Origin of the sequence: Faecalibacillus sp. TM498 (assembly GCF_020589955.1) — a bacterium.
Classification (GTDB): domain Bacteria; phylum Bacillota_I; class Bacilli_A; order Erysipelotrichales; family Coprobacillaceae; genus Faecalibacillus; species Faecalibacillus intestinalis.
Map to the genome: position 1 here is coordinate 1 of NZ_JAJDKB010000015.1, position 53,056 is coordinate 53,056.

Consider the following 53,056-nt stretch of genomic DNA (forward strand, 5'->3'; position numbering starts at 1 on the left):
ATAAAAAAATTAAAAGTATAAAAAAAGCCGATAAAATCGACATATTGAAAGAAATAGTTTAAATGTAGTTCTAAAAAATATAGTGATAACTTCTAAAGACGGGAATACTCAATTTATTTATTTTAAATTCTTATGATTTTATGAGAAAAAATAATGTTTGACATTGGCATAAATATATAGTATGATGACAAAGCAGTAAATGAATAGCAGCACATAGAGGATTAAAAAATGCGTTAATATCAAATGATTGCAAAGTACCTGGCTGCAATGGGAAATGCTTAATATTAACACTTATTAATTGATCTATGCAATGTTATTGCTTTATGCAAATAAAACAATACGGAGGAAAATTTATGGCACGTTATACAGGACCACAATGGAAAATCTCTCGTCGTTTAGGATTCTCAATCTTAGAAAACGGGAAAGAATTAAACAGAAGAGCTTATGCTCCAGGTCAACATGGACAAAAAAGAAAAAAACAAACTGAATATGGATTACAATTAGCAGAAAAACAAAAAGTAAGACATATGTATGGAGTTAATGAAAAACAATTCCACAACACATTTAATCAAGCAGGTAAAATGGAAGGTATCCATGGTTACAACTTCTTATGCTTATTAGAAAGAAGATTAGACAATGTTGTTTATAGATTAGGTTTTGCTTCTACAAGAAGACAAGCTAGACAATTAGTAAACCATGGTCATTTCTTAGTAAATGGTGTTAAAACTGATATCCCATCATACAGAGTAAACGTTGGAGATGTTATCGAAGTAAGAGAAAGATCATTAAATTTAGCAGTTATTAAAGAAGCTTTAGAAAACAAAGTTGCAACTCCAGCTTTCGTTGAAGTTGATACTAATAAATTAACTGGTAAATTAACTCGTTTACCTGAAAGATCTGAATTAAACTCAGAAATCAATGAATCATTAATCGTTGAATACTACAACAGACTTGGTTAATAAGAAAAACAGCTTTTATAGCTGTTTTTTTGTATATAAAGGAGAATTTATGAACGCAAAGCTCATTATTTATTGTAAGGAAAAGATTCAAAATTATGAATCATTAAAACAATTATGTTTGTTGATGAACATTGAAATAATTTTATTGAATGAACAGATGACACAAAATAAAGTTAAAGATATTTTAAATAAAAAGATTAAAAAAACAAAAAAGAATAATTTAGAACCAGCAGTTGTTGTTTTTTCAAACATTGCAGCTTTACAAATGGATCAAATATTATCAAAATTAAAAAATAATTCAACACTTTGTTTAAAAGCTGTTGTGACAGCAACAAATTATAATTGGACATTTGAAAAATTAGTTTTACATTTACTAGAAGAATATCAAAAAAATAAATAAATCGTGTAGAATAGAGGTAGTAATTTTGGTATAATGGTAAAAGAATAATAAGGAGGTTTTTATGAACGAAAGTAGAATTTGTATTGCTCTTGATTTTAAGACAAAAAGTGACGTTGAAAACTTCTTAAAACAATTTGAGGGAGAAAGTCTTTATGTAAAAGTAGGGATGGAATTGTTTTATGGAGAAGGAATTGAAATCATTAAAATGATTAAAGAAATGGGACATAAAATCTTTTTAGATTTAAAATTACATGATATTCCAAATACTGTAAAAAGTGCCATGAGACAACTTGCTAAGTTAGATGTTGATATGGTCAATGTTCATGCTTCAGGTGGTATTGAAATGATGAAAGCTGCTATTGAAGGATTAGAAGAAGGCAAAACAAGTGGTAAAAGACCATTATGTATTGCTGTAACATGCTTAACATCTTTAGATCAAGATGTTTTAGATAATCAGTTACTTATTCATGAACCATTAGAAAATGTTGTATTAAAATGGGCTGAAAATGCAAAAGCTGCAGGATTAGATGGGGTTGTATGTTCACCATTAGAATCAAAAATCATTCATGATCATTTAGGAAAAGAATTTTTGACAGTTACACCAGGAATTCGTCTTGCAAGTGATAATGTCAATGATCAAAAACGTGTAACAACACCAGCTATGGCAAAAGAACTTACTTCAAGCTATATTGTTGTTGGTAGAACAATTACAGGAAGTCAAGATCCTTTGGCGACATATAAAAAAGTTTATCAAGATTTTCAAGGAGAATAGAAATGAAAAAAATTATTGCTAAAGATTTATTAGATATTAAAGCTGTCTTTTTAAGACCGAATGAACCATTTACTTGGGCAAGTGGTATTAAATCACCAATTTATTGTGATAACCGTTTAACTTTATCTTATCCAAAAGTAAGAAAAGATGTTGAACAAGGACTTGCTCAACTTGTAAAAGATAATTTCCCAGATGCAGAATGTTTAATGGGAACAGCTACTGCTGGGATTGCACATGCTGCTTTAGCTGCTGATATTTTAGATTTACCAATGGGGTATGTTCGTGGAGGAGCTAAATCTCATGGACGTAATAACCGTATTGAAGGTGTTGTTAAAGAAGGAATGAAAGTTGTTGTTGTTGAAGATTTAATTTCAACTGGTGGTTCTTCTTTAGAATGTGTTGAAGCTTTAAGAGAGGCTGGATGTGAAGTTTTAGGATTAATTGCTATCTTTACTTATGGTTTAGATAAAGCAACAGTTAATTTTGAAAATGCACATTGTCCATTTGTGACTTTATCAAATTATGATACTTTAATTGAAGTAGCAAAAGAACATGATTATATTAAACATGAAGATATGGAAAAATTAAAAGCTTGGAAAGTTGATCCAAGTGATGAATCATGGATGAATAAATAAGTATTTTTAGGGAATGATGGTTATTTAAAGCCATTGTTCCTTTTTTTTGTTTTTATTTGCAAAAAATAGTGGTATGATGTAAAAGTAATAGTAGGTTTACTTTTTGGAGGTAAGTATGTTTAAAAGTATTCGGTATGTATTAAAAGAAAACTTTACAAATTTGTATCGTATATATTGTATTTCAAAATATGAATTGCTTTCTGATATGCGAGATTCAAGATTAGGTGTTTTTTGGAATTTTGCTAATCCAGCAATTCAAATTATAACGTATTATTTTGTGTTTGGTTTAATTATGAATAGAAAGGCTGTAGGAAAGATTCCTTTTATTCAATGGATGTTATGTGGGATGGTGGTATGGTTTTTTATTAGTCCATGTATTACTAATGGAGCCAATGCTATCTATGCTAAACGTAATGTCATTACAAAAATGAAATTTCCGGTATCCGTTTTACCAGCTACAGTTGTTGGAAAAGAATTGTTTAATCATTTTTGTTTGATGGCTATCTTAGTTGTCTTTTTGCTTACACAAGGGATCATGCCTTCACTTTATTGGCTTGAACTTATTTATTATCTTTTTGCAGCAATTTGTTTGACAATTTCACTTGCGATGATTACATCTGTTTTAAATATGTTAGCTCGTGATACAAGAAAGCTTATTTTAGCGTGCATGCGTTTATTACTTTATTTAACACCAATTTTATGGCCAATTTCACGTTTACACAAATATGGGTGGCAAATGACAGTAAGATATATTATGAAAGCTAATCCAATTTATTATATTGTATGTGGTTATAGAGATTGTTTCTTATATCATCATGGAATCTTATTTTATTGGAAACAAATGCTTTTCTTTTGGGTGTTTGTCATTGTGATTTTTACAATTGGTAGTATGATGATGTATAAATTTAAACATAAATTTATTGATATGATTTAGGTGGTAATAATGGAAGATTATGCAATTAAATTTGAACATGTTTCAAAAATATATAAATTAAAAAAGAAAAATGATGGTAAATCAAAAAGCTCAGTTACACAAAGATTCTATGCTTTAAATGATATTACTTTTACAATTCCTAAAGGAGAAGTTGTAGGAATTTTAGGAACAAATGGTTCGGGTAAATCAACATTATCATTGATTTTAGCAGGTATTTCACAAATTGATGAAGGTACAATGGATATCAATGGAGAACAGGCTTTAATTGCAATCAATACAGGATTGGATATGCAACTTACAGGGCTTGAAAATATTAATGTTAAAGGAGCATTGCTTGGACTTTCTAGAAAAAGAATTCAAGAAATTACGGAAGGTGTTATTGAATTTGCTGAAATTGGTGATTTCTTATATCAACCCGTTAAGAAATATTCAAGTGGGATGAAATCAAGATTAGGTTTTTCAATTTCACTTTATTTAAATCCTGATATTATCATTGTCGATGAAGCTTTATCGGTTGGGGATAAAGGATTTGCTCAAAAGTGCTTAGATAAAATGAATGAACTTAAAGATCAAGGAAAAACAATTGTCTTTATTTCTCACTCTTTGCCACAAGTAAGAGGATTCTGTCAAAAGGCTATGTGGATTGAAGGTGGATGTTTAAAAGAATATGGTGACGTTGAAGAAGTATGTGATGAGTATGCCGAATATGTTGATTTTTATAATAGTTTAAAGAAAAAAGAAAAGAAAAAATTAAATGATGAAAAATTTGCAAGTCGAATTGTTCAAAATCCTAAAATTGGTTTTTGGGAAAAATTATTAGATAAAATGAAAAGATAGGAGAGATAGGATGAAGAAAGTTATCACATATGGAACATTTGATTTGTTTCATGTAGGTCATTTAAATATTTTAAAAAGAGCAAAAGCTTTAGGTGATTATTTAATTGTTGCGGTAAGTAGTGATGCTTTTAATGCCCAAAAAGGTAAGAAAGCTTATCATAGTGATCAAGATCGTATGGCTATTTTAAAAGCTATTAAATATGTAGATGAAGTTATTTTAGAAGAATCATGGGATCAAAAAATAAAAGATGTTCAAGAACATGATGTTGATGTTTTTGTTATGGGTGATGATTGGAAAGGCCAATTTGACTTCTTAAAAGATTATTGTGAAGTAGTTTATTTACCTCGTACAGAAGGTATTTCTACAACTAAAATCAAAGATGATTTAAAAGATAAATTATAATAAAGGAGAGTTGTATGAAAATTAGTGTGATTGTCCCTTATGAAGGATATTATCAATATTTAAAAGATTGTTTAGAAAGTTTAAGTGAACAAGAAAATGTTGAAATTGAAACATTATTAGTGGGAAGTCAAGATGACCAAAAATTTCAACAATTAGTAGACACATATAAAGATAAAATATCTTTGAATGTTATTCCTTGTTCAATAGAAGAAGGCGTTGCTAAAAAAAGAAATCTTGGTTTAAAAAATGCAACAGGAGATTATATTTATTTCATTGATAGTGATGATTATATTATGCCTCAAACATTATCTTGTTTGCTTCAAGATGCTATGCAAAAAGATTTAGATTTAGTTGTTGGTAGAAGATGGATCACATGGTTTAAAAAACAAGTTTTTGAAACCATGGGTGATGAAAAAAATGAAGAATTAAATTTGAAAGATAAAGATGATGATCGTAATCATAAATTCTTAGAAAAAGATTATTCTGACATAGATGATAGTGATGAACAAAGAAGAATTGATTTATTAATTAGAGCGAAAAAAGGGATTCGAAATATTTCAGTTTTAAATATTTTAATTAAGCGTACTTTAATTGAAGAAAATCATTTACGTTTTAATGAAGATTTCATTTATTATAGTGATTTACCTTTTGTAGAAGGACTTGTTATGTATGGGCATAAGATAGATTTCAATGACAAAACACTCTATGCAAAAAGAAAACATAATGATCCAATCAATACACCAGCTTTGTCGCAAATTAAAGATGAAACTAAATTTGATGAATTTATTAATGTCTATAAGTATGCTATTTCTTTAGTAGATAAAGAAAGTAGAATTCGTTATTATTTAGATTCTAAAATGATTAAATATTATAGTAATTTCTTTGCTAAGAAAATTAGACGATCTAAAGATGATTTTTGGAGAGATGAAAGATTTGATCAAATGTCTATTTTAATGCAGGATGTAAGAGATGATTTATTGAAGAATATGTCTCGTTATCAAAGAAAGATGGTGAAACTTGCTAGAAATCATGATCTACAACAAACACAAAAAGTGATTGCTAAACATCTTGCTAAAAATAAGATGAAAAAGATATTAAAAAATAAAAATGAAATTAATAAGTATTTATATCGTCATAAATATATCAATGAACCAATTGAAGAAAATTGGGTCATGTTTGAAACTTTTATGGGTAAAAGTTATGCGGATTCACCAAAGTATATTTATGAATATTTAGCTAAAAATTATCCAGGAAAATATAAATTTATTTGGGTTTTAAATGATCCTAAAGAAAAACTGCCTTATGAAGGAATCATTGTTAAAAGATTTACGAAGAAATATGCTTATTATTTAGCTAAATCTAAATATTTTGTTTTTAATATCAGACAACCTTTATGGTTTAGAAAAAGAGAAGGTCAAGTTTTCTTAGAAACATGGCATGGAACACCACTTAAACGTTTAGCTTTTGATCAAGAAGAGGTGACTGCAGCTTCTCCAACTTATAAATCTCAATTTTATCGTCAAAAACAAGAATGGGATTATTTAATTGCAGCAAATAAATTTTCAAGTGATATTTTTAAAAGTTGTTTTATGTATACCAATGGAACAATGTTAGAAATTGGATATCCTCGTAATGATTTATTGTATGCACCAAATAAAGATCAAATTGCATTAGATTTGAAAAAGAAACTTCATATTCCATTAGATAAGAAAACAATTTTATATGCACCAACATGGAGAGATGATGAATACTATGGGAAAGGGCAATATAAATTTAAGTTAAAATTAGATTTAGAAATGATGAAAGAAGAGTTAGGAGATGAATATGTCATCCTACTTAGAACACATCATTATATTGCAGATGCGTTAGATGTTACAGGAGTTGAAGATTTTGCTTATAATTTATCTAAATATGATGATATTACTGAAATTTATTTAATTTCTGATATTTGTATTACAGATTATTCAAGTGTTTTCTTTGATTATGCTAACTTAAAAAGACCAATGTTATTCTATACTTATGATATAGATAAATATCGTGATGTTTTAAGAGGTTTCTATATTGATATGGAAAAAGAACTTCCTGGTCCACTAGTTTATTCGACTAAAGAAGTAATTGATCAAATTAAACATCTTGATGAAATGAATCAAAAATATGCTCAACGTTATGAAGTATTCTATGATAAATTCTGTTCTATCGATGATGGAAATGCTTCACAAAGAGCAGTTGAAGCAGTTTTTAAATAAGGGGGTTACCCCTTATTTTTATAAGGAGGTTTAAAATGATTAGATTAATAAAAAATATCTTGGGTAAAACAATTAAGTTTATTTATCGAATAACTTATAAGTTAATACCAACTCATAAAAAAACAGTCTTGTTTATTGCTTTTCATGGTAGGGGATATAGTGATAATCCTAGAGCTATTTATGAATATATGAGACAACAAGATCAATTTAAAGATTATCGTTTTATATGGGCTATTAAGCACCATAAAAAGAAAAACATTTCTATTGAAAATGCTAAAGTGATTGAATATTTTTCAATTCCTTATTTCTTTTATCTTGCAAGAAGTCAATATTGGATTGCTAATTGTAAATTACCAATGTATGTTTTAAAAAAGAAAAATCAAATATATTTACAAACATGGCATGGAACACCGCTTAAAAAATTGGCTTTTGATATAGAAGTTCCTGAAGGAACTACTTTTTATCGAAGTGGCATGAATGAAGAAATGATGCATGAAACATACGCACAAGATGTTAAAAAGTATAACTATATGATTTCTCCAAGTGCTTTTACAACTGAGATTTTCCAAAGTGCTTTTAGAATTAATAGAGAAAGATTAATTGAAACTGGCTATCCACGAAATGATTTTTTAACAAACTATACAGAAGAAGATGTTTTAAATATTAAGAAAAAATTAGGAATTCCTCTTGATAAAAAGGTACTTCTTTATGCACCAACGTGGAGAGATAATTCTTATATAACCAAAGGGTATACTTTTAAATTAGAAGTTCACTTTGATAAATGGCAAAAAATATTAGGGGATGAATATGTTATTGTATTTAAACCTCATTATTTAATCGTTAATGATTTTGATATTGATCAATATCAAGGATTTGTTTATTTTGTAGAAGCTAATGAAGATATTTCTAATTTATATATTATTGCAGATGCTTTAGTTACTGATTATTCAAGTGTTTTCTTTGATTATGCTATTTTAAAAAGACCTATTTATTTTTATATGTATGATTTGATTCATTATCGAGATGAATTAAGAGGTTTTTATTTAGATGTTTATCATGATTTACCTGGAGATATTATTGAAGATGAAAATCAACTATTAGAAGAAATTAAAAAAGGTTACGATTATCAACGTTTAGATAAGTTTAATCAACGTTTTAATAATCATGAAGATGGTAAAGCTTCTAAACGAGTAGTTGATATTGTTTTTAAGTAGGTGCTAAGATGGGATTACAAAAATTAATATTAAATATTATTTTGGGATTTTTAAATATTTTTGTTAAGAGATTTAAAATAAAAGAAAATCAAGTTGCCTTTGTTTCTTTGGAATCTAAATATTTAGATTCTGATATGAAATTGATTTATGATGTTTTAAAACAAGATAAACAATTAAATCTCAAAAAAGTTGTTATTGAGTATGATCAACAAGGAATAAAACAAAACTTTTTATATATGCTTAATTGTATTCAACAGCTTTTTGTAATTAATACATCAAAAGTGGTTATTATAAGAGATAATAATTATGTTGTTTCGACGTTTAAAAGAGAAGGAGTTAATGTGATACAAGTATGGCATGCTTGTGGTGCGATAAAAAAATTTGGGAATGCACTTGCTAGAAAATATCCAATTAAAAATTATGATTATGTGATAGCAAATAGCTCTTATTGGAAAAAACCGTATAGTGAAGCTTTTTCTGTTAAAGAAGAAAATGTGGTTGTTACTGGTATGCCAAGGGTAGATTGTTTATTTGATGATAATTATTTAAAAGCATCTAAAAATAAATTGTTAGCTAAGTATCCAATTTTGAAGGATAAAAAAATTATTTTATATGCTCCTACTTTTAGGGGGAATATTTACCAAGGTTTTTCAATGCTTCCATTTGATGGTGAAAAGTTAATAAATTCTTTTGATGAAAATACGTATCTCATTTATAAATTACATCCATTGTTAAAAAATGTTTGTCTTCCGCAACACCCTCGTATTATTGATATGTTTAATGAAGATACACATGAATTGTTTGCTTTAAGTGATCTCTTGATTTCAGATTTTTCATCGATTGTTTTTGATTATTCTATTTTAAATAAAACAATGTATTTTTATGTTCCAGATTTAAATGATTATTTAAAAGATGTTGGATGTTATGTAAATATAGATTTATTTCCAGGAAAGATTTGTAAAAATATTGATGAGTTGATTCAAGGAATACAAAAGAATGAAGTGGGAAATTTAGAAGCTTTTAAAAATATATTTTTTGAATATCAAGATGGTAAAAATACAAAACGTGTTGTTGAATTGATTTATGATATATTAAAAAAGTCTCTTTAATTAGAGACTTTTTAAATACGCTGTAACTTCAGTTAAATCTTTTAAAATTTTAAATGTTTTTTCTTCATATTGTTTTTCTGGATATTTCATATCAGGAATGCAAATTACTTTGATGTTTGCATCATAGCTTGCTTGAATTCCTGCTTCACTATCTTCTAAAACAATAGCTTCATCAACATTAACGCCAAGTTTTTGACAAGATTTTAAGAAAACTTCAGGATTTGGTTTTCCTTTAGTAACTTCGTCACCACAAATAGAATCATCGAAGAATTCTGTGATTTTAGCTTGTGCTAAAATTTTATCTACACGATCACGATTACTTGAAGTAGCAACGATTGTTTTATAATTATTATCTTTTAAATAATGTAATAATTCAACAAGTCCTTTTTTTACAGGAACTCCTTCTGTTTCAAAACGTTCAGCCATTAATTGATGTACATCTTGAATCACGTTTTCAATAGGAAAATCATTTCCATAAACATCATAAAATCTTTGATAGATTCCTTTAATAGGTTTCCCTAATAATGTTTTATAAAATTCTTCATCCATTGTTAAATTCATATCTTTTAATCTTTCTTGATAACATTCAAAAGTCACTCTTTCGCTATCAATCATTAAACCATCCATATCAAATATTATTGCTTTAATCATTTTAGTATCTCCTTTTTTTATTATTCGTGATATATCATAGCATAAATCAAGGTGTTAAAGAAGCAATTATCATAATTTGAAAAACGACTCATAAAATTCAATAGGAGGTTATTTTATGATTAGTAGGGGAGATATTTATTATGCTGATCTTTCACCGGTTATAGGAAGTGAACAGGGTGGAATAAGACCTGTTTTAGTATTACAAAATAATAAAGGAAATAAATTTTCAACAACTGTTATTGTTGCCCCAATTTCGTCAAAACTCACCAAAAATCCTATTCCCACGCATGTCATTATTCGTTGTGATTCTTTAGAAAAGAAATCTGTTATTTTACTTGAACAAATAAGGACGATTGACAAAGTTCGATTTCAAGAAAAATTAGGTACTTTAGATGATTATTTTATGAAGAAAGTAAATGAGGCTATTAAAACAAGTTTGGATTTAAAATAGTTTTCATCAAATATAATATTTGTTATAATGCCTTTATAGGATGGTGAAAGAAATGAATATATATGATATCAAAAATAAAGCAAATGAAGTATTAAGACAACCTAATCAGTTATTTAAGGTTATTTTATATGTTGGTATTATTCAAGCTTTATTTTCGGCTTTATCAGGATTATTTGATGGCATTTTAGGAAGTATTATAAGTTTAATTTTAAGTATTTTAACAGTTACTTTGGGACATGGAATTATTGTAGCGTCTTTAAAGGTTGTTAATAATAATGGAAATTTAGTTGATGAAAAAGAAGATTCACTTGTAGGAATTAAACGATTTGGTCAACTTTTTCCAACATATTTTTTGTATAGAGTTGTTGTTGCCTTAGCGGGTATTGTTGTAGGGGTTATTGGAATGCTTTTGATGTATACAATGATTACAGATGCACAATTTTCAAATTTATCTCAACTTGTTTTAATGTATGCTAATAAATCAACGATTTCTCAAGATGAAATTGTTAATATTGTTGCTTCATTATCAAATGTGTTTTCATTTGTTTTTATACTCGTAATTATTATTTCGATTTTATCTGTTTATTTATCATTAAAATTTGGATTATTTAACTACATTTTACAAAAATATAATTATACTGGATTAACAGCCTTAAAAGAATCCAGTCGCTTAATGAAAGGAAATAAATGGACTTTGTTTAAATTAGAATTTTCTTTCTTTGGATGGATGATTTTAGCTGGTTTGGTTTCAGGCGTTGTGGCAATGTTTGTAGAAACGATTATGCCTATTCCTTTTTTAGCAACATTTATAACAGGGGTTGTTTCTACTTTCTTTAGTGCTTATTTTTATGATGTAAAGCTTAATACATGTTTTGCTGTTTTCTATGAAGAATTAGATTATGCAGATAAAAATAGTGTTGAGCTATAGTTGAAGGGATGTTTATGATGACTGAAAGCTTTGCAGGAAAGATTAATGGAAAACAAAAAGCAATTGGATTTATTCTTTTATTTCCGTTATATTTATATGTCATACCAAGGTTTGCTAATTTTGGTATTTATCTTTTATTAAAGTATACAAATATTACAAGAGATACGACAATTTTAGGAATCTACTTAAATTTGATTTGTTCATTATTGAGTTTTGTTTTGGTTGTATGGCTTTTAAAAGATTTTTTGATAGATAATATAAAAAGATTTAAGGAACATTTTACAGATAATTTTGTTTATTCTATTACAATTGGTATTGTAATGATTTATGGAATTTCAATTGTTGCTAATATGATTATTAATTTTGTATTGGGTGGAGGATCAAATGATTCTGCCAATCAATTATTATTTGAAGATTATCTAAATAATGGTGCCTTATTGATGGCTTTTCAATCGGTTGTTTTAGCACCTATATTAGAAGAACTTTTATTTAGAGGACTTGTTTTTAGAAGTCTTAGAGATAAAAGTAAATGGTTAGCTATTTTTGCAAGTTCATTCTTATTTGGCTTTTTACACATTTATTCTGCTTTATTTGCTGGTGATCTATCGCAACTAATTTATTTGCTTTCCTATGGTGGAATGGGGTTTGCTTTTTCCTATGCTTATGAAAAAAGAAAAACAATTTGTGTACCTATTTTAATGCATATGATCAATAATTTGGTTGCCATTGTATTATTAGTTTTTATGTAAAACTCCGTATAGGAGTTTTTTATACTTTTATACCTTTTATTAGATAAGACCATGTTTTTTTACCAACGATGCCATCTACTTTTAAATTTCTATTATTTTGAAATTTCTTAACAGCTTTTTCGGTATTGATACCAAAGATACCATCAATTTTTAAGTTGAATCCTAAAAAGTTAAGGCGTTCTTGAATGAGTCTTGTAATTTTTCCTTGGGCATCTCTTTTAACAGTAGGATACATGCGAAAACCTTGTTTTTTAATTTCTTGATTTAAACGTTGCAACCAAGTATCTTCTAAAACAATATGATTTGAAGAAATAATTGTAGAAAATGGAAAATGGGTTCCTGGGCAATCTGTAGAAGCAACATCTTTATGTCTTTTAATGCTAGAAATGTGATATTTATTTTTTATATAAGAAACTAAATCAATTAAGGCATTGAGTTGTAAAGGATTCATTTCTTCTTTCATGAAATCTCCTTCAGCACAAATACCGATTGAATCATGATTTGCACCTTTAGCATGCGCTCCGATTGTATCTTCAGGTCTACCTTGATAAATCGTACCATCATTTCTTACTAAGAAATGATATCCAATTCCACTCCAACCTTTTTTTAAATGCCACTGATGGATATCTTCTACACTACATGTTTTTGCTTGTGCATGATGCAAAATAATTTTATTTGTTTTATTTCTTTTGAACAATGGAGAAGCCCAGTTGTATTTTTTACGAATGATTTGCATAGTTCACCTCCCTATAGTACTTATATGCTTAAGATATAAGATGATATAGGTAAAATAAAAAATAGTTTATTAAAACTATTTTTGTACAAAGGTAATTACATCATTAGGTTGACAATCAAGAATCAAACATAATTTTTCAAGAGTGAGAGCTGTAATATTACTATTCTTTTTTAATCTGTCTAAAGTTTTATGATCAATACCACTTTTTAGAAGAACATATTGAGAAATCTGCTTTTCTTCCATTGTATGCCATAACGGTGAATAATCAATCATTGTTATGTCCTCCTTATATGTATAATTATATAGAATTATTCTTGCAAAAATATTGTGAACATATACACAATAACGTATAATATGATTTAGGTGATCAAAAATGGCAATGTATACTTTAAAAGGGATTGGTGAAATATCAACAGATGCTTTTGATGAAAAAATTACTTTAAGAAATCTATTACAACATTTTAGTTTTTATGATTTTATTATTGTAGATACAAAACAAAATATTCTTTTTCAATATAATTCAAATGATGATTGGTTTCATAATCTAATTAGTTTAAAGAAGTTTTATAATCAAGAAGTTATTACAGTATATAAAAAAGAAAATAATTTTTATATTTCAATAGATTTTTAAGAAATTTAATGATTTTCCTTGATTTTAAAAATAGATTGTATTAGAATATCATTGTTATCTCTCCGTAGCTCAGTTGGTAGAGCATCTGACTCTTAATCAGAGGGTCCACGGTTCGAGACCGTGCGGGGAGACCAATTGATAAAATGGCTTAAACACTAGGTTTTACTAGAGGTTTGAGCTTTTTTTATATCTTGTTTTAGATACTTTGCTTGGTTAAGCATATTAGGTTGAACTAAAAGTGTGCAAAAAAATGAAATATAATCTTATAACAAAATATTTAATGAAAAAAATGTAATTCTAAGTGAAAGTTCTACATTTTTTTATCATATATTTAATAAAATGTATGCTATAATTACAAAAGGGAGGGTGATTTTATGTTTTATAGTCAAACATGTGAAAATATAAAATTGATTATTTTTACGTTAGATGGTGGCTTATTAGATCTCAATAGACTAAGATATAATTATTATCGAAGTACATGTGAAACCTATCATAAAGTTGCTACTCGTGAAGATTTTTCTAAAATGCTTGGAAATATGAATACGATGTATGATCATTCTTTACTGTCTGATTATATTTCTGCTAAAGATTTTAATAGAATGGTTGAAAAGGATTTATTTGAATATATTAAATTAAAACCTAATATTAAAAGAGAAGGCGTTGATGAGTTGATTCAATATTGTAAACAAAAAGATATCAAGATTGCAGTATATACGACTCATAAAACAAAAAGAGCTATTCAATATTTACAACTTGCAAAGATCTATGAAAAAATTGATTTTTTAATTGGTGGAGATTCACGACTTAAACCTTTACCTGAAGTGGATGTTTTAGAGGTGACATGCCAACAAATGAACATTGATCCTTCTCATACAATGGTGGTTGCTAATTTTGAATCAATGGTTGAAGCGGCTAATCATTTACTTGCAAATGTTATTTACATGCCAGATTTAGTGCCAGCCAGTGATAAGATCAAGGCCAGTGTTTATAAAACGACTAAAAATCATTTAGAAATTATGAATATGTTTTTATTTTCTAAGTATGATTCTGTGGAATTGTTTTCACCGCTTCTTGGAATGAATGCACAAATGGATTTAGAAACTTTGACACATACTCGAAATCAATTATTGGATAAATATAAAGATGATGAGCAATTAATTGCATTGGTTAATAGAACATATGATTATTTTAATGAAATCTTATCAAAACAATTTTTAATTAATGAGTTAGAAAAACAAGAAACAAAGAGATTTTCATTTGATGATGAACAAAATGATAATGTTCAAGAGGTTCATGATAAATTTAATGATGTTGTTTTAGAACAAGAGCAAGAAGATGAAATTTTACCTGATGAACAGGATGATACGTTTCTATTTTCTAAGGCCTCTTCTTTGGATCCCCAAAGAATGAGTGAATTAATGGATATTATAAATGGAGATGCCGTAGATGAAAAAAGTCATGAAGAGAATAAAACAAATGAAGAAAATAAAAATAATACGATAGAACAAGAACATTGGTTAAATAAAGTAATTGATGTTGTTTATAATTTATTGATTTCGGTTATTATTGTATTTTTTGCTTTAATTGTACAAATTTTATTTCAAGGAAATTCTTCTAAACTTTCACAAATTATCAATATGATAATCGATGGTTATGTAGGAATTATAAATTTTATTTTTGGTGTGTTGTTTGATATTTTACATAGTTTTATAAGTGTAATACCATCATATAAAATGTTTGTTTATCATAATTCATCGCTATCATCAATGGCAGTAATTGCGTTATTGGCTATTATTTCAAATTTTATTTTAATAACTTTAATTAAGAAAATTGTTCAAATGTTGAAAAAAGACTAAAAATTAGTCTTTTTTTTAAAAAACTATTTACAAATGTAAAATTAGATGATATTATGAATGGGCACTGATGTGATGGAGACATACTCAAGAGGCTGAAGAGGCGCCCCTGCTAAGGGTGTAGGTCGGGAAACTGGCGCGAGGGTTCAAATCCCTCTGTCTCCGCCATTTTATTTGGTCTGGTAGTTCAGTTGGTTAGAATGCCGCCCTGTCACGGCGGAGGTCGCGGGTTCGAGTCCCGTCCAGACCGCCAAATAAAAAATAAACTGCTTATACAGCAGTTTTTATTTTATATATTTATCATTGTATGCTTTCATAATAGCGATGATTGTTTTAGAATCATGGATTTCATTATTCATGATTTTTTTATAGGCTTCATCTATTGGCATAGAGATAACGTCTATAAATTCATCTTCATCTCCTTCAAGGGGATTTTCAACTTTAAATAGACCTTTTGCTTCATATAAATGAATAACTTCATCACAATATCCTGTTGTTGGATATATTTCATTAATAAGTTCCATGGATTTACAACTATAACCAGTTTCTTCTTCCAATTCTCTTTTACCGGCAGGCCCTGCTTCTTCACCTAATTCTAATTTACCAGCAGGAATTTCTAAAGTATCTTTATTGTAGGCATATCTAAATTGTTTGACGAGCAAGATACAATCATCGACGACTGCTAAAATACCTACACCGCCATGATGTCTTACGATTTCTCTTGTTGCGAGCCTTTTGTTAGGACATTCTACCTGATCTTTATAGACTTTGATGATTTTTCCATCGTAGATTATTTCACTTTTAACTTTTTTTTCCATCTTTTTTACCTCGTTTATATTTTATAATTCTATTATACGTTATTTTGAAATGAATAAAATAAAAAAAGTATGCGGGGGTGCATACTTTTTTTTCATCTATTATTTACGTAAGGATGATAATAGGGGGATGTTAGAGTGAATGCGTTTCACTTAACAAATATATTATAACACGTTTATTTTTAATGTAAAGGGTTTCATAAAAATAAAAGATAACTTTAGCTTAGTCTATGTTATAATGACGTTGGTGATAGAAATGAAAAAAATAGTAATTAAAGAAAATGATGCAAATCAAAGAATCGATAAATATTTAAAAAAATTATTATGTAATGCACCTAGTAATTTTATATATAAGATGTTTAGAAAAAAAGATATTAAAATTAATGGTAAAAAAGTAAATGAAAAATATATTCTACAAAAAGATGATATTTTAGAAATGTTCCTTTATGATGATAAATTTAATGAATTTACAAAAGAAAAAGATATTTATGATTTAAAAAGAGAATTTAAAGTATTATATGAAGATCAAAATATTTTAATTGTTGATAAACCAGTAGGTTTATTAGTTCATGGGGATGCTAAAGAAAATGTAAATACGCTTTCTCATCAAGTTTTAAGTTATTTAAAAGAAAAAGGTGAATTGGATGTAGGCAGAGAGAGTACGTTTACTCCAGGACCAGTCCATCGTTTAGATCGTAATACAAGTGGGATCGTTATTTTTGGAAAGACTTTAGCTGCTTTGCAGGATTTAAATGAAATGATGAAAAAACGACATCATATTGAAAAATCATATATGACGATTTGTAAAGGAAAGCTTACTAAACAACAAGAACTCGTAGGATATGTTAAAAAGATAGATGATGAAGATCGTGTACGTTTTGTTAAAAAAGATGATAAAGATGCTCTAATGATGAAAACAATTGTAAAGCCAATAAGAACTACAAATGATTTTTCTTTAGTTGAAGTTAAAATTATTACAGGAAGAATGCATCAAATAAGAATACATTTATCAAGTATTGATCATCCGGTTATAGGTGATCGTAAATATGGTGATTTTGTTTTAAATAAACAAATGAAACAACAATTTGGATTAAATAATCAACTTTTACATGCCTATAAAATTAATTTTGTTGATCCGTTTGGTTCACTTAGTTATCTAAAAGGAAAAAAAATTATTTGTCCTAAGCCAACACAATTTAAAAAAATTGAAAAAAGTTTATTTGAAAGCGTTCTCTAAATACATATTTTATTGTATAATTTAGCTATAGTTTTAGGAGGAAATAGAATGAAATATTATATCGGTATCGATTTAGGTGGAACAAATGTAAGAACACTATTAGTAGATGAAAATGGTGAATCTTATAGTGAAGTTAAAGGACCTACTGAATGTGAAAATGGTCCGGATTATGTATGTGATAAGATAATAAAACAAATCGAATCATTAGATACATCTGTATGTGGTGGTTTGCAAGGTGTTGAAGGTATTGGAATTGGTGCTCCAGGGCCAGTAGATACAGAACTTGGTATCATGATTATGGCAAGTAACTTACCAGGATTTGAAAACTATCCAATTTGTCATAAATTAAAAGCAAAATTTGGATTACCAACTTTTATTGATAATGATGCCAATGTTGCAGGTTTAGCGGAAGCTATATTAGGTGCAGGAAAAGATTATAAAACAAATTATTTTATTACTTGTTCAACTGGTGTTGGTGGAGCATTTGTTGTTGATAAAAAATTAGTATCTGGTGGTAGAGGTCACGCTGGTGAAATTGGAAACATGATTCTTGTACCAGGTGGTTATAAACAAGGTGCTTTAAATCCAGGAGCTGTTGAAGGAGAAATTTCTGGTACTGCTCTTACAAGAAAAGGAAAAGAAGCTAAAGGCGATTTAGTAAAACATGCAGGTGATGTTTTCAAATTAGCTGCTGAAGGAGATGAAGCTTGTCAAAAAATTGCTGAAGAATTTATTGATGGTTTCTCTACATTACTTGCTAATGTTGCTCATACTGTAGATCCACATTGTTTTGTATTAGGTGGAGGAGTTTTCAAATCTAAAGCTTATTTCTGGGATGAACTTGAAAAAAGATTTAATAGTAAAATTCATGTAGGTATGAGAAATCATATTCCTCTATTATTTAAAGAAATTGATGATTGTGGTGCAATCGGTGCTGCCATGTTACCAATGTCTCAATTAGATTAATAAGAAATAGCCCCTTTAAGGGGCTATTATTGTGTCTTATTGTTTTACTTTAATTTTGTTTTTGATATAATACACGAGAAGGAGGACGATTATGAAAAAAAGAGTCGTTTTAGGATTAAGTGGAGGTGTTGACTCTGCTGTAGCAGCTTATTTACTTAAACAACAAGGATATGAAGTTATTGGCGTATTTATGCGAAACTGGGATAGCCAATTAAATAATGATATTTTAGGTAATCCCACAAATGATAACGATATTTGTCCTCAAGAACAAGATTATAATGATGCTAAAGCAGTAGCTAAACATCTTGGAATAGAAATTAGAAGAGTCGATTTTATTAAAGAATATTGGGATAAAGTTTTTACGTATTTTATTGATGAATATGCTAAAGGAAGAACACCAAATCCTGATATTTTATGTAACAAACATATTAAATTCAAAGCGTTTTTAGAATACGCTGAAGAACTTAATGCAGATTTTATCGCAACAGGACATTATGCGCGTGTTGAACATCATGAAGGTAAAGATTCAGTGATGTTAAAAGGAATTGATCAAAATAAAGATCAAACATACTTTTTATGTCAACTTAATCAAAAACAATTACAAGCTTCTTTATTTCCTTTAGGAAATATTACAAAACAAAAAGTTAGAAAAATTGCTGAAGAATTAGATTTACCGGTAGCTCATAAAAAAGATAGTACAGGAATTTGTTTTATTGGAGAAAGAGACTTTAAACAATTCTTACAAAATTATATTCCAGCAAAACCTGGAAAGATGGTTGATATTCAAACTGGTAAAGTGATTGGTGATCATATTGGAATTATGTACTATACGATTGGTCAAAGAAAAGGTTTAGGTATTGGTGGTTCAGGTGACGCTTGGTTTGTTGTTGGGAAAAACTATGATCAAAATATTTTATATATTTGTCAAGGTGACCAAAATGATTGGTTAATGTCTACAGGTGCTTTAATTACAGATGTTAACTGGATACCAAGTATTAAACCTCAAGAAGCTATTAAATGTAATACAAAGTTTAGATATCGTCAAAAAGATAATCCAGTAACTCTCACTTTTATTGATGAAAATACTGTAAAATTAGAATTTGATCAACCTGTTAAATCTGTAACTCCAGGACAAGCAGCTGTTTTCTACGATGGAGATGTTTGTTTAGGTGGAGGAACGATTGAAAAAGTCTATAAAGACGGAAAAGAGATTGAATATCTATAATGTTAAAATATACAGGATATATTAGAAAGATTCGCTATTATAGCGAATCTTCTCATTATATAGTTGCATTATTAGAAGTAGAGGAAGATCAGGAACTTTTAACAATGAATGGCTATATGTCAAATTTTAATGATTATGATAAATATGCTTTTTATGGTGATTTTGAAATTCATCCTAAATATGGTCAACAATTTAAATTAGATCATTATGAAATTGTATTGAGTACAGATGAAGAAGAAATCATTAAATATTTATCAAGTCCATTATTTAAAGGAATTGGTCCTACACAAGCAAAATACATTGTTGATGCATTAGGAGAAAATGCACTTTCTTTAATCAAAGAAGATAAACATCATTTAGATTTAGTTAAAGGAATGACAGTGGCTAAAAGAGAACTTATTTATGAAGTATTGACTTCTAATGATTATGATCAAGAAGTCACACAATTCTTTATGGGCCATGGTATTTCTTTAAGACATATTGGTATTATTCAAGAAACTTATAAAGAAAAAACATTAGAAATTTTACAAAATCATCCATATCAATTAGTAGAAGACATTGATGGTATTGGTTTTAAAACAGCAGATGAACTTGCTTTAAAAACAGGAGGAACTTTAGATAACCCAGATCGTTTAAAAGCAGGGGTTATTTATAGTATTAAACAAAGTTGTTTTTCATCAGGAAGTATGTATGTATTTTATGAGGAAATAAAAAAAGCTTTTCATAAAATTATTTATCATATTGATGATGAGGTTTTTGATGAATATCTCAATACTTTAGTAGAAGAAGGAAGAGTTATCAAAGAAGGAGAATATTATTATGATGAAGAGCTTTATGAAAGTGAAGAAATCATTGCAAATTTTTTACACAAAATAAATGATTATCCAGAAGAATTTTATGATGAAAATGAATTAGAAAGACTGCTTGATAACTATCAGGATAAATTTGGTATTGTCTATTCAACAAAACAAAAAGAAGCAATCGAATACTTTTTAAAATATCCAATGATGATTTTAACCGGAGGACCAGGAACGGGGAAAACAACGGTTGTTAAAGCGCTGATTCAAATCTATCGAACACTTTATCCAGAAGATGCAATTTCTCTGGTAGCACCTACAGGAAGAGCAGCGAAAAGATTAAGTGAATTAACAGGTTTGGATGCTTGTACGATTCATCGAGAACTTAAATGGGATTTACATAAAAATTCATTTGCGATGAATCGAAATAATCCTTTAAGTAGTCAAGTTTTAATTATTGATGAATTTTCGATGGTTGATAGCTTACTTTTATCTAAATTGTTTGATGCAAGCAGACGTGTTCATAAAGTGTTGTTTATTGGTGATTATCATCAACTTCCTTCAGTAGCACCAGGAAATGTTTTAAAAGATTTTATTGAAAGTCAATTAAAAGTTATTGAATTGGATGAGATTTATCGTCAATCAAAAGATTCAGGAATTGTGCAATTGGCACATCAATTAATTCATCAAGAAGTGAATGATTTATCATTGTTTGAACAATATAAAGATATTCATTTTTATAATAGTACCAATTTTGAAATTATTAAAAATGTGACAACAATTGTAAAAAAAGCAATAGAAAATGGCTATGATCAAAATGATATACAAGTTTTAGCACCAATTTATCAAGGTGTCGCAGGAATCAATGCTTTAAATTTGGCTTTACAGGAAATTTTTAATCCTAAGAATCATCAAGAAGAATATCGTATTGGACAGAAAGTTTATCGAGAAGGAGATAAGATCTTACAGTTAAAGAATAGACCAGATGATGATATTTATAATGGTGATATAGGTGTTTTAGTTGAAATTAACCGTAAAGATGGTTTTGAATATTTAGAAGATACGCTTATTGTTGATTATGATGGTAATTTAGTCGAATATACATCAAAAGATTTTATGACTTTTACATTGGCTTATTGTATGTCAATTCATAAAGCTCAAGGAAATGAGTTTAAAATTGTTATTATGCCTGTTTTAAATGATTATTATATTATGCTTAAAAGAAATTTGATTTATACAGGTCTAACAAGAGCTAAACAAGCTTTATTTATTTTAGGTAATCCACAAGCTTTTCTTTATGGTATAAAAAATATTTCTGATAGTAAAAGAAAAACAACATTAGTAAGTAAAATCAATCAAAATAAAAATGTTGAAACATATGAAGAATCTTCATATAATCAAGAACTTAAACAAAATATTACAGATTTTTTAAATGATGATGAAACTGTATAATTTTATAAAATAAAGACATACTCAAATAGAGGTGATAAAATGAAACGCAATAATATTATTATGGCATTAACTCTTACATCATTAGCACTTCTATTTAGTGAAACTGAATGTGGTTGCCATGTTATGGAAACAATTAAAGAAAAAATGTAAGATATTGAAATACTTTTGTATTTCGTGTATAATGCAAATAAATCGTTGAAAAAGATCAGTACTATATAGAATATTTTAGAGAGAACATGGTGGGTGAAAATGTTTATAGGATATATAGGAAAGCTACTTTGGAGAGTAATTAATGATTACCGTAGAACTGCGTTAAAGTTTAATTAAGGGCATGTATTTTTACATGAACTAGGATGGTACCGCGATAAAGTCGTTCCTAGATAAGGACGGCTTTTTATATTGTCAAAAAAGGAGAAAAGAAATGAAACAATTAACAGGAAATCAAGTTAGACAAATGTTCTTGGATTATTTCAAATCTAAAGGACATATGATCGAACCAGGTGCATCACTTATTCCTCATAACGATCCAACTTTATTATGGATCAATGCAGGGGTTGCTGCACTAAAAAAATATTTTGATGGTAGTGAAAAACCAGCATGTAATCGTATTGCGAATGCACAAAAATCAATTCGTACAAACGATATTGAAAATGTTGGTAAAACAGCAAGACATCATACTTTCTTTGAAATGTTAGGAAACTTCTCAATTGGAGATTATTTCAAAGAAGAAGCGATTCCATTTGCTTGGGAATTTTTAACAAGTCCAGAATGGATTGGTTTTGATAAAGAAAAATTATATGTTACTGTTTATACAGATGATGAAGATGCTTATCGTATTTGGACAGAAGTATGTCATGTAGATCCAAGTCATATTTTAAAAACATATGAAAACTTCTGGGAAATTGGAGAAGGTCCAGGTGGTCCTGACTCAGAAATTTTCTATGACCGTGGAGAAAAATATGATCCTGAAGGTTTAGGAGAAAAATTATTCTTCGAAGAAATGGAAAATGATCGTTATATTGAAGTATGGAACGTTGTTTTCTCTCAATATGATTGTAATCCAGCGATTGATCGTAAAGAATATAAAGAACTTCCACAAAAAAATATTGATACTGGTATGGGACTTGAAAGATTAGTAAGTATTATTCAAGGTGGAGAAACAAACTTTGATACTGATTTATTCTTACCAATCATTCATGCTACTGAAAAATTAGCCAATGTTTCTTATGAAGAAAATAAAATGGCTTACCGTGTTATTGCTGACCATATTCGTACTGTAACTTTTGCTTTAGCTGATGGAGCAATGTTTGATAACGCTGGTAGAGGGTATGTTTTAAGACGTATTTTAAGACGTGCTGTTCGTTATGGTAAACAAATTGGTATTGAAAAAGCATTTATGTATGATCTAGTACCATTAGTTTGTGATATGATGAAAGATTTCTATGATTATTTACCAGAAAAACAAGATTTTATTTCAACAATGGTAAAAAAAGAAGAAGAAGCTTTCCATAAAACATTATTAAATGGTGAAAAATTATTAAAATCATTAATTGATAAAAATGAAAATGGAGAAATCAGTGGAAAAGATGCTTTCAAACTTTATGATACATATGGTTTCCCATTTGAATTAACATTAGAAATCGCTGAAGAATCAAATTTAACAGTTAATGAAGAAGAATTTAAAGAAGAATTAAAAATTCAACAAGAAAGATCTCGTGCATCACGTGATAACAATGAATCAATGGCAAGTCAAAAACCTGATTTAATGGCTTTTGTTGAACCTTCTACATTTGTTTATGATCCTACACCAATCCAAGGAAAAGTTATTGGATTATTCAAAGATGGTGTTAAAACAGATGAAATCACTGATAAAGGAGAAGTTATCTTTGATACAACTCCATTCTACGCAGAAATGGGTGGACAATGTGGTGATACTGGATCATTAGATAATGAGACAACACATGCAAATGTTGTTAATACTTTAAATGCACCAAATAAACAACATATGCATTTTGTTGAAGTAAAAGAAGGAGCTATTCATTTAGGTGATACTTTTACATTATCAATTGATCAACAAAAACGTCGTCAAATTACAGCAAACCATAGTGCAACACATATTTTACAAAAAGCTTTACAAGAAACTTTAGGTGATCATATCAGCCAAGCAGGTTCTTATGTTGATGATAAAGTTTTAAGATTTGACTTTACTCATTTTGAAAAAATTTCTGCTGAATTATTAAAAGAAATTGAAGAAAAAGTTAATCAAATTGTTTTTGAAGGACGTCCTGTTGTTATTAAAAATATGACAAAAGAAGAAGCTTTAGCATCAGGGGCAATGGCTTTATTTGATGAAAAATACGGAGATGTTGTTCGTGTTGTCAACATTGGAGATTACTCTATTGAATTATGTGGTGGTTGCCATGTTTTAAACAGTTCTGAAATTGGTTTATTTAAAATCGTTAGTGAAGAATCTGTAGGTAGTGGAATTAGACGTATTGTGGCACAAAGCGGTTTAGCTGCTTATAATGCAATGGTTCATGAAAAAGAAACAGTAGATACAATTGCTTCAACATTAAATCTTAAAAATAGAAAAGATGTTGTAAACAAAGTAGAAGCATTAAAAGAGGAATTAAAAGAAGCTAAAGTAGAAGTTGAACAATTATCAGCTAAATTAAATGCAATTCAAGCCGCTTCAAAAGCAAATGATATTGAAGAAATCAATGGAGTTAAAGTTCTTTATGTTGAAGAACAATTAGAAAATGCCAAAGCAAAACAATTAACATTTGATTTTAGAGATCAATTAGAAAGTGGAATCGTTGTTTTAGTTTCAAAATATGAAGAAAAATGTTCGTACTTTGTTTCTGTGTCAAAAGATTTAGTTGGTCAATATAAAGCAGGAAATATCATTAAAGCAATCAATGAAGTTGTTGACGGTCGTGGTGGTGGAAAACCTGACTTTGCTCAAGGTGGATGTGCTATCAATGATAATATTTCTAAAATCAAAGGTGCTTTAAAAAATATTTTGTAATTTAATACAGTATAAGGTATAATATATATTATAGAAAAGAGGGTGAGTTAGATGGAAGATTTAACAAAAACAAGAGTATTTAGTTCAGAAGATATGCGTAGAGAAATGATACGCAGTAATCTTAAAACAGTTATCAATGCTTTAAATGAAAGAGGATACAATGCTGTACATCAAATCGCGGGTTATCTCATATCTAATGATCCTGCATACATCTCTTCTCATAAAAATGCAAGAAATATTATTCAACAAGTTGAAAGAGATGAAATTATTGAAGAATTAGTAAAATCTTATTTGGAGAAAGAATAATGAAAAAAGTATTAGGTCTTGATTTAGGGTCTAGAACTTGTGGTATTGCCATGTCAGACATTCTAGGAATGATTGCTCATGGTGTTGAAACGTTTCGTTTTAAACCTGATGATTATTTGACATGTGCAAAACATGTTAAAGAAATTGTTGAAGAAAATGATATTGAAACGATTGTTTTAGGTTTACCAAAACATATGAATGGTGATATTGGTGAAAGAGGACAAATTTCAATTGAATTTAAAAAACAATTAGAAGAAATGATTGAAGGAATCAATGTGATCTTAGTTGACGAGAGATTAACAACGGTAGTTGCTGAAAATCAACTTCTTTTTGCGGATGTATCAAGAAAGAAAAGAAAACAGGTAATTGATAAAATGGCGGCAGTTGCTATTTTACAAGGTTACTTAGATAGAGGATAAGTTATGGATGAAAATACAATTGTTGTAACTGATGAATTAGGAAACGAAGTAGAGTATGAAATTTTATTTACATTTGAAAATGAAGAAAATGGACATCAATATGTTGTTTACTTCGATCCTGAAAAAGATGAACCAGAAGCACAAGCAGCAATCTTTGATGATGAAGGTGGACTATTTCCAATTGAAACTCCTGAAGAATGGGAATTAGTTGAAGAAGTTTTCCAATCATTTGTTTCAGAAGAAGATGAAGATGAAACTGAATATTGTGAAGGAGAAGATGAAGATTGTAATTCATAAAAGCTAATGAAAATTAGCTTTTTCCTTTTTTAGACATGAACAGTTCATAGAAGGAAATTAGAATAATCAATGAGGTGAAAGAAATGGCATTTAATTTATTTGGAGGAAAAAGAAGAATTACGAAAGGTTTTTTTGCTAATTCTTTAGGAAATAAACAAACAAGAGGAATCTATACATTTCAAATCGATGTGGAAAATGGAGAGTTGATATTTAAAAAATATTTTGTAACACCAACGGATCCAGTTTATGCATTCAATTATGGACGTTTTTCATGTATTACTTATAGAAATAGAACAGGTTCTGTAGATGATGGAGGAATTTGTTCTTATGCAGCAACTGCTGAAACATTAGCACTTGCTTCACGTGTGACAGATAAAGGAAAGACATATGTGCATGCTTGTGCAAATGGTGATGTAGAAACTGCTGATAAAGTATTCTGTGTTGATTATTTTAATAGTGAAATTTCGGTAATTTCTATTATTAAGAAAAAACTTGTAAAATGTATTTCTCATTTTAAGTTGAATGGAAGTGGAAAAGATCCTGTTAAACAAGCACAACCATATCCTACATATGTGAGTTTTTTACCAGATGAAGATAAACTTTATGTTGTTTGTTTAGGGTTAGATCAAGTATGTTTCTTTGATGTTGGTGAAGATGGAACATTAACATTAGATAATGTACATACATTACAATTAGAATCAGGTTGTGGTCCTAAAAAAATGATTTTTAATCAAAAAGGTGATCGTGCTTATGTAATGAATGAATTAAACAGTACAATTTGTGTTTATAAATATGATCATTTAAACTTTGAATTAATTCAAACAATCGATAGTTATCCAAAAGATGATGATCCTGAACTTGTAAGTTCTTTAAGTGATATTAAATTTAATAGTGATGATAGTCATTTATATGCAATTAATAAAGGACATGATTCTCTTGTGTTGTTCGAAGTCAATGAAGATGGAACTCTTACATATATTGACTTTGAAGATACTTCTTATGATCCAGTAGATATGCTTGTTTATAATGAAGAAGGAAATGAATGGATCGTTGTGGCTTGTCAAAAAGGTGGAATTGTTGAATCTTATCGTTTTGGTAAGGAAAAAGGTGGACAAGTTTATGAAACTGAATATAGCTGTATGGTAAATGAACCTGTTTGCTTAACACCATTTATTAATAATTTCTAAGGCAATTTATTTGCCTTTTTTCTTTGGTTGAATATCGACAAAAAATAACATATAATGATACAAGGTGAGGACTCAACATGGAAAAAAAGAAATTAGATATGAAGATTAAAATAGTATTAGGTATTATTATTTTTATTGTTGTTTTATTTATTGGAAGTTTTGTATATTATAAGCAAGGAATCAAGGCTACATCTTCTAAAAATAAGGAAGTGATCGTCACTATTCCTAAAGGTAGTAGTGGAAATGATATTATTAAGATATTAGATAAAAATAAACTTATAAAAAGTTCTACATGTGCCAAAATATATTTAAAAATGAATCAACATGATTTTAAAAGTAATGTTTATATTTTAAATAAAAAAATGGATTTAAAAACAATTTTTAAAGCAATTGAAGGAAAAGATAAAAAATATATTTCTAATACTAAAATAACAGTTTTAGATGGACAAACAATTCCTGAATATGCTTCTATTATTTCTAAACAAACAGGAATAGATTATAATGAGATCATTCAAAAATGGACAGATCAAACATATCTTCAAAAGTTAATTAAAAAATATTGGTTTTTAACAGATGATATTTTAAGTGATGGTATTTATTATCCATTGGAAGGATATTTAGCACCAGAAACTTATTTTCTAACACAAGAAGATACGATTGAAAGTATTACAAAAATGATGTTAGATCAAACACAAAAACATCTAGAAAAATATAAAACACAAATATTAGATTTTAAAGTGAACTCACAACCATTAACAGTTCACCAATTTATGACATTATCATCTATTGTTCAAAGAGAATCACCAGTCAATGACGAAGATAGGCAACTTGTTTGTGGTGTTTTAATTAATCGTTTAAATAAACAAATGCCATTACAATGTGATGTCACTGTTAATTATGGAAATCAAGAAGTAAAAATTGATGTTAAACATACAGATTTAAATAAAGATACAAAATATAATACATATAAATATAATGGTTTACCTGTTGGTCCTATTAGTTCGATTTCAACAGGAATTATAAAAAATGTTTTAAATTATAAGGAAAGTGAGTATTATTATTTCTTTGCAACAAAAGATGGAAAAGTTTTATATGCGAAAACATATCAAGAACATCAAGCAAATGTAAATAGTAATAAGTGGTATTAAAATGAAGTATTTTGATGAAATAGAAAAAAGTGCAAGAGAAAGAAATATTCCAGTCATGGAAAAAGAGGGTTTGGAATTTTTAATACAAACATTCAATGAACATCAATGTCATCGCTGTCTTGAAATTGGCAGTGCCATTGGTTATTCAGCAATGATGATGGTTTCAAATATAGATGATTTTGTAGTTGAAACAATTGAATTAGATGATGCACGTTATCTTGAAGCTATTCAAAACATTAAAGAACAACAATTAGAAGATCAAATAGAAATCCACCATGATGATGCATTAACATTTGATATCAATGATTTAAAATACCAAGAATTTGATTGTTTATTTATTGATGCAGCGAAAGCACAATATCAAAAATTCTTTGAAAAATACATGCCTTTAGTTCAAAAAAATGGAATTTGCATTGTTGATAATCTAGATTTTCATGGGATGATTTTTGATATTGATCATATTAAAAATAGAAACACAAAACAACTTGTTAAAAAAATTAAAAGATTTAAAGATTGGATTTTCAATCATGAAGAATATCAAGTCACTTATTATGGTGTAGGTGATGGAATTTGTGTAATAAAAAGGAAGTGAAATAAGTGTCATTAACAATTAATATAAATAGTTTATCATATCTTTATGATTATTTGGATTTAGGTGTCCATGATTTTATTGTAGGAACAAATCAATTTTCATGTCGACAAGCTTTAACAGTTGATTATATAGAATTAAAAGAAATAAAGGAAAAATATCCAATGATTCGTTTATTTGTTTTAGTTAATGCGTTAGTTGAACAAAAATATTTAGATGATTTAAAGAATCATTTAGATAAATTAAATGAATGTCAAATAGATGGGATTATTTTTCAAGATTTTGGAGTTTTACAAATTTGTAATGAAAAAGGATATTCATTTGAAAAAATCTATGATCCAGAAACATTAAATACAAATCATCTCACATTATCTGTTTTAAAAGAACAAGGAATAGATGGCGCTTTTCTAGCAAGAGAAATCCCGCTAAAAGAAAAACAAATGATTGGACAAAATTGTAAATTAAAAACAATGGTTCAAGTACATGGGGTTGAATATATGGCTTATTCAAAAAGAAAGTTATTGTCTAATTATAAAGAGTATACACATCTTGATTTTAATGTAGATAAAGAGGCACAAATTGAAATCAAAGCCAATGGTGTAGAGGACCATTGTCATATTTATGAAGATCAATATGGAACCCACATTACTTCAACTAATCAAATGTGTGCACTAGATGTTCTTAATCAATTCAATGATTTTGATTATTTATATATTGATGGTCAATATATAAATGAAACAGATTTATTAGAAATTACACATCTTTATATACAAGCTATAGAAGCAATTAAAAATCAAACATACAGTAAAGAATCAATAGAGTTGATGCAATTACTTTATCGTTTAACACCAAATGTTCATTACTACCATAGTTTTTTATTTGATTCAACTGTTTATAAAATTTCTGATGTAAGAAAGAGAGAAGAAAATGAGAGAAGTTAGTCAAGTTATTAATGGAAAAAGAGTCATTGTTAAAAAGCCAGAGTTACTTGCGCCAGCAGGTAATTTAGAAAAACTAAAAGTAGCTATTTTATATGGTGCAGATGCAGTTTTTATAGGTGGAAAAGAGTTTTCTTTACGCTCAAGTGCTTCTAACTTTTCTTTAGAAGACATTCAAGAAGCTGTAGAATTTGCCCATACACATCATGCGGCTATCCATGTAACATGTAATATTATTTTACATGAAGACAATTTAAAGGGATTAGAAGAATATCTTTTAAAGCTAGATGAAATTGGAGTAGATGCAATTATTGTAGCAGATCCTTATATTATGTCTTTAGCAAAAAAATTGCATTTAAAATTAGAAGTCCATGTTTCTACTCAACTATCTACTATGAATACCAGTGCGATTCGTTTTTATGAAAATTTAGGTGTTGACCGTGTCGTTTTTGCAAGAGAAGTAGATTATCAAGATCTAAAAGAAGTAAGAGAAAAGGTTGATATTGATTTAGAGTATTTCATTCATGGAGCTATGTGTATCCATTATTCTGGAAGATGTATGTTATCTAATTATTTTTCAAGAAGAGATGCCAATCGTGGAGGATGTTCGCAATCTTGTCGATGGTATTATGATATTTTTGAAAAAGATCAACAGTTAAATCATGATGAAATTGTTCCTTTTAGTATGTCAAGTAAAGATATGTCTTTAGTAGATGAATTACCTAAACTTATTGAATTAGGGATTGATTCTTTTAAGATAGAAGGAAGAATGAAGTCATTGCATTATATTGCAACTGTTGTATCTACTTATCGTAAATTGATTGATACGTATTGTGATGATCCTGAAAACTTTGATAAAAATGGTTATCGAAAAGAAATTGAAAAGGCAGCCAATCGCGCTTTATGTACAGGCTTCTTTAAAGATGTTCCAAACAGTGATTATCAACTCTATAATCAAAGAGATGAGCATCCTACACAAGATTTTTGTGCGCGTGTATTAAGTTATGATGTAGATAAACATGAAGTTATGATTGAACAAAGAAATTATTTTAAAGTGGGAGATCGAATTGAATTTTTCTCACCACATCATGAAAATGTTTTAATTGAAGTTAAAGAAATATATAATGAAGATAGAGAATCAGTTGAAGTAGCAAATCATCCAATGGAAATTCTTTATTTAAAATGTGAGCAACCATTGTCTGAATTTGATATGGGAAGGAAGGTTTTAACAAATGAAAAATAGTATTATTATTGGTATTGCTGGAGGAAGTGCTTCAGGAAAGACATCTATTTCTAGACAAGTGTATGAATTTTTTAAAGGAAGTCATACAACATGTATTATCAAACAAGATGATTATTATAAAGATCAAAGTCATCTTTCTTTTGAAGAAAGAGTTAAAACAAACTACGATCATCCTTTTGCTTTTGATAATGATTTACTTGTAGAACAATTAAAACAATTAAAAGAAGGAAAATCAATTTCTAAACCTACATATGATTATACTCAACATACAAGAAGTGATGTTGTTGAAACAATTACACCAAGAGATGTTTATATTTTAGAAGGATTATTTGTTTTATATGATGAAAAAATTAGAGATTTATGTGATATTCTTGTCTTTGTAGATACAGATGCTGATATTCGTTTTATTCGTCGTTTAAAACGTGATATTGAAGAAAGAGGACGTTCTATTGATTCAGTATGTAATCAATATTTAGAAACAGTAAGACCAATGCATGAACAATTCGTTGAACCTTCAAAAAAATATGCACATATCATTATCCCTGAAGGGGGAAATAATACAGTAGCCATCGATCTTTTAATTACTAAGATTTCAAGTGTTATTGATGCTAAGGAGTAAAAGATGTATTGTACAAATTGTGGTCGAAAAATTAAAGATGGAGAACGTTATTGCCCTTATTGTGGAACGAAAACATTTAATGAATATGAATTTAATCAACATAGAGTAGATTATGCAATTTCTAGACGTAGTATTCCAATGTGTATTATTTTATCAATTGTTACGTTTGGAATTTATGGACTTTATTGGCTTTATTGTCTTGCCAGTGATGTCAATACACTTACTGGAGAAGAGGATTCTTCAGGTTTTAAAGTCTTGATTTTAAGTATTATTACTTTAGGTTTATATGAACTTTATTGGTTGTATAAAGTTGGAGAGAGATTAAGTGATTTTCAAACTTATCAAGGAGAAATGGTAGATAATTATCGTGCTCTTGTTTATTTGATTTTAGGAATATTTGGATTAAATATTGTAGCAAGAGCACTTATTCAAAATGATTTGAATAAATATGCTTATGATTCATAAAAATAGACTAGATATTTAGATATAAATATGCTATATTATTGATTACGAGGTGACTTAAAATGGATAAAGATAAAGTATTACTTACGAAATCTGGTGTAGAAAAACTTGAAGAAGAAAGAGATAATTTAATTAATGTTGAAAGACCTAGAGTCATTGAAGAATTACAATTAGCTCGTTCTCAAGGTGACTTATCAGAAAACGCTGATTATGATGCAGCTAGAGATAAACAAGCTCAAATCGAACAAAGAATTAAAGAAATTGAATATATGCTTCAAAATGCAGAAATCATTTCTGAAGAACAAATGGATTTAAATGTTGTTAAACCTGGGACAACAGTTACAATTTTAGATTTATCTTTAGATGATCCTGAAGAAGAAAAATATACAATTGTAGGTTCTTTCGAAACTGATCCTGTTAATGGTAAGATTTCAAATGAATCACCACTTGCTAAAGCACTTATTGGTCATGGAGTTAATGAAATCGTGACTGTTGGGGTTGCTGAAGCATATGATGTAAAAATTGTAGATATTGAATTTACTGCATAAAACAACAAGTTATTGTTGTTTTTTCTTTATATAATAAAGTAAATAATAAATAATAAAAACAAATAAAGGTTTTATTAAAATTTGAATATTTATATCTTTTAAATGAAATATAAATTGAATAATTAAATAAGTCATTGAAAGGGTCATTCCGTGGATCAATGGCTTTTCTTTTACCATTTTATAAAAAATAAAAGTGAAAACAACTAAGATAAGATAACTAAAAAAAGTAATCAGTAATTGATAAATAAAAGATGAAACATGCATAAAAGAAAAAAGAATAGCCATAATAAAACTAATGATTAAATAACTTACAAATAAAAATGCATAAGATAATAAATAAGGCATTAACTTTCTTTTCATAGAAACCTCCTAATAGAGAATATGAAAAAAAAGAGTAAGTAGAACGGAGAACATATGTTTAAAATATTTATCATTAGTATTTTTATGTATATCTATCTAACAGTTTTACTTAGGCTTTTTGGAAAAAAAGAATTTAGTCAACTCAATGTTTTTGATTTTGTTGTTTTTTTAGTGATTTCTGAAATCACTACAATGTCTTTAGAAACACAAGATTTGTCTGTTTTAGATAGTGTGATAGCCACACTGACACTCATTATTTTAGATAGAATAGAATCTTTTATTACGATGCGTTCAAAAAAATTGAGAGATTTTTTTGAAGGAAGACCGTGTTATATCATTTATAGAGGAAAGATACAATATCAAAATATGAAAAAATTACGCTATAGTATAGATGATTTATGTCATCATTTAAGAGTAAGTGATATCGATAGTGTTTCTAAAGTGGATTTTGCTATTCTAGAAACAAATGGTTCTTTATCGGTTATTCCAAAACAAGAAAGTCAAACACTTTTACCTGATGCATTGATCAGTGATGGCTGTATTAATCAAGAAGCACTTCAAATTTTAAATAAAGATGAAGCGTGGTTGAAAAATGAATTAAAGAAAAAACACATTTCTCATATAGAAGATGTGCTTTATTGTGTTTTAGAAAAAAAGGGTCTTTATGTGATAAAAAAATAACTATCCAAACATAATATCCAACATCATCATGATCATAAATCCTACCATAAAACTCATCGTACCAACATCTACTTCTTTTAAGGCATTTGCTTCAGGAATCAGTTCTTCGATACAAACAAACATCATCGCTCCAGCTGCAAAGCTTAAAGCAAAAGGGAGAATGCTACTAAAAAGTTGAGCAAATAAAAAACCTAAAAGTGCACTTGGAATTTCTACAAGGGCAGAATATTGACCATACATCATTGCTTTAAAACGTGAGATACCACTTTCATGTAAAGGTAAAGAAATGGCCGTACCTTCAGGAAAGTTTTGGATACCAATACCAATAGATAAAATAAGGGCAGGAACAAGATTAGTTTTAACGCTTGCAATGGCAATTCCAACCGCTAAACCTTCGGGAATATTGTGTAAGGTCATTGCTAGTAATAAAAGTTTATTTTTAGAAAGAGTATTTGTAGGACCTTCTTTTTGATGAGAAATAATATGTTCATGGGGAAGAAATTTATCACATAATCTTAAAAATAAGCCACCGCTAAAAAAGACAAGTGGAATCAAAAAAAGTAAAAGTAGATGATCTTCAACTTGTTGGATTGCTGGAAGAAGCAATGAAAAGAAAGTAGCAGCAATCATAATACCAGCAGCTAAACCTAAAGCAATACTGACAAGTTTTTGACTTTTACTTTTAACAAAATAAACAAGACTTGACCCTAAAAAAGTCATGAGCCAGTTAAAAATAGAAAGTACTAAAGCAAGTAAAAAAAGTTGTGAATTTGATAACATAAAAGACCTCCATAGTATCCTATGAAGGTCTTATCATTTCATCTAGGCTTATCTATTAATAAAGTCATAGTCACTATCATCAATAGTTACTAAAATTGCTTTTTCAGTTAATCTTTGTTTTTTACTATCATAAGTAGGTAAAACAGTATAATTAACACGAATATTTCTTTCTACTTCTTCATCGTAAGCAAAATCTGCTTGTCTAAAGAAGATAGGATCATGATCATAAACAGAAATATTACCAAATTGATTTTGTTCATTGTAATAAACAACTTTACCTGACTTACGAGTAACTAAACTATCAAGATGTGACATGATTAAATCATACATTTCATCATATAAACTACTTGAATCTTTACCTTGATATTTTACATCGATTGTAAAGTCACATTCTTTTTGATTTTCATTACATAATGCTTTAATAAATGAATGAACCACTTTAATTAATAATTCATTACCACTATTTTCAACAGCTTCATTTAATCTTTGATATAAAGGAAGTTGTTCAAGGGCATAACCGTTTTCAAAGAATTCATAAAGTAAATAAGCATTTGCTTCTTTTACTTTACCAACAGTAGCATTTGTTTTATATAAAACTTCGTAGAAGTTAACTCCTTTAATACGATTATGTAAAGAAATAAATTCTCTATTAGCTTCATCATATTCTTTTAATTCTAATAAAGCACATCCTCTATAATATTTGATCCATTGTAAAGCGTTATAATGCCATTTAAGTGGTGTAGCTAATGCTTGATTTGCACATTCTACACATGCTTTATATTGTTTTGTTTCAAATAAAGCACGTACTTTTAATCTAAAGTATCTTTCTTTGAAAGATTCAAATTCTCTACCTTCGTTATTAACAAAAGGTTTATCAGATAATAATCTAACATCTAATTTATTAAGCATTTTGATCATTAAATCATAATTGATTGGAGTTTGATTTAATGCATATTTAATTGCTCTATTAATTGCTGGTTCAACAGGAGAATATTTTTCTTGTTTACAAATACCTAAAATATCTTCAAGGATATCAAAGAATAAACTTTCTTTTTCTTTTATTTTTTCATCATCAATATTAATAAACTTATTATATAAAGCATACCCATATTGATTAATATATCCTTTTAAAGAAGGAGCCATTTGTAAAAATGTATTTCCTACTTCAATTGCATCATCATTTCTACCATTGTTTTTTAATAATTTAATAAAATCATTTGCTTCAAATTCATTGAAAGAAGCAGCATCTTCATTGAATTTATTGAAATATCTTTCAATACTTTTTAATTCGTTTTCGTTCATAAAATTCACCTCATGCATTATTATATCATTTATTTATCATGAATAACATAAAATGTTTTTAAAAACATTTTTTATATGCTATAATAATGCAGAAAATTAAGAGGTGAAAAAATGAGTAAACAAGTGTTTAGTACAGATTTTTACGGGAAAAATCTGACAGTAGAAGTAGGAGAATTAGCTAAACAAGCTAATGGTAGTGTTTTAGTAAGATATGATGATACAGTCATCTTATCAACAGCTGTTGCAGGAAAAGAACCAAAAAGTGTAGATTTCTTTCCACTAACAGTTACATATGAAGAAAAATTATATTCTGTAGGTAAAATTCCTGGAGGATTTCTAAAAAGAGAAGGACGTCCAAGTGAACATGGAACTTTAACTGCAAGAATGATTGATAGACCAATTCGTCCATTATTTGCAGACGGATTTAGAAATGAAGTACAAGTTGTTAATACTGTTTTATCAGTAGATCAACAAGCTTCTCCAGAAATGGCAGCAATGTTAGGGGCTTCTCTTGCATTATGTGTTTCTGATATTCCTTTCAATGGACCAATCGCAGGTGTTAATGTTGGTTTAATTGATGGAGAATTTACCATCAATGCTGGTCCAGAAGAAATGGAAAGAAGTTTAATCAATTTAGAAGTAGCTGGTACAAAAGATGCCATCAATATGGTTGAAGCAGATGCTAAAGAAGTTGATGAAGATACAATGTTAAATGCTTTAATGTTTGGACATGAAGCTATTAAAGAATTAATTGCTTTTGAAGAAAAAGTTGTTGAAGCATGTGGTAAAGAAAAAATTGAAATTCCATTATTTGAATTAGATGAAGCTTTAGTTCAAGAAATTACAGATTTATGTAATGATGAAATGGTTGCTGCTGTATCTATTCCAGGAAAACTTGAAAGATATGCAGCCATTGATGAAATCATGGATCGTGTAACTGCACAATATGATGAAAAAGAATATGCAGATGAAGAAACAAAAGAATCTGTGATGAAACAAGTTGGAATTATCTTACATGACTTAGAAAAAAATGAAGTAAGACGTTTAATTACGGAAGAAAAAATTAGGCCAGATGGTCGTAAAATTGATGAAGTGCGTCCATTAAATGCACAAGTTGATTTATTACCAAGAGTTCATGGTTCTGCTTTATTTACAAGAGGTGAAACACAAGTTTTATCTGTATGTACATTAGGAGCTATGGGAGAAGTTCAAAAAATCGATGGTTTAGGATTAGAAGATCAAAAACGTTTCATGCATCATTATAACTTCCCACCATATTCAGTTGGTGAAACAGGAAGAATGGGTGCTCCTGGACGTCGTGAAATTGGACATGGTGCTTTAGGAGAAAGAGCTTTAGCACAAGTTATTCCAAGTGAAAAAGACTTCCCATATACAATCCGTGTTGTTTCTGAAGTCTTAGAATCAAATGGTTCAAGTTCACAAGCTTCAATCTGTGCATCATCAATGGCATTAATGGCTGCTGGTGTACCAATTTCAAATCCAGTTTCTGGGGTTGCGATGGGACTTGTTAAAAAAGGTGACGATTATACAATCTTAACTGATATCCAAGGTATGGAAGATCACTTAGGAGATATGGATTTCAAAGTAGCTGGTACTAAAAATGGTATTTGTGCTTTACAAATGGATATCAAAATTGATGGTATTACAAAAGAAATCTTACAAGAAGCTTTAGCACAAGCAAAAGTAGGACGTGCTCAAATCATGGATTGTATGTTAGGAGCTATTCCTGCACCACGTGATCATTTATCTAAATACGCACCAAAAATGCATGTTATGCATATTGATCCAGAACAAATTAGAGATGTTATTGGACGTGGTGGAGAAACAATTAATGAAATCATTGAAAAATCAAATGATGTTAAAATTGATATTGATCAAGACGGTACAGTGGTTATCTACCATAGTGATCAAGAAGCAATCGACACAGCTGTTTCTTTAATTGAAAGAATTGTTAAAAAAGCTGAAGTTGGTGAAATCTATGATGGAACAATTGCACGTGTAAATGATAATTATGCATTTGTTACTTTATTTGAAGGAACTGATGGATTCTTACATATTTCTGATTGGTCTTATGAAAGAACAAGCAAAATGCAAGATGTATGTAAGGTAGGAGATGTCATCAAAGTTAAAGTAACTAAAGTTGATGATAAAGGTAAAGTAAATGTTTCTAGAAAAGCTTTACTTCCAAAACCAGTTAAAAAAGAAGAAAAAAATGAAAAAAATGAAAAAAATGAAAAATAAAATCATACTTGCAAGTAGTTCTCCAAGAAGAAAAGAACTTTTCGATAAATATGGAATAGACTACACAGTAGATTTTGTAGAAACAGAAGAAGTGTTAGACGAAAGTTTAACACTTTTTAAAAGACTAGAAAACATTGCTTTACAAAAAGCCAAACCACTTCAAATAAAATATCCAAACAATATCATTGTCTCAGCAGATACCATGGTCACCTTCCAAGATGAAATGTTAGGAAAACCAAAAAATAGAGAAGACGCTAAAAGAATGCTTGAGTTGTTATCGAATAATAAACAAGTTGTTATTACAGCAGTATGTATCATTAAAGATCAACAAAGCACAACATTTACAGATGCAACAACTGTTACATTTAAAAAATTATCTGATCAAGAAATTGAAGATTATCTTGATACAAATGAATGGCAAGGCAAAGCGGGTGCTTATGCAATCCAAGGAGTTGCTTCAAAGTTTGTAGAAAAGATTGATGGAGATTTAGAAAATGTCATTGGAATGCCAATGTATAAAGTCATTAAATATTTAGAAGCTTAACAATATAACGCATATATATCTTTATAAGATTAAAAGAGGCATAGAAATCTAATAATTTACGATAGATTTTATGCCTCTTTTTATTAAATAAATTTAAATTGTTTATTTATTTTTTTGTGTTTTTGTATAATATATTCTTGGTGTAATTAAACAAATTATAAATAGTATGAAATTAATTAAAAAATATAAAAGAAATGAAAAATGATATTTAAAATAATAAAGCGTATTTTGAAATAAAGAAACAATCATCTTCGATAACGGAATTCCTATAATTGTCAGTAGAACTAGAGATATTACAAAATAAATAATACCTTCTAAAGAAAGCAACTTATACAGTTGTTTTTTTGTCATTCCAATTGCTTCTAATGTAGCCAATTCTTTTTTTCTTGAATTGATATTCATGATAATAATATTAATAAAATTGAAGATTCCTAACATAAGTAAAATACATGCAAAAAGAATACCTACAAACATAAAGCAATTTATAATTGGTTGTAATTGCTTGATGGTGTTGATTTGACTTTTAAAAGTGATAGTACAGTTTTTAAAAATACTTAAAAGTTTTTCTTGAAGTTTTTCATTATTGACATTTTTAGTATTGATTTTTAATTCTTCATAAATTGGATCTATTTGTAATTTTTCAAGACCTTTTTCGCTCATATAAATGCAGATATGATCACTATCAGAAATCAAATAATTTTGGGCATCTTGTAGAAAATTAGAATCTTCTTTAAATAAATTTTCAATTTTATAATCGATAAGTTCACCGTTATTATTTTGTATTGAAAGGGAATCATTTATATACTTACGTGATACAGATGTATCTAAAAGATAGATGCTATCACCATTTAAAAATGATATGTTATCTGTTTTATTTGTTTTAGAAAAATGAGAAAGATCATCTTCATTTAAAAGAATGATAGTTGCTTTAAAATGATTGCTTTCTTTAGCAAAACTATTCTTCTTACCTAATTCTTTTTGCAAAAATTTAGATGAACCTGTAACTGTTGAATAAGCAGTTTTAACGATTTTTAATTCAGTTATTTCTTTTAAAGATTGTACTTTTGAGATTTCTTTATTGGTTATATCACTTTGCTTTCCTTCGTTATTTGGATTATTTGCCTCGATATTAAAAGAATAAGGCTGTTGTCTAGCAAAAAGAATATTATAATCTGGCTTTGAAATGGCAGAATAAATTGTTAAACAAGAAAATAATCCAATAAATAGTGAAAGTATAACAGAAATATTTCTTTTACCGTTTCCTAAAATATTTTTAATAGCGAGAGACAGTATGCGATTTTTTTTGAAAATAGAAAATGATCTATTTATATATGATGCATTACCTAGACCGTTATATCTAATTGCCTCAATAGGTGATATTTTGCTAGCAATCTTTGCTGGTTTTTTACTGCTTACCCAAATAGTAAGCAAGACATAAATAATAACAATTAAAAACAAGAAAGGGCTAAATGAAACATTGCATGGAAAGATGTTTTCAATAGCTGATCCCGATATTAATCGCCGAAGTGTATAAGGTACTAAAAAATATGAAAATAGTGATGCAAACACTAATCCCATAGGAATTGCTAATAAAGCATAAAATAGTGTTTCTTTTTTTACAATCGATTTTATTTGTTTTGGGGTCGTTCCTATTGTTTTAAGTTGTCCATAAAAATAAATGTCATTATTGATAGACAATTGCATAATATTATTGATAATAAAATATCCGCTTAATACAATTAGAATTGCTAGAAATGCACATGCTACAATAGACAACAAACCGTCTGTTTTATTTGCTAAAAGACCGAAACTATAGAGTTTTTGATTTTTTGCTAAGTTTAAGTCTTTATTTAATTGGGACATAATCTTATCAGCATCTTGGTGTTTATCTTTAAGAGAGACCATTGTGACTTGATAAAGAGACGAATGTGATTTAGCGTACATATTTGAAATAATAATATTTCCTATTTGATTAATTTCTTGATGATGATCTTTGAAATAAAAAGTTGCTGCAGCAACATTAGCACTTTTGGTTTTTTGATCTCGACCAATTAAATAATCAGTAAAAATAGCACTAATATTAAATCTTTGTTTTTGATGATTTATATTTAAAGTAATATAATCACCAATTTTTTTGTTTTTATAACCTAATTTATTTAATGTCCATCTTGACAAAGCAATTTCATTTTTCTTTGTAGGATAATTTCCTTCAAATGAAGCAATTGTAGGCAAGATGTCTTCTTTCCATTCAATATCATCATAATTAGAAAGAACGATTTGACTATCTGAATAGGAATTTTCAAAATTAATACGACCATAATAGTGTTGATTACCAATATTTTTAATATAATCTAAATCATTTAATTTGTTTTTTTGTTTTTTAGTAAGATTCGTCATCAGGATTTGACTTGTTGTCCCTGCACTTCGTAGATTATAGGTTTGATAATTGTCATAGTAACTGAATCCAATTGAAAAAATACTATAAATCATAAAAGTAACGAGAATGATAGAGACAAACATAAAAAGTGTTTTTGTTTTATTTTTTAATGTTGATAATGTGAGTTTATTGATTGCTTTTTTATTATTATTCATCATTGTTTTCACGCAACTTTCCATCTTCAATTTTTATAATACGATCAGCTAATTGAGCAATATCCTCATTATGAGTAATCATGACGATTGTTTGTTTAAATAAATGACTTGTTCTTTTAATTAATCCTATAACTTCCTGAGTAGTTTTTGAGTCAAGATTTCCAGTGGGCTCGTCTGCAAGAATAATAGATGGTCTTGTTGCCAGCGCTCTAGCGATAGCAACACGTTGTTGTTGACCGCCTGATAATTTATTTGGACATACATTTTTTTTATCTTCTAGTTTTAAAACGTGAAGTATTTCGTTTATAAAATCATATGGAATCTCATTACCATCAAGTTCAATAGGCAAAATGATATTTTCTAAGACAGTGAGGTTACTGATAAGGTTATAATTTTGAAAAATAAAGCCAATGTTTCTTCTTCTAAAAATAGCCATTTCATCTTCATCCATTGATGTAATATCAATATGATTAATAAATACTTTTCCACTGGTTGGTTTATCTAATCCACCAAGTAAATTTAGAAGAGTAGATTTTCCGCTACCAGAACTTCCAACAATTGCAATAAATTCATGATTGTTAATATTCAAGTTAATGTTATCTACAGCTTTTACAGTATAGTTATCCATTTTATAATATTTTTTTAAGTTTATTGTTTTTACGATTTCCATAAGCATTCTCCTTTGATTATCTATATTCTACAAAATAAATATCACAAACTTGTTACAAAAAAGATAATGAACAAAAAATTCATTATCTTTTTAAATAGATTGTAAAAGTAGAACCTTTTCCATATTCGGATTGGACAGTGATATAGCCTTCTTCTCTAGATAAGATTTCTCTTGTCAAATAGAGTCCAATACCAATACCATCTTCATCTTGCACTTCCTGTGCTCTATAAAATCTTTGGAAAATATTATTATAGTTTTCTTTTTTTATACCAATTCCTTGATCAGTAATTATGATTTTAGAAAAGAAAGTATTTTTTGACATCTGAATTGTTATGGTTGTATTTTTATTTGAATATTTTATACAATTTTCTAAAACATTAAAAATTGCTTCTTGAGTCCACTTTTCATCATATAGGGCAGAGATATGTGTATTTTTGGATAGTTCGATATTAATATGTTTTTTTTCAGCAAGTAAGAAAACATGATTAATTACTTCAATTAGAGTAGAATAAAGATCATTTTTTTCAATATTTAATTGAATGATATCTGTTTCTAATCGAGACATTTTTATAAGAGATTCCATTAGAAAATCAAGTTTATTAATTTGTTGATTAAGCATTATATGAAAGTCAATAGCTTCTTCTTTAGATAAGTCATTACGTGCTAACAAATCGTTAAATATTTTAATGTTGGCTAAAGGCGTTTTTACTTGATGAGAAATATGAGTGACTAATGACTGAATTTCTTGTTTAGAATGGATTGTTTTTTCTTTTTCGATATCTAATTCTTGTTTATATTTATTAATTTGATGTAATAATTTTGATTCAATCGTTTCTTCATATTCTTTATTGCTTTGAGTTGCTGTTTTATCAAAAGTATTAAAAATATAATGTGTTAAATGATTTATTTTTGATTTGAAAGAAAAAATGTTTAGATAGTGTATAAAAATACTTACTAATGAATTTAAGATGATTAAGCATTTTATTAAGATAGAATTTGTTGAAAGGAAAATGATTATTGAAATAGAAAATAAAAATAAAACATAAAGAGTTGCAATGATTTTATTCATCATGACACCACCTGTAACCTAGGCCATAAACAGTTTTAATATAATGGTGTTTATCATCTTCTATCTTATTTCTTAATCGAGATATATTAACAAGCAATGTATGCTCATCAACATAATTTTCATTTGAATCCCATATTTTTTCAATGATTGTTTCTTTTAAAATTATTTGATTTTGATTTTCTAAAAATAAAGATAATAATTTGAATTCTAGAGGTGTTAATTTGATTTCTTTATTATCGATTACTAATTTAGATGTATTCTTATCAAAAAATAGATGGTCATCTTTGTAGAAAGTGTTTTTTGTATTTCTTTTTAAAATAACATTTATTTTCTTGTGAAGAATTTCAATATTAAATGGTTTTGTTACATAATCTTCTGCGCCTAAATTAAAACCATGTAAAATAGCTGAATCCAAATCACAGGCAGATAAAATAAGAATAGGAATATTTGAATTGATAATTTTTATTTGTTCAATAAGATCAAAACCAGATAAATCAGGGAGATTGATATCTAAAATAATAAGATCAAGATTATTTTGAGAGAGTATGTCAAGTGCTTCTTGACCGCTAAAAGAAGATAATACATAAAATTTTTCTTTTTTAAAATAAACAGAGATTGCTTTATTTAAAGGTCTATCATCTTCAATTAATAAAATATTATACATTTTTCATCACCTGTTAATTAATTATCTATGTTATGACATGATTGTCAACTTATAGATTAACAAAAAAGATAAAAGATATTTTCATAAATAGAATCAATTGATAATAATCTTGTTTTTATTATGATATAATTAAGTAAATAGAAAAGGTTCAAAAAGGAGGAAAAATATTATGAATAATTTTGCAGAGATTGTAAGAGTAGGCATTATTGCAGGACTTGGCGTGGTTTTAATGATTATGGCTCTTTTAATAGCAAATGGGAACTCGTTTCTAACAAAAGGAATGAACAAGAAATATACAAATGAATCTGTTAGAGATTATTGTAAGAGTAATTGTTTAGGGCAAATTATTTTTGCTTTAGGTCTTATTTTAGAGGGAATCTTTTCTAAAGGAATATTTTATTATTTAGGAGTTGGATGTTTATTTTTTGGAGCAGTACTTATGGTAGCTGTTTCTAAGAAATTAGTAAAAAGAGTATAATAGCATGAAGATGAGAAATAAAATCTCATCTTTTTTATTTGAAAAAGAATGGCTAGATGAAAAAATATAAAATTATTTTTGTAATCCATTTTTTATAAAAAACACGTAATATCAAGGGATTCCACGCTTCGTAGACATATTCTCTAGATGGAATGTTGTATCTTTTAAAGAAAGTTTTTAGTATGATAGGTGTAAGGGAGTTGTTTATATGGATAGTAAAAAAATTGGAAAAGTAATTGCAAAGAGAAGAAAAGAAAAAGGAATGACTCAAGGGGAACTGGCAGAAAGATTATCTGTTTCTAATAAGACAATTTCTAAATGGGAAACCGGGGTAGGGTTACCCGATATTTCAATTCTTGTCGATCTAGCAAGTATTCTTGATATAAGTGTTGATGATTTATTGAAAGGAAAAGAAAATAAAGTTCAAAATGCTCTATATGAGAAAAACTTTTTAATAAAAAAGAAGTATTATAAAAAATATTTGAGAGATCATTATTTCGAAAGCAAGGCTTATTGGCTATTCAATTTTATAGGAATTATGTTTATCTTAGGAGGTTTTGCTTTTTTACCACTTCAACAGTATATTCATCATTATGTAGATATTCTTGGTAAAAGTTTTATTGTTTTAGGAATTATTCTCATATTATTTCCTTTTATGCAAATTTTTTGTAAAAGCAACTTTTTTAAAGAACATGAAGTCTTTTATACATTTAAAGATAATGGAATGACTTATCAAGAAAATGAAGAAGCTATTTTTTATAGTTTTCCACAATTTAAAAGAATTAATTATAAAGATTTTATACTTTTAAAGAAAAATCAAAAGATTTTATTCGTTGATCTTAATGATTTAGATCAATTAGAAAATGATATAGAAGAAACAAAAATTAAGAAGAGTTCATTTTTAATTTCTTTATTTACCAATGTTATAGGTTGTTCATTATTGGTCTTACAACTTGGTTATTTAGTTATCTTAAAAAGATTTGGATTTGAATATATTCATTCAATGAATCAAATTATATTTAATCTCATTATTTTATGTTGTCTTTTCATTAATTATTGTCTAATTAAGAAAAAGAAGATTAAGATTCAATATGTTTTAATAGGCTGTTTAGGATTTGTTGTAATTTCTATTTTTGGATTTCAGTATTTTCAAAAAGATGAAGAAATTTCATCTTTTTCTTCAAATTTAAAAAACAGAGCTGTTTTAAAGTATGATGACGATCAACATCGCCTAGATATTTACCATTATACCTATTTATGCTTTGCTAGAAAAAGTGATACTGTTTCTACAGAAATGAAAGGTTATCATGGAAAATGGCTTACGAATGATTGTTACGTTTTTACTTATAATAACGAAGAAAATCAAAAGAAAGTGTATGTATCTACTTTTGGCGATCGTGGTGATGGAATTTCATATTTTAATATTTTTCCTACATTGCAAGGGGAATGGTTTAATAAAAATAACGGTGAAACAAAAACATATCTTAAAGAAAATGCAGGACAATTAACTTTAAAAATAAAAAATAAAACGCAATATTTTGATGCAGATGAAACAAAACAAAATGGGACGATTGCTTTAACTTTATCTAAAGATGAAGAAGCTCAATATATTATTGCCTTAGATGAAAACTGTATTTTAAATGAAGATAATCTTTTAGATAAAAATGGGACAATTCAAATTTATAATCTTCAAAATGATTCAAGCGTAACTCTTTATTGCGGGACCTATAAAGAAGATAAAAAAGAACAAGAAGAAATTGATAATGACTATCGAAAACAAGCCAAAGAGCTTGTTAATAAAATGGTTGCTTATTTGAAAAAAGACTCAACATTACCTGATTTTGATGATAGAGAATCTCTTTTTAAAGTTCCTTCATCATCCAATGACTTTTATGTTGTGACAAGAGATGCCTATTTTCATTCTTTAAAATTATTTAAACAAGATAGAGCACAAGAAACGGGGCAAATTAAACAAATCAAAGTTTTAGCGGGAGATATTAATGATTTCTATGTTGAAATGACCTATACATCGACAATTACCTATTTAGGTGAAACGGAAACCATGGATATTACATATCATTATCGTATAAAAAAGGGAAAGGATTGTTATTTGGTAGCATTTGTTGGTTATCGTGTACCAGGAGATATTGGTTTAGTAAAGTGTGATCCTGTTATTGAAAAAGACGTTTCAACAAATGCAGATTATGCATATTCTGTAGGAGGACAGTAGAAATGAAAGATAAAAAGAAATGGATCATTGGAATAAGTGCCTGTGTTTTACTGATGGTTTCTGTGTTTTTTGTGTTTAATCAAGGGAAAAGTAATGAACAAGTTGTTACAGAGTATTTTGAACTTTTAAAAAAGAAAGATTATAAACAAATGTATCAAATGTTGAATCAAAAAACAGTCTATACACCTACACAAAAATACTTTGTTGAAAAATATAAAGAATTTTATGAAGAAATTGATGCAAAAAATATTCAAATAAAAATCTTAGATGAACAAGATAGTGTCATTGAATATTTAATCTATATTGATACCCTTGCAGGAAGAATCACTTATCGAAATAAAGTAGGGGTCAAAGATGAACAAATCCAATTTAATAAAAATCTAATTATGGATGGGTATACTGATGGGTGCAAAATAAAAATAACAACATATAATCCTAAAAAAAGAGGACGTATTTTAGATAGAAATGGAAAAGTTCTTGCTGAAGATGGAAAAGGTTATTCTGTTGGACTTGTAAAAGGAAAACTAAATGGTGAAAATGATTATGGACAAATTGCACAGTATTTAGAAACAGATGTTGAAACCCTTCAAAAGAAAATGAGTGCATCTTGGATTAATGATGATTCTTTTGTACCTATCAAAACTGTTTCTGAAGCAACTAAAAACGATTTAATCAATAAGAATATTTTAGGTATCAACGGCGTTAAAATTTCGACAGTGAGTATTCGTACGTATCCTTACGATAAGGTGGCTTCACATATCGTAGGCTATGTTCAAAATGTTAATGCTGAAGATTTAAAAAAACATAAAAATGAAGGCTATAATTCGACTTCAGTCATTGGAAGAAATGGGATTGAAGCGGCTTATGAAGAAAAGCTAAAAGGAATCACATCTGGTAAAATTGAATTGGTTGATAAAAATGATAAAGTTATTAAAGAACTTTGTCATAAAGAAGTTAAAATGAGTCCACAAGATATTACACTAACAATTGATATTGATTTACAACAAAGCCTTTATAATGAATATCAAAATGATAAAAGTGCATCTGTTGCTCTCAATCCAAAAACAGGAGAAGTTTTAGCACTTGTATCAACACCATCCTACTCAAACAATGATTTTGTTTTAGGGCTTTCAACAGATAAATGGAATGCTTTAAATAATGATGTCAACCAACCATTGATGAGTCGTTATACACAAACCTATACACCCGGTTCATCTATGAAACCTATTACAGCAGCTATTGGGTTAGAAACAAAGACGATTGATCCAAATAAGGATTTAGGGGCTAAGGATAAATGGCAAAAAGATTCAAGTTGGGGTAATTATTATGTGACAACATTACATGCGCCTTCCCCTAATGATTTAAAGAATGCAATCACGTATTCTGATAATGTTTATTTTGCAAGAAGTGCGTTAAATATAGGAAAAGATAATTTATTTAAGTATTATAAAAATTTGAAGATTGGTGAAAAGATTCCTTTTGAACTTGCTTTAAATAAAAGTCAGTATATCAATAAAAATCAAAAAGTAAGTGATCAATTAATTGCTGATAGTGGCTATGGTCAAGGACAAATTTTGATAAATCCACTTCAACTTGCAAGTATCTATAGTGCTTTTGTTAATAATGGATCAATCTATCAGCCACATATAGTTCAAGGACAAACAAAAACATGGATTAAAAATGTTTTTTCAAAAGAAACAACAAAAATAATAAAAGAAGATCTTATTAATGCCATTGCGGATGAAAATGGAACAGGACATGCCATCTATCATGATAATGTCATTCTTGCCGGAAAAACAGGAACGGCAGAAATCAAACAAAGTCAAAGCGATACGACAGGAACAGAACTTGGTTGGTTTACAGTCATGACGATAGATGAAAAACAACCTATTTTAATGACAACTGTCGTGGAAGATGTTAAAAATCGTGGCGGTAGTGGTTATGTTGTTGAACATACAAAAGCACCATTAGATTTATATTTATCTCAAGTAAGTGATTAACTAAATGAATGAAATTTCTAACGAAGTTTCATTCGTTTTTTAAAGAAGGGAAAAAATGGGAAAGTATCTTTTAAAGAAACTTGTGATTATTGAAACGCTTATGATTGGCATTGTTTCTTTATTTATAGTAATGAACTATTTTTCTAATAATACTATTTGGGATTTAATAATTCATGATGAACCTGAAGACGTATTACTTTATGAAAATAAGGATGCGACATCAAAAGCAAAGGTACAAATATATGAAAAATGGAGTTTGTCATTGTTTGATAGATATATCCGTGTAGATATTACCTTTAATAATTTAGAAACATATAGCTATTCAACAGTATGTTATGCAAGTGAAAATCTTGATTTTAATAATACTCAAGATGTAAATGTTAAATGGAAAAGGCATATTCCATCAATTTATATGAGGAATCATCCAACGATAACAATCAGGTCTATAATACAAAAGGAGTAGGTATGAAATATAAAGTAAAGTTATTTATTTTTGGTGTGAAAACATTTATGATATTTTGTATTGTTTCTACAATGATTTTTACCCGTATTTATAATGGCTCCTATTTTTTGATTTTTCATCAATTTGATAAACAAGAGCATCTTATTTTAAAAAAGAAAATAAGTAATCGTGATTCTATTGTTATTTTTGAAAGAGGAGAACCAGTATTCTTTGAAAAGAATCATCTAGAAATAAGATTGAGTAATAGAATTGATGTGATCGACATTGACATTGATAATGCAGGCAAACCTTTAACAAAAAAGAATATAGATATTAATCAAAGACAAGATTTTATTGAAATAACAATCCATAAAAATGATGGAAAGACAATAGTTTATAGTTTGATGAAATAATTAAAAATAAAGTGTCCAACACTTCACAATTCATTAAGAAATAATATATAATTTAGTAGAAATCATAGAAAGGATGGTAATTATATGAATGTTCAATCAGATTGTGAGTCATTATATATAAACTGTATAGAAGAATATAAAAAGAAATATAGTATAGATGATGAAAAGGTTTATGAATTATTTCATGAATATCATATTTTTGAAAATGTTCTCTTACAGCATGAATATTTACATCAAGTAAGTTTTGAAGAAGTATTTCAGTATATTGAAAAACTTATTAAACAAGATTCAAAAAAAATAACAGTGTATCATGGTAGTTGTTTTAAGTTTGATCAAATTGATTTGAACAAATCACATAATCGTAGAGATTTTGGTAAGGGATTTTATACAACAGTATTAATGTCTCAATCTAAAGAATGGGCTTATCGATTATCATTAAGAGAAAAAAAGAATAATTATTATGTATATGAATATTTGTTTGAGAAGAAAGATGATTTAAATATTAAATATTTTGATTCATTAAATGAAGAATGGTTAGAATTCATTAAAGAAAATAGAATTAAAGGCGGTTTACAACATCAATATGATGTTGTTATTGGACCAGTAGCAGACGACAATACAATGCAGACAGTACAATTATATATGTCTAATATTCTAACAGCAACAGAAGCAGTAGAAAGATTAAAATATAGTAAAGTTAATAATCAAGTTTCTTTTCATAGTGAAAAATCATTAAGTTGTTTACGATTTATAAGGAGGATGAAATACGATGCATGATATTTACTATTTTAATGGGCAAGATATTACGATGAGCGTATGTATTCAAATTCATAGAGTTATTAATCTTATTCAGGAACAAGAAAAAATTGATTTTGAAGAAGCAACGGGAAGGTTTTATCATTCTCAAACGTATAAAACACTTACTCAAGTTGAAAATGGTTTATGGGCAGAAAATGCTGAATATATTTTAGATCGTTATAACGAAGAAAAATAGGACTTCCTTAGAAGTCCTATTAGTCTTTTAGAGGCTCTAAATCATGATTATAAAGTTCAATGTTGACTTCTTCTACGGTTTGTTTTTTTAATAAGCCATTTAATAAAATAAGATCTCTGGCATTATGAGGATATAAGTCACCTGCATTATTCAAAGATAATAAGTGATTTGTTTCTTTTTGGGTTAAATTCATAGCAAGAGCTAATCGATAGATTTTATCCTTTGCATTTTTTCCTTTTTCGCCACGGATAATTTTATAAGCATAAGTTCTTTCTAATCCTGATTTTCGTATAATATCTGCTTCTTTTAAATGATATTTTTTAAACAAATGATGGATATATTCAGAAAAATCCATATCATGAATTTGTTTTAAAAGATCATCAATATCTGCTTCATTTTTTAAAGAGTTTTCTATTTCTTCTGTTAAAATCATATCATCACCTAAAAATATGATATACTATATTTTACGGAGAGACAAGATATGATAGTTTTAGAATTAGAAGTTATTAAAGAAACACCCCAAAAAAGAATTACATTAGTAAGAGAATTAGATAAAAGAAATATTTATATAAAAAAAGAATTGAAAACATATAATAAAACAATTTGGGAAAAGTTAAAACAATTAGATATAGAAGGAATACCACATATTTATTCAATAGAAGAAAATGAAGACGGTTTAGAAATCATCGAAAAATATTTAGCTTGTCAAACATTATCTGATATTTTAGATGAACATACTTTTTCAAATTTAGAAGCTTATCAAATTATAAGACAATTATGTATTATTTTAGATGTATTGCATCAACAAGATCCACAAATTATTCATCGTGATATTAAACCCGAAAATATCTTTTATGATGGAAAACAAGTCTATCTTTTTGATTTTGATATAGCTAGAAATTATATTGAAAATCAAAAAAGAGATACTACGGTGTTAGGAAGTCAAGGTTATGCAGCTCCTGAACAATTTGGTTTTTATCAAACAGATATAAGAAGTGATATTTATTCTTTGGGAGTTTTATATCATGTTTTACTTACTAATAAGTTGCCTAGAGATTATGACTTACAAGGAATAGAAAAGAGAATAATTGATAAAATGATTGCTATTGATCCTCAAGGCAGATATCAAGATGTAAAAGAAATTATTAAAGATTTAGATCAATTATTTCATATTGAAAAAAAGAAAGAAAAGAAAATCAAACATCCTAATGCTTTACCGGGATTTAGAAGTGGTAAGCTTTGGAAGATGATTGTAGCGATTATGGGTTATCTTTTATTTATATGGATTTTAATAAGTTTTAAGATTGAAAATCAACCAATAAGTCAGTATCAGTATTTTGTTTATCGCTTGATTTTAATTTCTTGGTTTATTATAACACTTTTATTTTCTACAAACTATTTATCTGTTAGGGACTATTTACCTTATTATAAGAATCATAGGATTGTTGTTAAAGTTTTAACAACGATTATTTCTTGGCTTATTTTATTATTTATCTCTATTATTATTGGAACTCTTTTAATGTATCTTTAATTGTGCCCCGAGGGGGCACCTTTTTTTATGTCTTATAAGATAGATTATAGATGTAGTCTATTTCTAAGATAAGGAGGTTATGTATGGATATAGAAGAATACCAAAGTAAAGATATAGCTGGGAAGATTCTTTATTTAGCATCATTGTTTAAGGGGATAAAAGATCATTTGGATGTATTAAATGAAAGAGAAGAGTTTAATCAAGTTGAATCACAAATATTTACGATTTTAAATGATTTAGAATTAGGTATTCATGAATTATGTATTTTATATGAGATATTAGAAAAGGAATAGACAAAAAAGAAAGGAGAGGGAATATGAAAACTTGGAAATTAGTAGCAGGTATTTTATCAATTATTTTAAGTGTATTTGTTTTTTTTCAATCAGTATTAGTAGGGACTGCTAATACAATGTCAGCTAATGGAGAAGTAGGAGGAAGTGCTGGTGTTTTTGTCTCTATTTTTATGTTAGCAGGAGGAATTGTTTCAATTGCTGTAAGGAATAGTCAAAAAAATGGAGGAAATATTGCAATTATTATTTTATTTTTATTAGCGAGCCTTTTAGGATTGGGACTTGCTGGGAATTTTGGTGATTTAAATGTTTGGGCAGGATGGTGTTTAATAAATGCTGTTCTAGCAATTATTTCAATTTTTAAACAAAATAAAGGAGTACAACAATGAAGAAAATAATCAAGATAGTTTTAGTTTTGTTTGTAACACTTACATTAGGAGCATGTGGAAGTAGTGAAGAAAAAGATACAAATAAACATACAAAAACAGAAGAAAAGAAAGAAGAAAAAATATATACGATAGGTGAAACTGTAACATATACTAAAAATAGTAAAGATTTGATTCATTTTACAGTTGATTCAGTAAGAAATACAGATGATCGTAATGAATTTTCAGATAGTCAACCAGAACAAGTCATTATCATACATTATTCTTATGAAAATATAGCAAATGAAGATGATATTTATTTTTCAAGTATTAACTTTAAAGTTATTGATGAAGGTGGAAATGTCTGTGAAACTTATCCAGCTTCTATAGATACTTATCCCCAAACAGCACCTATAGGGACAAAAAGTGAAGGGGAAGAGGCTTATGGTTTAAAGCAACAAAGTTCTAAGATTAAGTTGATTGTAGAATTGGATTATTCAGGAACAAAAGCTACTTATGAATTACCAATTCAATAAAATTAAGAAATAACCCCGAATTGCAAGCAGAAACTGGAAATAAGAGAAAATAGGAACTAATTTTTATAG

At 28.0% G+C, this 53,056-nt stretch carries 57 protein-coding genes, 3 tRNA genes and 1 other annotated feature; of the genes, 48 read left to right on the forward strand and 12 right to left on the reverse strand.

Annotated elements, in window-relative coordinates:
* Positions 1–353 precede the first annotated feature (353 nt).
* The 10 genes from rpsD (at position 354) to LJD32_RS06405 (ending at position 9,509) form a co-directional block, all read left to right on the forward strand.
* Positions 354–959 carry a 30S ribosomal protein S4 gene (rpsD, locus tag LJD32_RS06360; RefSeq protein WP_022001159.1) on the forward strand — a complete coding sequence of 202 codons (606 nt, stop codon included), beginning with the start codon at positions 354–356 and terminating at the stop codon, positions 957–959.
* A gap of 49 nt (positions 960–1,008) precedes the next feature.
* Positions 1,009–1,359: a DUF3783 domain-containing protein gene (locus LJD32_RS06365; protein WP_147579994.1), complete on the forward strand. Its 351-nt coding sequence runs from the start codon at positions 1,009–1,011 to the stop codon at positions 1,357–1,359.
* A 61-nt stretch (positions 1,360–1,420) separates the two neighbouring features.
* Positions 1,421–2,131, forward strand: a complete 711-nt coding sequence (gene pyrF, locus LJD32_RS06370; protein WP_022001157.1) for an orotidine-5'-phosphate decarboxylase — start codon at positions 1,421–1,423, stop codon at positions 2,129–2,131.
* Positions 2,132–2,133: 2 nt separating this feature from the next.
* Positions 2,134–2,766: an orotate phosphoribosyltransferase gene (gene pyrE / locus LJD32_RS06375; protein WP_022001156.1), complete on the forward strand. Its 633-nt coding sequence runs from the start codon at positions 2,134–2,136 to the stop codon at positions 2,764–2,766.
* 115 nt (positions 2,767–2,881) lie between these two features.
* Positions 2,882–3,700: an ABC transporter permease gene (locus tag LJD32_RS06380; RefSeq protein ID WP_119363195.1), complete on the forward strand. Its 819-nt coding sequence runs from the start codon at positions 2,882–2,884 to the stop codon at positions 3,698–3,700.
* A gap of 9 nt (positions 3,701–3,709) precedes the next feature.
* The gene (locus tag LJD32_RS06385) at positions 3,710–4,537 is read left to right on the forward strand and encodes an ABC transporter ATP-binding protein (RefSeq protein WP_227392133.1); all 828 of its coding nucleotides are present in this window, start codon (positions 3,710–3,712) and stop codon (positions 4,535–4,537) included.
* 10 nt (positions 4,538–4,547) lie between these two features.
* Entirely contained in the window at positions 4,548–4,940 is a 393-nt protein-coding gene (tagD, locus tag LJD32_RS06390) for a glycerol-3-phosphate cytidylyltransferase (protein WP_032091379.1), read from the forward strand.
* Between the two features lie 14 nt (positions 4,941–4,954).
* Entirely contained in the window at positions 4,955–7,186 is a 2,232-nt protein-coding gene (locus tag LJD32_RS06395; RefSeq protein ID WP_227392134.1) for a CDP-glycerol glycerophosphotransferase family protein, read from the forward strand.
* 35 nt (positions 7,187–7,221) lie between these two features.
* A complete protein-coding gene (locus tag LJD32_RS06400; protein WP_264472079.1) occupies positions 7,222–8,400 on the forward strand; it encodes a CDP-glycerol glycerophosphotransferase family protein in 1,179 nt (392 codons plus the stop codon).
* Between the two features lie 8 nt (positions 8,401–8,408).
* The gene (locus tag LJD32_RS06405; protein ID WP_147579996.1) at positions 8,409–9,509 is read left to right on the forward strand and encodes a CDP-glycerol glycerophosphotransferase family protein; all 1,101 of its coding nucleotides are present in this window, start codon (positions 8,409–8,411) and stop codon (positions 9,507–9,509) included.
* On the opposite strand, the gene LJD32_RS06410 is transcribed toward LJD32_RS06405, so the two are convergent.
* The gene (locus LJD32_RS06410; RefSeq protein ID WP_117347120.1) at positions 9,510–10,160 is read right to left on the reverse strand and encodes an HAD family hydrolase; all 651 of its coding nucleotides are present in this window, start codon (positions 10,158–10,160) and stop codon (positions 9,510–9,512) included. It lies immediately after the preceding gene.
* Positions 10,161–10,275: 115 nt separating this feature from the next.
* Between LJD32_RS06410 and LJD32_RS06415 the strand changes: the two genes are divergently transcribed.
* Genes LJD32_RS06415 through LJD32_RS06425 form a run of 3 tightly spaced genes read left to right on the forward strand, consistent with a single transcriptional unit; the run spans position 10,276 to position 12,288 of the window.
* Positions 10,276–10,611: a type II toxin-antitoxin system PemK/MazF family toxin gene (locus LJD32_RS06415; protein WP_022001148.1), complete on the forward strand. Its 336-nt coding sequence runs from the start codon at positions 10,276–10,278 to the stop codon at positions 10,609–10,611.
* Between the two features lie 52 nt (positions 10,612–10,663).
* A complete protein-coding gene (locus LJD32_RS06420) occupies positions 10,664–11,539 on the forward strand; it encodes a DUF975 family protein (protein WP_227358931.1) in 876 nt (291 codons plus the stop codon).
* A 17-nt stretch (positions 11,540–11,556) separates the two neighbouring features.
* A complete protein-coding gene (locus LJD32_RS06425) occupies positions 11,557–12,288 on the forward strand; it encodes a CPBP family intramembrane glutamic endopeptidase (protein ID WP_227392135.1) in 732 nt (243 codons plus the stop codon).
* 19 nt (positions 12,289–12,307) lie between these two features.
* Here LJD32_RS06425 and LJD32_RS06430 read toward each other — a convergent pair whose 3' ends face one another.
* Both LJD32_RS06430 and LJD32_RS06435 read right to left on the reverse strand, forming a co-directional pair.
* Positions 12,308–13,024 (reverse strand): N-acetylmuramoyl-L-alanine amidase, encoded by a 717-nt coding sequence (locus tag LJD32_RS06430; RefSeq protein WP_227392136.1) that lies wholly within the window; start codon positions 13,022–13,024, stop codon positions 12,308–12,310.
* A 75-nt stretch (positions 13,025–13,099) separates the two neighbouring features.
* A complete protein-coding gene (locus LJD32_RS06435) occupies positions 13,100–13,297 on the reverse strand; it encodes a helix-turn-helix domain-containing protein (protein WP_022001144.1) in 198 nt (65 codons plus the stop codon).
* A 100-nt stretch (positions 13,298–13,397) separates the two neighbouring features.
* On the opposite strand from LJD32_RS06435, the gene LJD32_RS06440 reads away from it, so the two are divergent.
* From LJD32_RS06440 to LJD32_RS06460, 5 genes are all read left to right on the forward strand, one after another.
* The gene (locus LJD32_RS06440) at positions 13,398–13,655 is read left to right on the forward strand and encodes a hypothetical protein (protein ID WP_227392137.1); all 258 of its coding nucleotides are present in this window, start codon (positions 13,398–13,400) and stop codon (positions 13,653–13,655) included.
* Between the two features lie 58 nt (positions 13,656–13,713).
* Positions 13,714–13,789, forward strand: a tRNA-Lys gene (locus tag LJD32_RS06445).
* Positions 13,790–14,029: 240 nt separating this feature from the next.
* Positions 14,030–15,511, forward strand: a complete 1,482-nt coding sequence (locus LJD32_RS06450) for an HAD hydrolase-like protein (protein ID WP_227392138.1) — start codon at positions 14,030–14,032, stop codon at positions 15,509–15,511.
* 74 nt (positions 15,512–15,585) lie between these two features.
* Positions 15,586–15,676: transfer RNA gene (locus tag LJD32_RS06455), tRNA-Ser, on the forward strand.
* Positions 15,677–15,684: 8 nt separating this feature from the next.
* A tRNA-Asp gene (locus LJD32_RS06460) sits at positions 15,685–15,761 on the forward strand.
* Positions 15,762–15,792: 31 nt separating this feature from the next.
* On the opposite strand, the gene LJD32_RS06465 is transcribed toward LJD32_RS06460, so the two are convergent.
* Positions 15,793–16,326 (reverse strand): NUDIX hydrolase, encoded by a 534-nt coding sequence (locus tag LJD32_RS06465; protein ID WP_117347116.1) that lies wholly within the window; start codon positions 16,324–16,326, stop codon positions 15,793–15,795.
* Positions 16,327–16,579: 253 nt separating this feature from the next.
* Here LJD32_RS06465 and LJD32_RS06470 point away from each other — a divergent pair, with 253 nt between their 5' ends.
* The 16 genes from LJD32_RS06470 (at position 16,580) to greA (ending at position 32,784) form a co-directional block, all read left to right on the forward strand.
* Positions 16,580–17,560, forward strand: coding sequence for an RluA family pseudouridine synthase (locus tag LJD32_RS06470; protein WP_227392139.1), 981 nt, complete (start codon positions 16,580–16,582; stop codon positions 17,558–17,560).
* 48 nt (positions 17,561–17,608) lie between these two features.
* Complete coding sequence (locus tag LJD32_RS06475; RefSeq protein WP_147580003.1) at positions 17,609–18,526, forward strand: ROK family protein; 918 nt, start codon at positions 17,609–17,611, stop codon at positions 18,524–18,526.
* A gap of 91 nt (positions 18,527–18,617) precedes the next feature.
* The gene (gene mnmA / locus LJD32_RS06480; protein ID WP_032091368.1) at positions 18,618–19,751 is read left to right on the forward strand and encodes a tRNA 2-thiouridine(34) synthase MnmA; all 1,134 of its coding nucleotides are present in this window, start codon (positions 18,618–18,620) and stop codon (positions 19,749–19,751) included.
* On the forward strand, positions 19,751–22,000 hold the full coding sequence (locus LJD32_RS06485; protein WP_227392140.1) for an ATP-dependent RecD-like DNA helicase: 2,250 nt from the start codon (positions 19,751–19,753) through the stop codon (positions 21,998–22,000). The genes mnmA and LJD32_RS06485 overlap by 1 nt, the downstream gene beginning before the upstream one ends.
* 186 nt (positions 22,001–22,186) lie before the next feature.
* Positions 22,187–22,381, forward strand: a binding site (T-box leader).
* Positions 22,382–22,421: 40 nt separating this feature from the next.
* The gene (gene alaS / locus LJD32_RS06490; RefSeq protein ID WP_175300730.1) at positions 22,422–25,028 is read left to right on the forward strand and encodes an alanine--tRNA ligase; all 2,607 of its coding nucleotides are present in this window, start codon (positions 22,422–22,424) and stop codon (positions 25,026–25,028) included.
* Positions 25,029–25,079: 51 nt separating this feature from the next.
* A complete protein-coding gene (locus LJD32_RS06495; protein WP_022001134.1) occupies positions 25,080–25,334 on the forward strand; it encodes an IreB family regulatory phosphoprotein in 255 nt (84 codons plus the stop codon).
* Complete coding sequence (ruvX, locus tag LJD32_RS06500) at positions 25,334–25,753, forward strand: Holliday junction resolvase RuvX (RefSeq protein ID WP_119363208.1); 420 nt, start codon at positions 25,334–25,336, stop codon at positions 25,751–25,753. The genes LJD32_RS06495 and ruvX overlap by 1 nt, the downstream gene beginning before the upstream one ends.
* Before the next feature lie 3 nt (positions 25,754–25,756).
* A complete protein-coding gene (locus LJD32_RS06505; RefSeq protein WP_052011100.1) occupies positions 25,757–26,050 on the forward strand; it encodes a DUF1292 domain-containing protein in 294 nt (97 codons plus the stop codon).
* 83 nt (positions 26,051–26,133) lie between these two features.
* Positions 26,134–27,237 carry a lactonase family protein gene (locus LJD32_RS06510; protein WP_227392141.1) on the forward strand — a complete coding sequence of 368 codons (1,104 nt, stop codon included), beginning with the start codon at positions 26,134–26,136 and terminating at the stop codon, positions 27,235–27,237.
* A 77-nt stretch (positions 27,238–27,314) separates the two neighbouring features.
* Entirely contained in the window at positions 27,315–28,385 is a 1,071-nt protein-coding gene (gene mltG, locus LJD32_RS06515; protein WP_227392142.1) for an endolytic transglycosylase MltG, read from the forward strand.
* A gap of 1 nt (position 28,386) precedes the next feature.
* Positions 28,387–28,977 (forward strand): O-methyltransferase, encoded by a 591-nt coding sequence (locus LJD32_RS06520; RefSeq protein WP_032091364.1) that lies wholly within the window; start codon positions 28,387–28,389, stop codon positions 28,975–28,977.
* A 5-nt stretch (positions 28,978–28,982) separates the two neighbouring features.
* A complete protein-coding gene (locus LJD32_RS06525; RefSeq protein ID WP_227392143.1) occupies positions 28,983–29,915 on the forward strand; it encodes a peptidase U32 family protein in 933 nt (310 codons plus the stop codon).
* Positions 29,902–31,155, forward strand: coding sequence for a peptidase U32 family protein (locus LJD32_RS06530; protein WP_032091362.1), 1,254 nt, complete (start codon positions 29,902–29,904; stop codon positions 31,153–31,155). The genes LJD32_RS06525 and LJD32_RS06530 overlap by 14 nt, the downstream gene beginning before the upstream one ends.
* On the forward strand, positions 31,145–31,774 hold the full coding sequence (udk, locus tag LJD32_RS06535; protein ID WP_022001126.1) for a uridine kinase: 630 nt from the start codon (positions 31,145–31,147) through the stop codon (positions 31,772–31,774). Before LJD32_RS06530 ends, udk begins: the two co-directional genes overlap by 11 nt.
* A 3-nt stretch (positions 31,775–31,777) precedes the next feature.
* The gene (locus LJD32_RS06540; protein ID WP_081919061.1) at positions 31,778–32,239 is read left to right on the forward strand and encodes a DUF4234 domain-containing protein; all 462 of its coding nucleotides are present in this window, start codon (positions 31,778–31,780) and stop codon (positions 32,237–32,239) included.
* 59 nt (positions 32,240–32,298) lie between these two features.
* Positions 32,299–32,784 (forward strand): transcription elongation factor GreA, encoded by a 486-nt coding sequence (gene greA / locus LJD32_RS06545; protein WP_022001124.1) that lies wholly within the window; start codon positions 32,299–32,301, stop codon positions 32,782–32,784.
* Positions 32,785–32,793: 9 nt separating this feature from the next.
* Here greA and LJD32_RS06550 read toward each other — a convergent pair whose 3' ends face one another.
* On the reverse strand, positions 32,794–33,144 hold the full coding sequence (locus LJD32_RS06550) for a hypothetical protein (RefSeq protein ID WP_032091361.1): 351 nt from the start codon (positions 33,142–33,144) through the stop codon (positions 32,794–32,796).
* Positions 33,145–33,198: 54 nt separating this feature from the next.
* On the opposite strand from LJD32_RS06550, the gene LJD32_RS06555 reads away from it, so the two are divergent.
* A complete protein-coding gene (locus LJD32_RS06555; protein WP_107029302.1) occupies positions 33,199–33,825 on the forward strand; it encodes a DUF421 domain-containing protein in 627 nt (208 codons plus the stop codon).
* On the opposite strand, the gene LJD32_RS06560 is transcribed toward LJD32_RS06555, so the two are convergent.
* Together LJD32_RS06560 and LJD32_RS06565 are read right to left on the reverse strand one after the other, a co-directional pair.
* Positions 33,826–34,605, reverse strand: a complete 780-nt coding sequence (locus LJD32_RS06560; protein WP_032091359.1) for a ZIP family metal transporter — start codon at positions 34,603–34,605, stop codon at positions 33,826–33,828.
* Positions 34,606–34,653: 48 nt separating this feature from the next.
* Complete coding sequence (locus LJD32_RS06565) at positions 34,654–35,907, reverse strand: hypothetical protein (protein ID WP_175300733.1); 1,254 nt, start codon at positions 35,905–35,907, stop codon at positions 34,654–34,656.
* Between the two features lie 111 nt (positions 35,908–36,018).
* Here LJD32_RS06565 and pnp point away from each other — a divergent pair, with 111 nt between their 5' ends.
* Both pnp and LJD32_RS06575 read left to right on the forward strand, forming a co-directional pair.
* Positions 36,019–38,169, forward strand: coding sequence for a polyribonucleotide nucleotidyltransferase (gene pnp / locus LJD32_RS06570; protein WP_227392144.1), 2,151 nt, complete (start codon positions 36,019–36,021; stop codon positions 38,167–38,169).
* Positions 38,141–38,713 carry a Maf family protein gene (locus LJD32_RS06575; protein ID WP_227392145.1) on the forward strand — a complete coding sequence of 191 codons (573 nt, stop codon included), beginning with the start codon at positions 38,141–38,143 and terminating at the stop codon, positions 38,711–38,713. Before pnp ends, LJD32_RS06575 begins: the two co-directional genes overlap by 29 nt.
* 102 nt (positions 38,714–38,815) lie before the next feature.
* Here the strand turns inward: LJD32_RS06575 and LJD32_RS06580 are convergent, their stop codons facing one another.
* The 4 genes from LJD32_RS06580 to LJD32_RS06595 form a co-directional block, all read right to left on the reverse strand.
* Entirely contained in the window at positions 38,816–41,308 is a 2,493-nt protein-coding gene (locus LJD32_RS06580) for an ABC transporter permease (RefSeq protein WP_227392149.1), read from the reverse strand.
* Positions 41,298–41,975, reverse strand: a complete 678-nt coding sequence (locus LJD32_RS06585; protein ID WP_227392146.1) for an ABC transporter ATP-binding protein — start codon at positions 41,973–41,975, stop codon at positions 41,298–41,300. The genes LJD32_RS06580 and LJD32_RS06585 overlap by 11 nt, the downstream gene beginning before the upstream one ends.
* 82 nt (positions 41,976–42,057) lie before the next feature.
* The gene (locus tag LJD32_RS06590; protein WP_227392147.1) at positions 42,058–43,044 is read right to left on the reverse strand and encodes a sensor histidine kinase; all 987 of its coding nucleotides are present in this window, start codon (positions 43,042–43,044) and stop codon (positions 42,058–42,060) included.
* On the reverse strand, positions 43,037–43,708 hold the full coding sequence (locus LJD32_RS06595; protein ID WP_032091354.1) for a response regulator transcription factor: 672 nt from the start codon (positions 43,706–43,708) through the stop codon (positions 43,037–43,039). Before LJD32_RS06595 ends, LJD32_RS06590 begins: the two co-directional genes overlap by 8 nt.
* Positions 43,709–43,877: 169 nt before the next feature.
* On the opposite strand from LJD32_RS06595, the gene LJD32_RS06600 reads away from it, so the two are divergent.
* The 7 genes from LJD32_RS06600 to LJD32_RS06630 all read left to right on the forward strand — a co-directional run bounded on the left by LJD32_RS06600 (position 43,878) and on the right by LJD32_RS06630 (position 50,265).
* On the forward strand, positions 43,878–44,186 hold the full coding sequence (locus LJD32_RS06600) for a hypothetical protein (protein ID WP_032091353.1): 309 nt from the start codon (positions 43,878–43,880) through the stop codon (positions 44,184–44,186).
* A gap of 208 nt (positions 44,187–44,394) precedes the next feature.
* Positions 44,395–46,416: a helix-turn-helix domain-containing protein gene (locus tag LJD32_RS06605; RefSeq protein ID WP_227403809.1), complete on the forward strand. Its 2,022-nt coding sequence runs from the start codon at positions 44,395–44,397 to the stop codon at positions 46,414–46,416.
* 2 nt (positions 46,417–46,418) lie between these two features.
* Positions 46,419–48,416, forward strand: a complete 1,998-nt coding sequence (locus LJD32_RS06610) for a penicillin-binding transpeptidase domain-containing protein (RefSeq protein WP_227392699.1) — start codon at positions 46,419–46,421, stop codon at positions 48,414–48,416.
* A gap of 55 nt (positions 48,417–48,471) precedes the next feature.
* Positions 48,472–48,879: a hypothetical protein gene (locus LJD32_RS06615; RefSeq protein WP_117792448.1), complete on the forward strand. Its 408-nt coding sequence runs from the start codon at positions 48,472–48,474 to the stop codon at positions 48,877–48,879.
* 2 nt (positions 48,880–48,881) lie between these two features.
* Positions 48,882–49,271, forward strand: coding sequence for a hypothetical protein (locus tag LJD32_RS06620; RefSeq protein ID WP_175300749.1), 390 nt, complete (start codon positions 48,882–48,884; stop codon positions 49,269–49,271).
* Positions 49,272–49,355: 84 nt separating this feature from the next.
* A complete protein-coding gene (locus LJD32_RS06625) occupies positions 49,356–50,048 on the forward strand; it encodes a DUF3990 domain-containing protein (protein WP_117867750.1) in 693 nt (230 codons plus the stop codon).
* Positions 50,041–50,265: a hypothetical protein gene (locus LJD32_RS06630; protein ID WP_117867749.1), complete on the forward strand. Its 225-nt coding sequence runs from the start codon at positions 50,041–50,043 to the stop codon at positions 50,263–50,265. The genes LJD32_RS06625 and LJD32_RS06630 overlap by 8 nt, the downstream gene beginning before the upstream one ends.
* 19 nt (positions 50,266–50,284) lie before the next feature.
* Here LJD32_RS06630 and LJD32_RS06635 read toward each other — a convergent pair whose 3' ends face one another.
* The gene (locus tag LJD32_RS06635) at positions 50,285–50,698 is read right to left on the reverse strand and encodes a hypothetical protein (RefSeq protein ID WP_032091348.1); all 414 of its coding nucleotides are present in this window, start codon (positions 50,696–50,698) and stop codon (positions 50,285–50,287) included.
* A 48-nt stretch (positions 50,699–50,746) separates the two neighbouring features.
* Between LJD32_RS06635 and LJD32_RS06640 the strand changes: the two genes are divergently transcribed.
* The 4 genes from LJD32_RS06640 to LJD32_RS06655 all read left to right on the forward strand — a co-directional run bounded on the left by LJD32_RS06640 (position 50,747) and on the right by LJD32_RS06655 (position 52,987).
* Positions 50,747–51,796 (forward strand): serine/threonine protein kinase, encoded by a 1,050-nt coding sequence (locus LJD32_RS06640; protein WP_175300750.1) that lies wholly within the window; start codon positions 50,747–50,749, stop codon positions 51,794–51,796.
* Between the two features lie 83 nt (positions 51,797–51,879).
* Positions 51,880–52,089: a hypothetical protein gene (locus LJD32_RS06645; protein WP_022001110.1), complete on the forward strand. Its 210-nt coding sequence runs from the start codon at positions 51,880–51,882 to the stop codon at positions 52,087–52,089.
* 23 nt (positions 52,090–52,112) lie between these two features.
* Complete coding sequence (locus LJD32_RS06650; RefSeq protein ID WP_227392700.1) at positions 52,113–52,475, forward strand: hypothetical protein; 363 nt, start codon at positions 52,113–52,115, stop codon at positions 52,473–52,475.
* Positions 52,472–52,987: a lipoprotein gene (locus LJD32_RS06655; RefSeq protein WP_227392701.1), complete on the forward strand. Its 516-nt coding sequence runs from the start codon at positions 52,472–52,474 to the stop codon at positions 52,985–52,987. Before LJD32_RS06650 ends, LJD32_RS06655 begins: the two co-directional genes overlap by 4 nt.
* The last annotated feature ends 69 nt before the right edge of the window (positions 52,988–53,056 follow it).

What these genes read in the sequence shown, in the direction of transcription:
- rpsD (WP_022001159.1), top strand. Translation starts at nt 354, where the DNA reads ATGGCACGTTATACAGGACCACAATGGAAAATCTCTCGTCGTTTAGGA.
- LJD32_RS06365 (WP_147579994.1), top strand. Translation starts at nt 1,009, where the DNA reads ATGAACGCAAAGCTCATTATTTATTGTAAGGAAAAGATTCAAAATTAT.
- pyrF (WP_022001157.1), top strand. Translation starts at nt 1,421, where the DNA reads ATGAACGAAAGTAGAATTTGTATTGCTCTTGATTTTAAGACAAAAAGT.
- pyrE (WP_022001156.1), top strand. Translation starts at nt 2,134, where the DNA reads ATGAAAAAAATTATTGCTAAAGATTTATTAGATATTAAAGCTGTCTTT.
- LJD32_RS06380 (WP_119363195.1), top strand. Translation starts at nt 2,882, where the DNA reads ATGTTTAAAAGTATTCGGTATGTATTAAAAGAAAACTTTACAAATTTG.
- LJD32_RS06385 (WP_227392133.1), top strand. Translation starts at nt 3,710, where the DNA reads ATGGAAGATTATGCAATTAAATTTGAACATGTTTCAAAAATATATAAA.
- tagD (WP_032091379.1), top strand. Translation starts at nt 4,548, where the DNA reads ATGAAGAAAGTTATCACATATGGAACATTTGATTTGTTTCATGTAGGT.
- LJD32_RS06395 (WP_227392134.1), top strand. Translation starts at nt 4,955, where the DNA reads ATGAAAATTAGTGTGATTGTCCCTTATGAAGGATATTATCAATATTTA.
- LJD32_RS06400 (WP_264472079.1), top strand. Translation starts at nt 7,222, where the DNA reads ATGATTAGATTAATAAAAAATATCTTGGGTAAAACAATTAAGTTTATT.
- LJD32_RS06405 (WP_147579996.1), top strand. Translation starts at nt 8,409, where the DNA reads ATGGGATTACAAAAATTAATATTAAATATTATTTTGGGATTTTTAAAT.
- LJD32_RS06410 (WP_117347120.1), bottom strand. Translation starts at nt 10,160, where the DNA reads ATGATTAAAGCAATAATATTTGATATGGATGGTTTAATGATTGATAGC.
- LJD32_RS06415 (WP_022001148.1), top strand. Translation starts at nt 10,276, where the DNA reads ATGATTAGTAGGGGAGATATTTATTATGCTGATCTTTCACCGGTTATA.
- LJD32_RS06420 (WP_227358931.1), top strand. Translation starts at nt 10,664, where the DNA reads ATGAATATATATGATATCAAAAATAAAGCAAATGAAGTATTAAGACAA.
- LJD32_RS06425 (WP_227392135.1), top strand. Translation starts at nt 11,557, where the DNA reads ATGACTGAAAGCTTTGCAGGAAAGATTAATGGAAAACAAAAAGCAATT.
- LJD32_RS06430 (WP_227392136.1), bottom strand. Translation starts at nt 13,024, where the DNA reads ATGCAAATCATTCGTAAAAAATACAACTGGGCTTCTCCATTGTTCAAA.
- LJD32_RS06435 (WP_022001144.1), bottom strand. Translation starts at nt 13,297, where the DNA reads ATGATTGATTATTCACCGTTATGGCATACAATGGAAGAAAAGCAGATT.
- LJD32_RS06440 (WP_227392137.1), top strand. Translation starts at nt 13,398, where the DNA reads ATGGCAATGTATACTTTAAAAGGGATTGGTGAAATATCAACAGATGCT.
- LJD32_RS06450 (WP_227392138.1), top strand. Translation starts at nt 14,030, where the DNA reads ATGTTTTATAGTCAAACATGTGAAAATATAAAATTGATTATTTTTACG.
- LJD32_RS06465 (WP_117347116.1), bottom strand. Translation starts at nt 16,326, where the DNA reads ATGGAAAAAAAAGTTAAAAGTGAAATAATCTACGATGGAAAAATCATC.
- LJD32_RS06470 (WP_227392139.1), top strand. Translation starts at nt 16,580, where the DNA reads ATGAAAAAAATAGTAATTAAAGAAAATGATGCAAATCAAAGAATCGAT.
- LJD32_RS06475 (WP_147580003.1), top strand. Translation starts at nt 17,609, where the DNA reads ATGAAATATTATATCGGTATCGATTTAGGTGGAACAAATGTAAGAACA.
- mnmA (WP_032091368.1), top strand. Translation starts at nt 18,618, where the DNA reads ATGAAAAAAAGAGTCGTTTTAGGATTAAGTGGAGGTGTTGACTCTGCT.
- LJD32_RS06485 (WP_227392140.1), top strand. Translation starts at nt 19,751, where the DNA reads ATGTTAAAATATACAGGATATATTAGAAAGATTCGCTATTATAGCGAA.
- alaS (WP_175300730.1), top strand. Translation starts at nt 22,422, where the DNA reads ATGAAACAATTAACAGGAAATCAAGTTAGACAAATGTTCTTGGATTAT.
- LJD32_RS06495 (WP_022001134.1), top strand. Translation starts at nt 25,080, where the DNA reads ATGGAAGATTTAACAAAAACAAGAGTATTTAGTTCAGAAGATATGCGT.
- ruvX (WP_119363208.1), top strand. Translation starts at nt 25,334, where the DNA reads ATGAAAAAAGTATTAGGTCTTGATTTAGGGTCTAGAACTTGTGGTATT.
- LJD32_RS06505 (WP_052011100.1), top strand. Translation starts at nt 25,757, where the DNA reads ATGGATGAAAATACAATTGTTGTAACTGATGAATTAGGAAACGAAGTA.
- LJD32_RS06510 (WP_227392141.1), top strand. Translation starts at nt 26,134, where the DNA reads ATGGCATTTAATTTATTTGGAGGAAAAAGAAGAATTACGAAAGGTTTT.
- mltG (WP_227392142.1), top strand. Translation starts at nt 27,315, where the DNA reads ATGGAAAAAAAGAAATTAGATATGAAGATTAAAATAGTATTAGGTATT.
- LJD32_RS06520 (WP_032091364.1), top strand. Translation starts at nt 28,387, where the DNA reads ATGAAGTATTTTGATGAAATAGAAAAAAGTGCAAGAGAAAGAAATATT.
- LJD32_RS06530 (WP_032091362.1), top strand. Translation starts at nt 29,902, where the DNA reads ATGAGAGAAGTTAGTCAAGTTATTAATGGAAAAAGAGTCATTGTTAAA.
- udk (WP_022001126.1), top strand. Translation starts at nt 31,145, where the DNA reads ATGAAAAATAGTATTATTATTGGTATTGCTGGAGGAAGTGCTTCAGGA.
- LJD32_RS06540 (WP_081919061.1), top strand. Translation starts at nt 31,778, where the DNA reads ATGTATTGTACAAATTGTGGTCGAAAAATTAAAGATGGAGAACGTTAT.
- greA (WP_022001124.1), top strand. Translation starts at nt 32,299, where the DNA reads ATGGATAAAGATAAAGTATTACTTACGAAATCTGGTGTAGAAAAACTT.
- LJD32_RS06550 (WP_032091361.1), bottom strand. Translation starts at nt 33,144, where the DNA reads ATGAAAAGAAAGTTAATGCCTTATTTATTATCTTATGCATTTTTATTT.
- LJD32_RS06555 (WP_107029302.1), top strand. Translation starts at nt 33,199, where the DNA reads ATGTTTAAAATATTTATCATTAGTATTTTTATGTATATCTATCTAACA.
- LJD32_RS06560 (WP_032091359.1), bottom strand. Translation starts at nt 34,605, where the DNA reads ATGTTATCAAATTCACAACTTTTTTTACTTGCTTTAGTACTTTCTATT.
- LJD32_RS06565 (WP_175300733.1), bottom strand. Translation starts at nt 35,907, where the DNA reads ATGAACGAAAACGAATTAAAAAGTATTGAAAGATATTTCAATAAATTC.
- pnp (WP_227392144.1), top strand. Translation starts at nt 36,019, where the DNA reads ATGAGTAAACAAGTGTTTAGTACAGATTTTTACGGGAAAAATCTGACA.
- LJD32_RS06575 (WP_227392145.1), top strand. Translation starts at nt 38,141, where the DNA reads ATGAAAAAAATGAAAAAAATGAAAAATAAAATCATACTTGCAAGTAGT.
- LJD32_RS06580 (WP_227392149.1), bottom strand. Translation starts at nt 41,308, where the DNA reads ATGATGAATAATAATAAAAAAGCAATCAATAAACTCACATTATCAACA.
- LJD32_RS06585 (WP_227392146.1), bottom strand. Translation starts at nt 41,975, where the DNA reads ATGGAAATCGTAAAAACAATAAACTTAAAAAAATATTATAAAATGGAT.
- LJD32_RS06590 (WP_227392147.1), bottom strand. Translation starts at nt 43,044, where the DNA reads ATGAATAAAATCATTGCAACTCTTTATGTTTTATTTTTATTTTCTATT.
- LJD32_RS06595 (WP_032091354.1), bottom strand. Translation starts at nt 43,708, where the DNA reads ATGTATAATATTTTATTAATTGAAGATGATAGACCTTTAAATAAAGCA.
- LJD32_RS06600 (WP_032091353.1), top strand. Translation starts at nt 43,878, where the DNA reads ATGAATAATTTTGCAGAGATTGTAAGAGTAGGCATTATTGCAGGACTT.
- LJD32_RS06605 (WP_227403809.1), top strand. Translation starts at nt 44,395, where the DNA reads ATGGATAGTAAAAAAATTGGAAAAGTAATTGCAAAGAGAAGAAAAGAA.
- LJD32_RS06610 (WP_227392699.1), top strand. Translation starts at nt 46,419, where the DNA reads ATGAAAGATAAAAAGAAATGGATCATTGGAATAAGTGCCTGTGTTTTA.
- LJD32_RS06615 (WP_117792448.1), top strand. Translation starts at nt 48,472, where the DNA reads ATGGGAAAGTATCTTTTAAAGAAACTTGTGATTATTGAAACGCTTATG.
- LJD32_RS06620 (WP_175300749.1), top strand. Translation starts at nt 48,882, where the DNA reads ATGAAATATAAAGTAAAGTTATTTATTTTTGGTGTGAAAACATTTATG.
- LJD32_RS06625 (WP_117867750.1), top strand. Translation starts at nt 49,356, where the DNA reads ATGAATGTTCAATCAGATTGTGAGTCATTATATATAAACTGTATAGAA.
- LJD32_RS06630 (WP_117867749.1), top strand. Translation starts at nt 50,041, where the DNA reads ATGCATGATATTTACTATTTTAATGGGCAAGATATTACGATGAGCGTA.
- LJD32_RS06635 (WP_032091348.1), bottom strand. Translation starts at nt 50,698, where the DNA reads ATGATTTTAACAGAAGAAATAGAAAACTCTTTAAAAAATGAAGCAGAT.
- LJD32_RS06640 (WP_175300750.1), top strand. Translation starts at nt 50,747, where the DNA reads ATGATAGTTTTAGAATTAGAAGTTATTAAAGAAACACCCCAAAAAAGA.
- LJD32_RS06645 (WP_022001110.1), top strand. Translation starts at nt 51,880, where the DNA reads ATGGATATAGAAGAATACCAAAGTAAAGATATAGCTGGGAAGATTCTT.
- LJD32_RS06650 (WP_227392700.1), top strand. Translation starts at nt 52,113, where the DNA reads ATGAAAACTTGGAAATTAGTAGCAGGTATTTTATCAATTATTTTAAGT.
- LJD32_RS06655 (WP_227392701.1), top strand. Translation starts at nt 52,472, where the DNA reads ATGAAGAAAATAATCAAGATAGTTTTAGTTTTGTTTGTAACACTTACA.